The sequence below is a fragment of the Phenylobacterium zucineum HLK1 genome (assembly GCF_000017265.1).
Lineage (GTDB): Bacteria > Pseudomonadota > Alphaproteobacteria > Caulobacterales > Caulobacteraceae > Phenylobacterium > Phenylobacterium zucineum.
In genome coordinates, this window is the sequence record NC_011144.1 from 3,494,753 (window position 1) to 3,546,943 (window position 52,191).

Annotated in this window: 66 protein-coding genes and 1 pseudogene (2 of these 67 only partly in view); 35 read left to right on the forward strand and 32 right to left on the reverse strand. The window is 72.1% G+C overall.

The features are described from left to right. On the forward strand, positions 1-190 hold the final stretch of the coding sequence (locus tag PHZ_RS16985; RefSeq protein WP_012523613.1) for a histidine phosphatase family protein. Its footprint begins 383 nt before the window's first position; the window shows 190 of its 573 coding nt (coding positions 384-573); its start codon lies off the left edge, out of view; its stop codon occupies positions 188-190. 37 nt (positions 191-227) lie between these two features. Beyond that, positions 228-1,172 carry a hypothetical protein gene (locus PHZ_RS16990; RefSeq protein ID WP_012523614.1) on the forward strand — a complete coding sequence of 315 codons (945 nt, stop codon included), beginning with the start codon at positions 228-230 and terminating at the stop codon, positions 1,170-1,172. On the opposite strand, the gene PHZ_RS16995 is transcribed toward PHZ_RS16990, so the two are convergent. Continuing rightward, complete coding sequence (locus PHZ_RS16995; protein WP_041373650.1) at positions 1,169-1,399, reverse strand: hypothetical protein; 231 nt, start codon at positions 1,397-1,399, stop codon at positions 1,169-1,171. The genes PHZ_RS16990 and PHZ_RS16995 overlap by 4 nt on opposite strands. Positions 1,400-1,514: 115 nt before the next feature. On the opposite strand from PHZ_RS16995, the gene PHZ_RS17000 reads away from it, so the two are divergent. The 4 genes from PHZ_RS17000 to PHZ_RS17015 all read left to right on the forward strand — a co-directional run bounded on the left by PHZ_RS17000 (position 1,515) and on the right by PHZ_RS17015 (position 4,015). Continuing rightward, positions 1,515-2,261: a YebC/PmpR family DNA-binding transcriptional regulator gene (locus tag PHZ_RS17000; protein ID WP_012523615.1), complete on the forward strand. Its 747-nt coding sequence runs from the start codon at positions 1,515-1,517 to the stop codon at positions 2,259-2,261. After that, positions 2,261-2,461, forward strand: coding sequence for a hypothetical protein (locus tag PHZ_RS17005; protein WP_041373651.1), 201 nt, complete (start codon positions 2,261-2,263; stop codon positions 2,459-2,461). Before PHZ_RS17000 ends, PHZ_RS17005 begins: the two co-directional genes overlap by 1 nt. A 55-nt stretch (positions 2,462-2,516) precedes the next feature. Next, positions 2,517-3,254, forward strand: coding sequence for a DUF2243 domain-containing protein (locus PHZ_RS17010; RefSeq protein WP_012523616.1), 738 nt, complete (start codon positions 2,517-2,519; stop codon positions 3,252-3,254). A 62-nt stretch (positions 3,255-3,316) separates the two neighbouring features. Continuing rightward, positions 3,317-4,015, forward strand: a complete 699-nt coding sequence (locus PHZ_RS17015) for an MgtC/SapB family protein (RefSeq protein WP_012523617.1) — start codon at positions 3,317-3,319, stop codon at positions 4,013-4,015. Positions 4,016-4,019: 4 nt separating this feature from the next. Here PHZ_RS17015 and PHZ_RS17020 read toward each other — a convergent pair whose 3' ends face one another. Next, entirely contained in the window at positions 4,020-4,619 is a 600-nt protein-coding gene (locus PHZ_RS17020) for a DedA family protein (protein WP_012523618.1), read from the reverse strand. A 91-nt stretch (positions 4,620-4,710) separates the two neighbouring features. On the opposite strand from PHZ_RS17020, the gene PHZ_RS17025 reads away from it, so the two are divergent. Next, positions 4,711-5,187, forward strand: a complete 477-nt coding sequence (locus PHZ_RS17025; RefSeq protein WP_012523619.1) for an SRPBCC family protein — start codon at positions 4,711-4,713, stop codon at positions 5,185-5,187. Here PHZ_RS17025 and PHZ_RS17030 read toward each other — a convergent pair. The 5 genes from PHZ_RS17030 to PHZ_RS17050 form a co-directional block, all read right to left on the reverse strand. Next, the gene (locus tag PHZ_RS17030; protein ID WP_041373652.1) at positions 5,184-5,462 is read right to left on the reverse strand and encodes a DUF5985 family protein; all 279 of its coding nucleotides are present in this window, start codon (positions 5,460-5,462) and stop codon (positions 5,184-5,186) included. The genes PHZ_RS17025 and PHZ_RS17030 overlap by 4 nt on opposite strands. Continuing rightward, positions 5,459-5,734 carry a DUF5985 family protein gene (locus PHZ_RS17035; RefSeq protein ID WP_148216901.1) on the reverse strand — a complete coding sequence of 92 codons (276 nt, stop codon included), beginning with the start codon at positions 5,732-5,734 and terminating at the stop codon, positions 5,459-5,461. Before PHZ_RS17035 ends, PHZ_RS17030 begins: the two co-directional genes overlap by 4 nt. Beyond that, positions 5,731-6,102, reverse strand: a complete 372-nt coding sequence (locus tag PHZ_RS17040; RefSeq protein WP_041373653.1) for a hypothetical protein — start codon at positions 6,100-6,102, stop codon at positions 5,731-5,733. Before PHZ_RS17040 ends, PHZ_RS17035 begins: the two co-directional genes overlap by 4 nt. A gap of 67 nt (positions 6,103-6,169) precedes the next feature. Continuing rightward, positions 6,170-6,388 (reverse strand): hypothetical protein, encoded by a 219-nt coding sequence (locus tag PHZ_RS17045; RefSeq protein ID WP_041373654.1) that lies wholly within the window; start codon positions 6,386-6,388, stop codon positions 6,170-6,172. Next, complete coding sequence (locus tag PHZ_RS17050; protein ID WP_041373655.1) at positions 6,385-6,633, reverse strand: hypothetical protein; 249 nt, start codon at positions 6,631-6,633, stop codon at positions 6,385-6,387. The genes PHZ_RS17045 and PHZ_RS17050 overlap by 4 nt, the downstream gene beginning before the upstream one ends. Positions 6,634-6,757: 124 nt before the next feature. On the opposite strand from PHZ_RS17050, the gene PHZ_RS23250 reads away from it, so the two are divergent. From PHZ_RS23250 to PHZ_RS17065, 4 genes are read left to right on the forward strand one after another with little or no spacing between them, the layout of a single operon-like run. Further along, entirely contained in the window at positions 6,758-6,901 is a 144-nt protein-coding gene (locus PHZ_RS23250) for a hypothetical protein (protein WP_183280242.1), read from the forward strand. Between the two features lie 19 nt (positions 6,902-6,920). Next, positions 6,921-7,673 carry an EcsC family protein gene (locus PHZ_RS17055; RefSeq protein ID WP_049758311.1) on the forward strand — a complete coding sequence of 251 codons (753 nt, stop codon included), beginning with the start codon at positions 6,921-6,923 and terminating at the stop codon, positions 7,671-7,673. A 2-nt stretch (positions 7,674-7,675) separates the two neighbouring features. Beyond that, positions 7,676-8,167 carry a hypothetical protein gene (locus tag PHZ_RS17060; protein ID WP_041373656.1) on the forward strand — a complete coding sequence of 164 codons (492 nt, stop codon included), beginning with the start codon at positions 7,676-7,678 and terminating at the stop codon, positions 8,165-8,167. 10 nt (positions 8,168-8,177) lie between these two features. After that, positions 8,178-8,816, forward strand: a complete 639-nt coding sequence (locus PHZ_RS17065) for a peptidylprolyl isomerase (RefSeq protein ID WP_012523623.1) — start codon at positions 8,178-8,180, stop codon at positions 8,814-8,816. A 52-nt stretch (positions 8,817-8,868) separates the two neighbouring features. On the opposite strand, the gene PHZ_RS17070 is transcribed toward PHZ_RS17065, so the two are convergent. Together PHZ_RS17070 and PHZ_RS17075 are read right to left on the reverse strand one after the other, a co-directional pair. Then, positions 8,869-9,993: a hypothetical protein gene (locus tag PHZ_RS17070; protein WP_012523624.1), complete on the reverse strand. Its 1,125-nt coding sequence runs from the start codon at positions 9,991-9,993 to the stop codon at positions 8,869-8,871. Positions 9,994-10,101: 108 nt separating this feature from the next. Further along, positions 10,102-10,587, reverse strand: a complete 486-nt coding sequence (locus tag PHZ_RS17075; protein ID WP_012523625.1) for a pyridoxamine 5'-phosphate oxidase family protein — start codon at positions 10,585-10,587, stop codon at positions 10,102-10,104. 145 nt (positions 10,588-10,732) lie between these two features. Between PHZ_RS17075 and PHZ_RS17080 the strand changes: the two genes are divergently transcribed. Continuing rightward, a complete protein-coding gene (locus PHZ_RS17080) occupies positions 10,733-10,945 on the forward strand; it encodes a hypothetical protein (RefSeq protein WP_041373657.1) in 213 nt (70 codons plus the stop codon). On the opposite strand, the gene PHZ_RS17085 is transcribed toward PHZ_RS17080, so the two are convergent. Next, a complete protein-coding gene (locus tag PHZ_RS17085) occupies positions 10,942-11,700 on the reverse strand; it encodes a metallophosphoesterase family protein (RefSeq protein ID WP_012523626.1) in 759 nt (252 codons plus the stop codon). The two genes, PHZ_RS17080 and PHZ_RS17085, sit on opposite strands and share 4 nt — an antisense overlap. Before the next feature lie 7 nt (positions 11,701-11,707). Further along, on the reverse strand, positions 11,708-12,424 hold the full coding sequence (locus tag PHZ_RS21885; RefSeq protein WP_012523627.1) for a hypothetical protein: 717 nt from the start codon (positions 12,422-12,424) through the stop codon (positions 11,708-11,710). Positions 12,425-12,651: 227 nt separating this feature from the next. Between PHZ_RS21885 and PHZ_RS21890 the strand changes: the two genes are divergently transcribed. Then, positions 12,652-14,007 (forward strand): sensor histidine kinase, encoded by a 1,356-nt coding sequence (locus PHZ_RS21890; protein WP_049758312.1) that lies wholly within the window; start codon positions 12,652-12,654, stop codon positions 14,005-14,007. 18 nt (positions 14,008-14,025) lie between these two features. Continuing rightward, positions 14,026-14,451, forward strand: a complete 426-nt coding sequence (locus PHZ_RS17100) for a VOC family protein (protein WP_012523629.1) — start codon at positions 14,026-14,028, stop codon at positions 14,449-14,451. Positions 14,452-14,455: 4 nt separating this feature from the next. Here the strand turns inward: PHZ_RS17100 and PHZ_RS23255 are convergent, their stop codons facing one another. Further along, entirely contained in the window at positions 14,456-14,797 is a 342-nt protein-coding gene (locus PHZ_RS23255) for a hypothetical protein (protein WP_012523630.1), read from the reverse strand. A gap of 108 nt (positions 14,798-14,905) precedes the next feature. Between PHZ_RS23255 and PHZ_RS17110 the strand changes: the two genes are divergently transcribed. Beyond that, complete coding sequence (locus tag PHZ_RS17110) at positions 14,906-15,679, forward strand: site-2 protease family protein (RefSeq protein WP_148216902.1); 774 nt, start codon at positions 14,906-14,908, stop codon at positions 15,677-15,679. Here PHZ_RS17110 and PHZ_RS17115 read toward each other — a convergent pair. Further along, a complete protein-coding gene (locus PHZ_RS17115; protein WP_041373659.1) occupies positions 15,676-15,870 on the reverse strand; it encodes a hypothetical protein in 195 nt (64 codons plus the stop codon). The genes PHZ_RS17110 and PHZ_RS17115 overlap by 4 nt on opposite strands. A 158-nt stretch (positions 15,871-16,028) precedes the next feature. On the opposite strand from PHZ_RS17115, the gene ruvC reads away from it, so the two are divergent. From ruvC to tilS, 11 genes are all read left to right on the forward strand, one after another. Then, on the forward strand, positions 16,029-16,556 hold the full coding sequence (gene ruvC / locus PHZ_RS17120; protein ID WP_148216903.1) for a crossover junction endodeoxyribonuclease RuvC: 528 nt from the start codon (positions 16,029-16,031) through the stop codon (positions 16,554-16,556). Positions 16,557-16,668: 112 nt separating this feature from the next. Next, a complete protein-coding gene (gene ruvA / locus PHZ_RS17125) occupies positions 16,669-17,283 on the forward strand; it encodes a Holliday junction branch migration protein RuvA (protein ID WP_012523633.1) in 615 nt (204 codons plus the stop codon). After that, positions 17,280-18,314 (forward strand): Holliday junction branch migration DNA helicase RuvB, encoded by a 1,035-nt coding sequence (ruvB, locus tag PHZ_RS17130; protein ID WP_012523634.1) that lies wholly within the window; start codon positions 17,280-17,282, stop codon positions 18,312-18,314. Before ruvA ends, ruvB begins: the two co-directional genes overlap by 4 nt. Beyond that, entirely contained in the window at positions 18,311-18,757 is a 447-nt protein-coding gene (locus tag PHZ_RS17135) for a YbgC/FadM family acyl-CoA thioesterase (protein ID WP_041373660.1), read from the forward strand. Before ruvB ends, PHZ_RS17135 begins: the two co-directional genes overlap by 4 nt. 53 nt (positions 18,758-18,810) lie before the next feature. Further along, the gene (gene tolQ, locus PHZ_RS17140; protein WP_041373661.1) at positions 18,811-19,512 is read left to right on the forward strand and encodes a protein TolQ; all 702 of its coding nucleotides are present in this window, start codon (positions 18,811-18,813) and stop codon (positions 19,510-19,512) included. Between the two features lies 1 nt (position 19,513). Beyond that, positions 19,514-20,002 carry an ExbD/TolR family protein gene (locus tag PHZ_RS17145; RefSeq protein ID WP_012523637.1) on the forward strand — a complete coding sequence of 163 codons (489 nt, stop codon included), beginning with the start codon at positions 19,514-19,516 and terminating at the stop codon, positions 20,000-20,002. After that, entirely contained in the window at positions 19,999-20,793 is a 795-nt protein-coding gene (locus PHZ_RS17150) for a hypothetical protein (protein WP_012523638.1), read from the forward strand. The genes PHZ_RS17145 and PHZ_RS17150 overlap by 4 nt, the downstream gene beginning before the upstream one ends. 23 nt (positions 20,794-20,816) lie before the next feature. Next, positions 20,817-22,109, forward strand: a complete 1,293-nt coding sequence (tolB, locus tag PHZ_RS17155) for a Tol-Pal system beta propeller repeat protein TolB (protein ID WP_012523639.1) — start codon at positions 20,817-20,819, stop codon at positions 22,107-22,109. 67 nt (positions 22,110-22,176) lie between these two features. Beyond that, positions 22,177-22,737: a peptidoglycan-associated lipoprotein Pal gene (gene pal, locus PHZ_RS17160; RefSeq protein ID WP_012523640.1), complete on the forward strand. Its 561-nt coding sequence runs from the start codon at positions 22,177-22,179 to the stop codon at positions 22,735-22,737. Positions 22,738-22,741: 4 nt separating this feature from the next. After that, positions 22,742-23,590: a tol-pal system protein YbgF gene (gene ybgF, locus PHZ_RS17165; protein WP_012523641.1), complete on the forward strand. Its 849-nt coding sequence runs from the start codon at positions 22,742-22,744 to the stop codon at positions 23,588-23,590. Continuing rightward, positions 23,587-24,813 carry a tRNA lysidine(34) synthetase TilS gene (tilS, locus tag PHZ_RS17170; protein WP_041374366.1) on the forward strand — a complete coding sequence of 409 codons (1,227 nt, stop codon included), beginning with the start codon at positions 23,587-23,589 and terminating at the stop codon, positions 24,811-24,813. The genes ybgF and tilS overlap by 4 nt, the downstream gene beginning before the upstream one ends. On the opposite strand, the gene PHZ_RS17175 is transcribed toward tilS, so the two are convergent. The 3 genes from PHZ_RS17175 to PHZ_RS17185 form a co-directional block, all read right to left on the reverse strand. Next, positions 24,794-25,645, reverse strand: a complete 852-nt coding sequence (locus PHZ_RS17175; RefSeq protein ID WP_012523643.1) for an alpha/beta hydrolase — start codon at positions 25,643-25,645, stop codon at positions 24,794-24,796. The two genes, tilS and PHZ_RS17175, sit on opposite strands and share 20 nt — an antisense overlap. A gap of 41 nt (positions 25,646-25,686) precedes the next feature. Further along, positions 25,687-26,580 carry a M23 family metallopeptidase gene (locus PHZ_RS22260; RefSeq protein ID WP_012523644.1) on the reverse strand — a complete coding sequence of 298 codons (894 nt, stop codon included), beginning with the start codon at positions 26,578-26,580 and terminating at the stop codon, positions 25,687-25,689. A 251-nt stretch (positions 26,581-26,831) separates the two neighbouring features. Then, positions 26,832-29,828 (reverse strand): autotransporter outer membrane beta-barrel domain-containing protein, encoded by a 2,997-nt coding sequence (locus PHZ_RS17185; protein WP_012523645.1) that lies wholly within the window; start codon positions 29,826-29,828, stop codon positions 26,832-26,834. A gap of 141 nt (positions 29,829-29,969) precedes the next feature. Between PHZ_RS17185 and PHZ_RS17190 the strand changes: the two genes are divergently transcribed. Both PHZ_RS17190 and PHZ_RS23485 read left to right on the forward strand, forming a co-directional pair. Next, positions 29,970-30,296: a helix-turn-helix domain-containing protein gene (locus tag PHZ_RS17190; protein ID WP_012523646.1), complete on the forward strand. Its 327-nt coding sequence runs from the start codon at positions 29,970-29,972 to the stop codon at positions 30,294-30,296. A gap of 28 nt (positions 30,297-30,324) precedes the next feature. After that, a complete protein-coding gene (locus PHZ_RS23485) occupies positions 30,325-31,677 on the forward strand; it encodes a calcium-binding protein (protein ID WP_012523647.1) in 1,353 nt (450 codons plus the stop codon). Here the strand turns inward: PHZ_RS23485 and PHZ_RS17200 are convergent. The 8 genes from PHZ_RS17200 to PHZ_RS17235 form a co-directional block, all read right to left on the reverse strand. Next, positions 31,674-33,089 carry an NAD(P)(+) transhydrogenase (Re/Si-specific) subunit beta gene (locus tag PHZ_RS17200; protein ID WP_012523648.1) on the reverse strand — a complete coding sequence of 472 codons (1,416 nt, stop codon included), beginning with the start codon at positions 33,087-33,089 and terminating at the stop codon, positions 31,674-31,676. The genes PHZ_RS23485 and PHZ_RS17200 overlap by 4 nt on opposite strands. Next, positions 33,086-33,298 (reverse strand): hypothetical protein, encoded by a 213-nt coding sequence (locus PHZ_RS17205; protein ID WP_041373662.1) that lies wholly within the window; start codon positions 33,296-33,298, stop codon positions 33,086-33,088. Before PHZ_RS17205 ends, PHZ_RS17200 begins: the two co-directional genes overlap by 4 nt. Then, on the reverse strand, positions 33,295-33,618 hold the full coding sequence (locus tag PHZ_RS17210; RefSeq protein WP_012523649.1) for a proton-translocating transhydrogenase family protein: 324 nt from the start codon (positions 33,616-33,618) through the stop codon (positions 33,295-33,297). Before PHZ_RS17210 ends, PHZ_RS17205 begins: the two co-directional genes overlap by 4 nt. Positions 33,619-33,621: 3 nt before the next feature. Continuing rightward, complete coding sequence (locus tag PHZ_RS17215) at positions 33,622-34,755, reverse strand: Re/Si-specific NAD(P)(+) transhydrogenase subunit alpha (protein ID WP_012523650.1); 1,134 nt, start codon at positions 34,753-34,755, stop codon at positions 33,622-33,624. 183 nt (positions 34,756-34,938) lie between these two features. Continuing rightward, the gene (locus PHZ_RS17220; protein WP_041373663.1) at positions 34,939-35,178 is read right to left on the reverse strand and encodes an aa3-type cytochrome c oxidase subunit IV; all 240 of its coding nucleotides are present in this window, start codon (positions 35,176-35,178) and stop codon (positions 34,939-34,941) included. 59 nt (positions 35,179-35,237) lie between these two features. Beyond that, entirely contained in the window at positions 35,238-36,296 is a 1,059-nt protein-coding gene (locus PHZ_RS17225; RefSeq protein ID WP_083771041.1) for an alpha/beta fold hydrolase, read from the reverse strand. 140 nt (positions 36,297-36,436) lie between these two features. Beyond that, positions 36,437-36,838: an energy transducer TonB gene (locus PHZ_RS17230; protein ID WP_041373664.1), complete on the reverse strand. Its 402-nt coding sequence runs from the start codon at positions 36,836-36,838 to the stop codon at positions 36,437-36,439. A gap of 116 nt (positions 36,839-36,954) precedes the next feature. After that, positions 36,955-38,097, reverse strand: a complete 1,143-nt coding sequence (locus PHZ_RS17235; protein ID WP_012523653.1) for an acyl-CoA dehydrogenase family protein — start codon at positions 38,095-38,097, stop codon at positions 36,955-36,957. 142 nt (positions 38,098-38,239) lie between these two features. On the opposite strand from PHZ_RS17235, the gene PHZ_RS17240 reads away from it, so the two are divergent. After that, entirely contained in the window at positions 38,240-38,947 is a 708-nt protein-coding gene (locus PHZ_RS17240; protein ID WP_012523654.1) for a winged helix-turn-helix transcriptional regulator, read from the forward strand. Between the two features lie 24 nt (positions 38,948-38,971). Here PHZ_RS17240 and PHZ_RS17245 read toward each other — a convergent pair. Together PHZ_RS17245 and PHZ_RS17250 are read right to left on the reverse strand one after the other, a co-directional pair. Then, positions 38,972-40,763 (reverse strand): annotated as a pseudogene (locus PHZ_RS17245) (M3 family oligoendopeptidase). Positions 40,764-40,779: 16 nt separating this feature from the next. Continuing rightward, positions 40,780-41,205, reverse strand: a complete 426-nt coding sequence (locus tag PHZ_RS17250; RefSeq protein WP_012523656.1) for an Lrp/AsnC family transcriptional regulator — start codon at positions 41,203-41,205, stop codon at positions 40,780-40,782. A 125-nt stretch (positions 41,206-41,330) separates the two neighbouring features. Here PHZ_RS17250 and PHZ_RS17255 point away from each other — a divergent pair, with 125 nt between their 5' ends. Then, on the forward strand, positions 41,331-42,203 hold the full coding sequence (locus tag PHZ_RS17255; RefSeq protein ID WP_012523657.1) for a dimethylarginine dimethylaminohydrolase family protein: 873 nt from the start codon (positions 41,331-41,333) through the stop codon (positions 42,201-42,203). Between the two features lie 15 nt (positions 42,204-42,218). Beyond that, positions 42,219-43,442 (forward strand): ornithine--oxo-acid transaminase, encoded by a 1,224-nt coding sequence (gene rocD / locus PHZ_RS17260; RefSeq protein WP_012523658.1) that lies wholly within the window; start codon positions 42,219-42,221, stop codon positions 43,440-43,442. On the opposite strand, the gene PHZ_RS17265 is transcribed toward rocD, so the two are convergent. Both PHZ_RS17265 and yczR read right to left on the reverse strand, forming a co-directional pair. Then, a complete protein-coding gene (locus PHZ_RS17265; protein ID WP_012523659.1) occupies positions 43,439-45,589 on the reverse strand; it encodes a PQQ-dependent dehydrogenase, methanol/ethanol family in 2,151 nt (716 codons plus the stop codon). The two genes, rocD and PHZ_RS17265, sit on opposite strands and share 4 nt — an antisense overlap. A 104-nt stretch (positions 45,590-45,693) precedes the next feature. After that, positions 45,694-47,133: a MocR-like transcription factor YczR gene (gene yczR / locus PHZ_RS17270; RefSeq protein ID WP_012523660.1), complete on the reverse strand. Its 1,440-nt coding sequence runs from the start codon at positions 47,131-47,133 to the stop codon at positions 45,694-45,696. A gap of 60 nt (positions 47,134-47,193) precedes the next feature. Here yczR and yczE point away from each other — a divergent pair, with 60 nt between their 5' ends. Then, complete coding sequence (yczE, locus tag PHZ_RS17275) at positions 47,194-47,808, forward strand: membrane protein YczE (RefSeq protein ID WP_012523661.1); 615 nt, start codon at positions 47,194-47,196, stop codon at positions 47,806-47,808. 124 nt (positions 47,809-47,932) lie between these two features. After that, positions 47,933-49,420 carry a sigma-54-dependent transcriptional regulator gene (locus PHZ_RS17280; RefSeq protein WP_012523662.1) on the forward strand — a complete coding sequence of 496 codons (1,488 nt, stop codon included), beginning with the start codon at positions 47,933-47,935 and terminating at the stop codon, positions 49,418-49,420. Between the two features lie 83 nt (positions 49,421-49,503). Here PHZ_RS17280 and PHZ_RS17285 read toward each other — a convergent pair whose 3' ends face one another. Continuing rightward, on the reverse strand, positions 49,504-49,839 hold the full coding sequence (locus PHZ_RS17285) for a hypothetical protein (protein WP_012523663.1): 336 nt from the start codon (positions 49,837-49,839) through the stop codon (positions 49,504-49,506). Continuing rightward, a complete protein-coding gene (gapR, locus tag PHZ_RS17290; RefSeq protein WP_041373665.1) occupies positions 49,836-50,105 on the reverse strand; it encodes a nucleoid-associated protein GapR in 270 nt (89 codons plus the stop codon). Before gapR ends, PHZ_RS17285 begins: the two co-directional genes overlap by 4 nt. 134 nt (positions 50,106-50,239) lie before the next feature. On the opposite strand from gapR, the gene folE reads away from it, so the two are divergent. Beyond that, positions 50,240-50,827 carry a GTP cyclohydrolase I FolE gene (gene folE, locus PHZ_RS17295; RefSeq protein WP_041373666.1) on the forward strand — a complete coding sequence of 196 codons (588 nt, stop codon included), beginning with the start codon at positions 50,240-50,242 and terminating at the stop codon, positions 50,825-50,827. Here folE and PHZ_RS17300 read toward each other — a convergent pair. Together PHZ_RS17300 and ykgO are read right to left on the reverse strand one after the other, a co-directional pair. Then, entirely contained in the window at positions 50,824-51,426 is a 603-nt protein-coding gene (locus PHZ_RS17300) for an HAD family hydrolase (RefSeq protein WP_012523666.1), read from the reverse strand. The genes folE and PHZ_RS17300 overlap by 4 nt on opposite strands. 11 nt (positions 51,427-51,437) lie before the next feature. Next, the gene (gene ykgO, locus PHZ_RS17305) at positions 51,438-51,563 is read right to left on the reverse strand and encodes a type B 50S ribosomal protein L36 (protein WP_012523667.1); all 126 of its coding nucleotides are present in this window, start codon (positions 51,561-51,563) and stop codon (positions 51,438-51,440) included. 132 nt (positions 51,564-51,695) lie between these two features. On the opposite strand from ykgO, the gene PHZ_RS17310 reads away from it, so the two are divergent. Then, a protein-coding gene (locus PHZ_RS17310) for a lytic murein transglycosylase (RefSeq protein WP_041374375.1) crosses the window boundary here: on the forward strand, positions 51,696-52,191 show its 5' portion. It continues 794 nt past the right edge of the window; the window shows 496 of its 1,290 coding nt (coding positions 1-496); the start codon lies at positions 51,696-51,698; the stop codon falls past the right edge of the window.

The window sequence follows — 52,191 nt, forward strand, 5'->3', positions numbered from 1 at the left end:
GGCCGACCTGCCGCCCGAGCCCCGGCGGCGGATGGTGGTGGTCAGTCACGGCGTCACCGGCCGGCTGCTGCGCGGCGCCTACGCCGGCCTCCCGCGCGCCGAAACCCTGGCCCAGGACGTGCCGCAGGACGCAGTCTACCGGCTGGCCGGCGGACAGGTGGACCGGTTCGACTGCGAGCCGATCGACTGAGACTCAATTCCGCCCCGAGCCGGGCTAAGGTGCGCGGATGCGTCGTTCGTTCCTCGCCATCGCCCTGCTGACCGCCGGCTGCGCCACCTCGCCCGCAACGGTCGCGCCGCCCGCGCCCCAGGACCCGTACCTCGCCGTCATCCTGCCGGCGGCGAAGGAAGCCGCCCCGGACGAGCGGGCGAAGGTGGCGAGCGAGCGGATGCGCGGCTGGGTCTGGAGCCTGGCGGCGGCTCCCTCGAAGCCCGAGCCGCAGTCCGGCTGGATCGCCGAGGGCCTGGGCGACTTCCTGGCGGTCCGGGCTCGCCTGCGCGCCGGCCTGGTCGCCCCGGAGGATGCGGTCCGCGAGTTCGACGCGGCCCTGAAGGCCCACGACGCGGCCCCAGCCGCTCCGAACGCGGCGCGCGCCATGCTGCTGGCGCTGAAGTGGGACGAGGAGATCCGCCAGAAGGGCGCAGGCCACGACCTGGACGACGTGATGGCCGCGGCGCACGCGCGACGGGCGCAGGTCCCCGACGAGACCACCGGCTTCACCGACCGGATCCTGAACGCCGCCTGGGGCGGAGCCCAGCTCAACCTGCGCGGCGACATCGCCCGCTATGTCACGGGCCGCGAACGGGTGAGCCTGCCCGAGCGCCTGTTCGGCGGCTGCGTGGCGGCCACCACCACCCTGACCCACGGATTCGACGCCGGCTTCGACCACCAGGGATCGCAGGGCGCCCGCACGGTCCGGGGCGTCGTCCGGGGCGGTCCCGCCTGGATGAGCGGCCTGCGCAACGGCATGCGGCTGGAGAGCCTCAGCGTCACGCCCGGCGACACCAGCCGCGAGGTGGTCGCCCGGGTCGCGGACGCGCGCGGCCGCAAGCGCACGATCCGCTACTGGCCCTACGGCGACGAGGACCGCGAGGTGCGCAAGATCGAGCTGAAGGGCGGCATGACGCCCGAGGAGACCGCCGCCTGCGGGCGGGCGATGGCGGGGGCCTAGTGGAGGGGGCCGCGGCCCCAACGCCAGGGCGGCAGGCCCTCGCGGCGGGGCGCCATGTAGCGCCACAGGAGGAAGGCCCCCACCGTGGCGGCCACGCCTACCAAGAAGGCGGTCGCCGCGGCGGCGGAAATCCCGGCGGGGCCGACCTGCATCGGCCGTGGCTCCATCCAGTGGACCACTTCGCCGGTCGGCTCTTCGGGGAGGATGTCGTCGGTCGGCAGGCTCATGGCTGTGCTCCGGCTGGGCTTCCCCGCTAACCCGCGCGCCGGTCGGGGGTTCCGCGCGCCCCGCGCTTCGGGGTAGAAGCGCGGCCAACTTCCCCTCTAGCCAGCCGACGGACGAATGGCCGGACACTCAAAGTTCAAGAACATCATGCACCGCAAGGGCCGCGCCGATGCGGCCCGATCGAAGCTGTTCTCCAAGCTCTCGCGCGAGATCACCGTGGCGGCGAAGACGGGCATGCCCGATCCCGCCATGAACCCGCGCCTGCGCCTGGCGGTGCAGAACGCCAAGGCCGAGTCCATGCCCAAGGACAATATCGACCGGGCGATCAAGAAGGCGCAGGGCGGCGACGCCGAGACCTACGAGGAGATCCGCTACGAGGGCTTCGGCCCGGGCGGCGTCGGGGTGATCGTCGAGGCCCTGACCGACAACCGCAACCGCGCGGCGGCCAATGTGCGGTCCATCTTCACCAAGAACGGCGGCAACCTGGGCGAGACCAATTCGGTCGCCTTCATGTGGGATCGGGTCGGCCAGATCGTCTACGGCCCCGAGGCCGGGTCCGAGGACAAGGTGATGGAGGCCGCCATCGAGGCCGGCGCCGACGACGTGGAATCGGACGAGGACGGCCACACCATCTGGACGGCCTACGACGCCCTCAACGAGGTGGCCCAGGCGCTGGAGGCGGCGCTGGGCGCGGCCAAGGCGACCCGGATCGCCTGGCGCCCCAAGGCCATGACGCCGGTGTCGGGCGACGCCGCCGCCACGCTGATGAAGCTGATCGAGGCGCTCGAGGACGAGGACGACGTCCAGAACGTCTACTCCAACGCCGACATCTCGGCCGAGGAGCTGGAAAAGCTGGCGAGCTGATGGCCAGGCGCCCGCCGGACGATCCCCGGATCACCGACCTGCGGCGCTACCGCAAGGCGCGCGAGCAGGCCGCGCGCCGTCCGCCGCCCCGCCCGCCGTCGCAGCGGCTGCTGGGGGCCAACCCGCGCGCGCGCCTGATCCTGGCGATCGTGCTGGCGGTCCTGGCCGCCCTCTGGCTCGGGCCGCTGCTGGTCCGCTAGCCGGAGCCTCCGCCCCGGCGCCGCGTTCCCTCGTCCGGCAACCGGAGGGACGCAGATGCGCAGCGCGCCAGGCCTCCTGCTGGGCTTCGCGCTCGGCGGGTTCTTCGATGGGATCCTGCTGCACCAGATCCTGCAGTGGCATCATCTGCTGAGCGCGGTCGGGCCCGCCGACGTGACCTTCCAGGTCGCCGCCGACGGCTGGTTCCACGCCCTGATGTACGTGATCGCCGCCGCGGGCCTGTGGCTCCTGTGGCGCGAGCACAGACGCGGCCCCGGCCGGGCCGGATGGCGGCTGGTCTCCGACATGCTGCTCGGCTTCGGCGCCTGGCATGTGCTGGACAGCGTGCTCTCGCACTGGGTGCTGGGCATCCACCGCATCCGCATGGACAGCGCCGACCCGCTGCTGTGGGACCTCATCTGGTTCGCCGCCTTCGGCCTGGCGCCGCTCGCCCTCGGCTGGGCCCTGCGGCGCGGACGGCGCGGCGGGGGCGGCTCGATCATCGCCGCGGGCCTTGCGGCCGGCCTCGTGCTCGGCGCGGGCGCCCAGGCGCTGAAGCCGCCGCCGGGCGGCCTGTCCACCGTCGCCTTCGCCCCCGGCGTGGACGGGTCCGAGGCGGCGCTGGCGATCGCCCAGGCCGGGGGGCGGCTCGCCTGGATGGACGCCGGCGGCCGGCTGGCGGTCGTCGAACTGGACGGGCCCGCCGCCGCCCTGTCGCTCTACGCCCGCGGCGCGATGATCGTCGCCGGCTCGGGCCTGCCGGCGGGCTGCTTCGCCTACACGCGAACCGCCTGACACAACGCAACCCACGGCGGCGCTTTGCGCTATCATCCTCCGCGAGCGGAGTGACTTGAGGCATGGATTTCGTATCGCAGCTCGGCGACTACGCGCTGCCGCTGCTGGGCGCCGGCTTCGCCGGAATCCTGATCGGCGTCGAACGCGAAGCGCGCGGCCACCCGGCGGGACTGCGCACCCACACCCTCGTCTGCCTGGCCTCCGCCCTGCTGATGCTGGCGGCGGTGCACCAGACCGAATGGATGGGCGACACCTCGTCCGAGGTGATCCGCATCGATCCGGTGCGGATGGCGCACGGCATCCTGACGGGCATCGGCTTCCTCTGCGGCGGGGTGATCTTCCGCCAGGGCCTGTCGGTGCACGGGCTGACGACGGCCGCCTCGCTGTGGGTCACCTCGGCGCTCGGTACGCTCTACGGCGTCTCCTTCTTCGGCCTGGCGCTGATCGGCACGGTGGCGACGCTGGTGGTGCTGGTGGCCTTCCGGTGGATCGACGAGCACATGCCGGCCAGCAACATCATCGACGTCTCGGTGCGCTACAGGCGCGACGGCGCCTTTCCCGAGGACGCGTTCCACGAGCTGATGCGGGAGCTGAAGCTGAAGCCGCGGTCCGTACGCCACCGGCTGATCAGCAGCGGCGAGGCCATCGAGCTGGGCGCCACGCTGCGCGGCCCCAGCACCGTGCAGACCCGGGCGCTGGCCGAGCGCCTGTGCGACGATCCGCGGATCACCCGCTTCGAGATCTCGCCCCGCAACGACTGACGCCTCAACCGCGGGCCCGGAAGCGGATCACCCGCCAGGCGTAGAGGGCCACGACCAGCGCCGTCACGGCGTAGGCGATCGGGTCCAGCCAGGCCTCCACGCGATGGTGCTGGCTCTGGAGCAGATAACCCGCCGCGGCCAGCAGGAAGGTCCATAGCGCCGTACCGAGGAGGCTCCAGGCGAGGAAGGCCAGCTGCGGCATCCGCATCAGTCCGGCCGGCACCGAGACGAAGGTGCGCACGCCCGGCAGCAGCCGCCCCAGGAACACCGCCCAGCCGCCGCGCTCGCGGAAGAACCGCTGCGAACGCTCCAGATCGTCGAGATCGAGGGTCAGCCAGCGGCCGTGCCGCTCGACGAACCGGCGCAGCCGCTCGTCCTTCACGCGCCGGCCCACCTCGTACCAGAGCCAGGCCCCGGCCAGGGCGCCCGCGGTGCCGGCGACGACCACGCCCGGGAAGCTCAGCATCCCCTGGGCCGCGGCGAACCCCGCCAGCGGCATGATGACCTCCGAGGGGATCGGCGGCGCCACGTTCTCCGCCAGCATCAGGAAAGCCACGCCGATCAGGCCGCCGGCGACGATCACGCCCAGGATCCAGTCGAACATCCATCCTCACGCTTGACGCTGCGTCGCGCTTGGCGGCGCCCCGGCCATGCCCCACAGTGTCCGCAACGAAGACGTTGGGGGGAACGACACCATGATCAAGCGCCTGATCCCGGCCGCGGTTGCGGCGGCTGCGCTGGCGGGGCCGGCGGCGGCCGGCGACTATGTCTCCATCGTGCAGGAGGCGCCGGTGAACGCGCCCGCCGACGCGGTCTGGAAGAAGGTGGGCGGCTACTGCGACATCGGCGCTTGGCTGAAGACCACCTGCGAGATCACCCAGGGCGCCGATGGCGAGGTCGGCGCGCTGCGCAAGATCGCCGGGCGGGTCGAGGAGGTGATCGTGGCGCGCACGCCGCTCTCCTACACTTACGCCGACATCGATCCGAAGATCCTCTACCACGGCACGGTCGAGGTCCGGCCGGTGGACCCGAAGACCTCGAAGATCGTCTACACTCTGTTCTACGACCAGGCCTCGATCCCGGCCGAGCAGCGGGACGCCAACAAGGCCGGCCGCACCCGGATGTTCGCCGGCGTGCTGAAGACCATGGTGCAGATCGCCGAGGCCCCCTAGCGTCCGCGCTGCAGGTTCTTGCGCAGGATGGCCCAGATGATCAGGGCGAAGCCGGCGAGACGCAGCAGATAGACGGGCGCCTGGTCCTCGCGCGGGATGTTGAAGATCACCGGCGCGGCCTGGTTCATCGCCAGCAGGGCGAAGGCGGCGGCGAAGCTCAGGAACAGGGCGTCGCGCGTCCGCCGCCAGAATTTCAGGAAGAAGGCGGCGGCCATCAGGTAGCCGAGCGTCAGCGCGCCGCCGAAGAAGGCGAGGATGACGGGATCGACCCTCATTGCTCGGCCTCCCAGATGAAGCCGTAGACGAGCACGCCCACCGCCACGAGCGACGCCGCCTGGCGCCAGGGCCAGAGGAAGACGTTCGGAAAGACCACCATGTCGGCGACCAGGAACAGGTTGTTGATCGCCAGGAACACGAAGGCGGTGGCGGTCCACAGCAGGAGGCGCGACCGGCTCTGCCGCCAGGACCGCAACAGCAGGGCCGCGCAAAGGACGCTCGCCAGAAGGCAGAGCGTATAGACCAGGGCAGGTCCCATCTCGCTCGTCACTTGTCCCCCCGGAACTTGAAGGCGTCGGCGAGGCCCTGCACGGGGTCAGGCGGCGCCGCGATGAGGTTGATGATCGAGACCGGCCGCTCCCGGTAGGCCTGCTCGAGCTGCTCCGCGAGCTTGGCCAGCAGCGGATTGGCCGGCGCATAGCGCCAGCAGTCCGCGTCGTCGCGGATGGCCAGGCCGCTGCGCTCGAAGCGCTGGAGGTTGTCGTTCACGAGGGTGGTGGACGCGCGCAGTTCGCGCACGAGCTCGGGCGCGGGCCAGCAGAACTCGGGATCCCGCTTCAGAAGCAGCAGCAGCTCGACCGCCCAGACCGAGCGGATATGCTCGCGGACGAAAGCTGCAAATTCCTGTTCGTCGGACAACGCCCTTATCCCCCTCCGGCAGGTGCGGACCGAAAGTCCCGGCCTGCCGGATATGTTCCCCTTCGCCTCAGCGCGGCGTCGCCGGCTCGCGCGTCGAAGCGTCGTCGGCGGCCTGCATCGCCGCCTTGCTGTCGGCCTCCTGCGCGGCCACCGCCTGGGCGGCCTGCCGCGCCTTCTCGTCTATCACGACGGCGTCCACCTCGGCCTTGGCCTGTCCGCCGTCCTGGGTTGCGCAGGCCCCGACGCTGAGCGCGAGGCCCGCCGCGAGCATCAGCCTGACGCTCATTCGCTCTTGGGCGAGGTCGCCCCGCCCGCATCGACTGCGCCGCCCGGCTCGGCCAGCTGACCGGCCCCGCCGATATCGGCGCCGGCGTTGTCGTTGCCGGTGTCGGCCACCGCGCCGTCGGGGGTCGCCCCCGCGACGCCCATGTCGCCGCTCTGGGTCGTACCGTCGGCATTCTGCGGCGAGCGGTCGCAGGCTGCAAGGCCGCCGGCGGCGGCCATGGCGGCGACGATGAGCGCCGTGCGCATGAAGTCTGTCTCCCTGGCTCCGAGAGCCTTCCCGTGAACGCGTAAACCCCGACCGACGGTCAAGGTTCCATACGCCGCCCATGGCGGGTTAAAAGGCGCGGCCCGGGGAGGGGCCAACAAGAAGATGCAGAGACGCAAGCTCGACCGCGCCCAACGGATCCGCGCGCGGCGGATCTGGTGGGACCGCAACGGCGCCTTCGTGCGCGGCGCCCTGACCGGCAGCGTGGTCACCGCCCTGATCGCCTGGCTGGTGCAGGCGCTGACCTAGGCCCTATCTTCAGGCGGCCATGCCCGCCGCCACCCCGCCGTTCGACGCCCCGCCCGCCGCCTACGAGGCCTGGGCGGCCGAGGAGGTCGCGCGCTGGCGCGCCGGGGTGCTGAAGCCGGCCGGGCCGTTCGCCCGCGGCGCCCGCGGCCTGCAGCAGCGCATCAACCGCGCGATCCCCGAGAAGGCGCACGCCGCGGTGACCGAGGTGATGCGTCAGCTGACCCGCACCATCCTCGTGGGCTCGGACCTGGCGTCGGGCCCGCCGCTGCGGGACGCCGGCCTCGCCGAGCGGGACCGGCGCGCGCTGAAGACCATCCACGACTACCGCCGGATCGCCGCGGTCGAGGGCGGGGTGGCGGGCGCCGGCGGCTTCTGGCTGGCGGTCGCCGACTTCCCGGCGCTGCTCATGATCAAGATCCGGCTGCTGTTCGACCTGGCCGGCGTCTACGGCCGCGACGGCGAGGCGTTCGCCGAACGGCTCTACATCCTGCACCTCTTCCAGCTGGCCTTCTCCAGCGCCGAACACCGGGGCCGCGTGTTCCAGGGCCTCGAGGATTGGGACGGCCGCGAGCATCCCGCCGACTTCCAGCATTTCGACTGGCGCAGCTTCCAGCAGGAATACCGGGACTACATCGACCTGGCGAAGCTGGCCCAGCTCGTGCCGGTGATCGGCGCGCCCGTCGGCGCGGTGGTCAACTGGCGGCTGCTGGACCGGCTGGGCGAGACGGCCATGAACGGCTATCGCATGCGATGGCTCGCCCGTCAGGATTGACCATGCGCCCTGCCGCCATCGCCTGCGCCGCCGCCCTGGCGGCCGCCGCCTCCGCCGCATCGGCCGCTCCGGCGCCGCTCACCGAGCCCGAGGTCCGCGCCTTCGCCGCCGGCCAGGTCCGCGCCCTGAACGCCGGCGACCTCGACGGCTATTTCGCCGGCTTTGCGCCGCAGGCGGTGTTCACGTCCCAGGCGCTCGGCTCGGACAACGCCATCGTGCCCTACGGGACGAGCACGGTCCCCCAGGCTCGCGCCCAGCTCGCCCGCACGCTGGCCAGGTCGAAGGTCGCCGAGACGGTGCAGGTGCGGAAGGTGTTCCTGGGTCCGCGCCGGACCGGCGGGGCGCTGTCCGCCCATGTGCGCACCCGCATCGAGACGGGCGGCCGCACGCGGCTGAGCTGCGCCGAGCGCCTGATGACGTTCGCGCGAGCGGGCGGACGGCTGAGGACGCTTTCGCAGACCGACACCCTGGTCCGCTGCCGGACCGCCGAATAAGCTCGCCGCCATGTTCGCAAGACGCGCCCTTCTCGGCCTCGCCGCCGCCCTCGCCCTCTCCACCGCCGCCCCCGCCCAGACTCAGGCCCAGACTCAGGCCCAGGCCCAGGCGCCCAATCCGCGCGTGCGGATCGAGACCGCGGAAGGGCCCATCGTGCTCGAGCTCTACGCCGACAAGGCGCCCAAGACGGTGGCCAACTACCTGAAGTACGTCGACCGCGGCCTGTTCGACGGCGCCAGCTTCTACCGGGCCTCCAAGCCCCCGGGCTACGCGCCGAACGACTACGGCGTCATCCAGGGCGGCCTGCAGAACGATCCGAAGAAGGTGCTGCCGCCCGTCGCCCACGAGCCGACCACCCAGACCGGGATCAAGCACGTCAGCGGCGTGATCTCCATGGGCCGGCATGCGCCAGGCACCGCGCAGGCGGACTGGTTCATCGTTATCGGCGACCAGGACTACCTGGACGCCGACCCCAAGGATCCGAAGAAGACCCCCGGCTTCGCCGCCTTCGGCAAGGTGGTCGAGGGAATGGACGTCGCCCAGACGATCCTCGGCAAGCCGGTGGACCCCAAGGCCGGGACCGGCGCCATGAAGGGCGAAATGCTGGTCAAGCCCGTGCGGATCGTCCGCGTCCGGCGGGTCCAGTAGCCGTCGGACGGCCGGCCCCCAGGATTTCGGGGAGCCGGCGCCCGGGGGCGGATCAGTCGCCCGACTTCTTGCCCTTGGCCGGCTTGGCGTCGGCCTTCGCCTTGGCGGCGGCTTCCTCGGCCGCGGCCTGCTCCTCGGCGCGCGCGCCGCCCAGGATACCCGGCAGGGCGTAGTTGCCCTCGTGGCAGGCGTATTCGTAGATTCGGCCGTTCAGCGGCGCGAACTCGTACTCCCCGCCCCAGGGCGCGTCCCACAGCGTGGGATCGTCGATCTGGAAGGCGTAGTGGAGGCGGTTCTCACCCACCCGGGTGAAGCGCTCGGTGACCTTCAGGTTCTCCCACGAGCCGGCGAAGGCCTGGGTCCGCGGGATGTTGGTGGTCTCGACGACGAGGGTGTCGCCTTCCCACCAGCCGATGGAGTCGCCGAAGTACGGGCGCACGCCGTCGGTGCGGTGCTTGCCGTTCAGCCGCACGATCCGCAGGTCGTGGTTCATCTCGACGTGGATGACGAAGGTGTCCGGCGTCTGAACGAACTCGTAGTTGTTGTTGTAGAAGCCGTTCGGGAACATCGGCGGTCCGCCGTTGCGGCCGAAGCCGATGACGCAGCGTTCGCCCAGCGAACGGGTCTCGTAGCTGTCGAACGAGCCCATGCCGCGGCCGAAGCCCTGCGGGGCCGGGGCGCCCGCCTTGCGCTTGGGGATCTGGCCGTTCGGGGTGGTCAGCAGCGAGCTGCGCGGCTCGCCGTTCACCCGCATCACGGTGTGACCCGGATCCAGCCAGCCACGGTTGTAGCCGCCGACGTCGCCGCCGGCCGCGGCGAACTCGGGACGCACGTTGTCGGTCCGCTGGGCCGGAGCCTCGGCCGGCGCGTTGGGATCGGTGGGCCGGTTGCCCTCCTCGACCTCCTGCTCGGCGAGCGCCTCCATCTCCTTCACCTGCTCCTCGGTGTAGACGAGGCTGGTGACGCCCGCGCGCCGGGTCATCGGCGTCATGGTGTTGTTGGTCCAGAAGCCGGCGAGGTCCGGTTGGCCGAAGGCGTTGCGGGGGGCCTTGTAGGACGACTTGGCGGCGGCCTTGGCCTCGCCCTTGGCCTGGGCGGCCGCCGGCGCCGCGGACATCAGCGCCAGCGGCGCGACGCACAGGGCGGTTCCGATGAAAAGTGTGGCGGCGCGTTTCACGGCAAGGGCTCCCCAATGATCTCTTCGCCGCAGTCTGCGCGGCGTTGTCATACCGAACTTACGATTCTGGACCGCGTTCGGCAATGCGTTCCGATCGGGGGTTCCGATTCAGTCGCAGGCGGGCTCCACCCGGCCTCGTCCCCAGGCGTCGGTCACCCGCACCAGCTCGGTATGGCCGAAGCCTTTGGCGTAGTTGAGGATGGAGACCAGCTCGGGCGTCACCCGGAACATCGCCGGCCCCGCCTCGCCGGCCCGGATGTACTGGGCCACCTCCGGAAACTTCGCCAGGAAGGTCTCGGCGACCCGCATCAGGGCGTCCGGATCGGTCACCCGCTGCGCGCGGCCGAAGATCGACAGGCCGCGGATCTGGCTCCAGTCGGCGTAGGGCAGGTCGATGGTGAGCGACACCCGCTCGTCGTGCGCCAGGTTGCGGGCCTTCTGGGATCCCTCGCCGCAGCCGAAGTAGATGCCGATGCCGTCGCTCGCGTAGCTGACGGTGGTGGCGTGCGGCGCCCCGTCGGGCCGCAGCGTGGCGAGGGTCATGTCCTTCCCCTCGCGCAGGATGGCCAGGATCTCCTCGTGCGGCGTCGGCATGGCGGGACCTCCTCGGGACGGCGACGGCGAAGATGGCCACGGGTCCGCGCCGTGCGCCTTGCGACCCGTCAAATCCACGGGAGCCTAAGTCGAGCGTCCGACGTTAGGCGGTGGAGGGACCAGCTCCGGGAGGGGTTCGATCCGCATGCGCGCACGCGACGTCCGGGCCATTCTGTTTCTAGCCGCCACCACGTTCCTGCTCCTGGCGGGGTCGTACGTGCTGCTGCAGAGCGTGCTCGTCAGCCTGGCGCTCGCCGGCGCCTGGCTGGCGTTCCTGCTCACCCGGCCGCGGATGCAGCGGGTGATCCGCCGCCTGCGCGGCGAGCCCGACTGGAACGGCTATTTCAAGAACGACTAGAGCGCGGCCGCCTGCGCTCCGGCCCAGGCCTCGCCGGCCTGGATCAGTGCGCGCTCGCCCCCGTCGATCCGAAGGGCGGTGAGCACGCCGGTGCGGTAGCAGCCGGTGTCCAGCCCCAGCCGGTGCTCCAGCATCTGGGGCCGCTCGTCCAGCCAGGTGTGGCCGTGGACGATGACCTTCTCGAACGGTCCGGGGGCGTCGAGGAACCCCTGCCGGATCCACAGCAGGTCGGCCTCGGTCTGCTGGGCGAGCGGCGCGCCGGGGCGGACGCCGGCGTGCACGAAGGCGTAGTCCCCGACGGCGACCATCAGCTCCAGCCGCTGCAGCAGCAGCAGATGCCCGGCGGGCATGCGCTCCAGCAGGGCGTCCCGGGCGCGGGTCGCGGCTCCAGGCGCGGCTCCGGCCTCCTCGGGCGGCGCGACGCCGTAGGCCGCGAGCGTCTCGGCCCCGCCCCAGGTCAGCCAGGGGCGGTTGGCCTCGGGATCGTCGAGGAAAGCCAGCATCGCCTGCTCGTGGTTGCCCTTCAGCAGCCGGACCTCGAGGTCGGGCCGGCGCTTCAGCCAGACCAGCGCCTCCAGGACCTTGGCCGACTGCGGGCCCCGGTCCACGTAGTCGCCGAGGAAGATCAGCACGGGTCGGCGGCCGCGGGCGCGGGCCGCGTAGTCCGCAGCGATCCTGCCCAGCAGCGCCTTCATCTCGTCGTAGCAGCCGTGGACGTCGCCCACCGCATAGACCAGCTCGCCTTCGGTGCTCATGCGGGCCTCACACGACGTCCCGCGACAGGCGGTTCAGATCCTCGGCCATCCGGCGGTAGTCGCTGATCACCCGCGCCGGCTGATCGTCCGCCCGATGGCGCAGCCTGGCCCAGCGGCTGCGGTAGCTGACCAGGGTGCTGCGCGGCACGCCCGCCCGCACCGCCCGATCATAGGCGGCCCGCAGGCTGCGGTCCGCCGCCATCACGGCCGGGTAGGCGCATCGCGCCTCGGCGTCGCCGCGAAGGCCGGCGCAGCGGTAGCGGGCGGAGCGCGCGCGATCGGGCCCCGCCGTCGCCTTGGCCTTCTGAGGCCGGAGCCTGGTGGGCGCGGGCTCGGCCACGGCCTCCGCGACCTTCACCTGCGCAGGCTCGACCTTCGTGGGCGGAACGGCCGGCGGCGCCGGGTCGATGGGCGGCACGGCGATGCGGGCGGCCGGCGCGGGCGCGGCGGCCAGCACCGCGCCACGAGAGGCTTCCCGGTCCGTATTCGGCAGCTTGGCCGCGAGGGCGCCGATGGCCAGGCCCGCCAGCGCGGTCGCGGCCATCGCGCCGAGCCGGGCCCGCCGCCCTTCCCGCGGCTCGCCCGCCGGGCGCAGGCTGCGCACGCGCGCGCCGCGGGCGGCCGCCGGCGCCGCAGCGGGACGGAATATCCCTTCCAGGTCCGCCGAGACCGCGCGCGCCAGGCCCGGATCGGGGCCCGGGTGTGCGTCCGGGTATTGGCTCATCTCAGGGCGCCTCCGATGCGACCTTCACTGCCCGGGGCTAGAAATGTCCGCCGCGCCGCTTCGATCCCGACTTCGCGTGACTCGCGGCCCTGGATGGGCCAATGGTGAGGTCGATTTCCGGGAACCTTCAACTGACGCGCGAGACGACAACCCTTCCGCATGACCGACGCCGGCCCGGCGACGGTCACGATCGTGCGAACGCCGCCCCCGCCCCGCCGGAGCGGCCGGTGGCCCAGCTCACCGCCGCGGAACGGGTGGACCTGGCGCTGAAGGCCGGCGCCATCGTCGGCACCTGGGTCTGGGACGTGCCGTCCGACGTGTTCCTGGCGGACGAGCAGTTCGCCCGCTCGTTCGGCGTCGACCCTGAGCTCTGCCGCCGCGGCCTGCCCCTGGAGGAGGTCAAGCGCTCGATCCATCCCGACGACGCCGATCGCGTGAACGCCGCGATCGGCGAGGCCCTGGGGCGCGGCGGGGGGTACCGCTGCGAGTACCGGGTGCTGCGGAGCGACGGCGTGTGGCGCTGGGTGGAGGCGACCGGCGAGGTGCAGCTGGATCCCGAGGGCCGGCCGACCCGGTTCCCCGGCGTGCTGGTCGACATCAACGACCGCCGCAACACCGAAGAAGCCCTGCTCCAGGCCAACCGGCTGCTGCGCACGTTCATGGTGGCCGTGCCGGGCGTCGTCTACGCCAAGGACCGCGAAGGGCGCCTGCTGGTCGGCAACCGGGGCGTGGAGGCCCTGCTGGGCCGTCCGTTCGAGGACTTCGTGGGCCGGACGGACATGGAGCTGCTGGACGACAAGGCCGAGGCCGCCGCCGTCATGGCCAACGACCGCCGGATCATGGAGAGCGGCGAGACCCAGCAGCTCGAGGAACAGGTGACCTTCCCCGACGGGACCGTCGCCTGGTGGCACTCCACCAAGGCGCCCCTGCTGAACGAGGCGGGCGAGGTGGTGGGTCTGATCGGCTCGTCGGTCGACATCACCGCCCGCCGGCGCGCGGAGGAGCATCGCCAGCTGCTGCTCAACGAACTGAACCACCGGGTGAAGAACACCCTGGCGGTCGTGCAGAGCCTGGCCCGGCAGACCTTCCGCGGGGCGACCGATCTCGCCCGGGCGAGCGACGCGTTCGAGGCGCGGCTGGGCGCCCTGTCCCGAGCCCACAACCTGCTCACCCACGCGAGCTGGGAGGCGGCGGACCTGCGCGACGTGGTCCGCGATCAGGTCAGCCAGGTGGCCGATGTCGAGCGGCGCGCGATCGTCGAGGGGCTGTCGGTCCGCCTGCCGCCGCAGGTGGCGGTCAGCATGGCGCTGGCCCTGCACGAGCTCGGCACCAACGCGGCCAAGTACGGCGCGCTGTCCAACCCCACGGGGGTGGTGCGGATCGCCTGGAGCGTGGGCGAGGGGAACTGGCTGCGCCTGCGCTGGGAGGAGAGCGGGGGTCCGCTGGTGCGCCCGCCGGCCCGGAGCGGCTTCGGCTCGCGCATGATCGAACGGGCCCTCGCCCAGGAGCTGGGCGGCGAGGTCAACATCCAGTACCTGCCCACCGGGGTGGTCTGCGAAATCCTCGCGCCCCTGCCGACCTGACCCGCGGGAGACGACCCCATGGTCCAGCCACAGATGGCCGTGCTCACTCTCGGGATCGGCGACCTGGCGCGCTCCAGGCGCTTCTACGCCGAGGGCTTCGGCTGGACGCCGGTGTTCGAGAACGAGGAAATCGCCTTCTACCAGATGAACGGCTTCGTGCTCGGGCTGTGGTTGCAGCAGGCGCTGGAGGCCGACATGCGCCGGACCGGCCTTGCACGGCCCGGCGCCTTCGCGCTCGCCCACAACGTCGCGCGCCAGAACGAGGTCCAACCGCTCATCGATCGGCTCGTCGCGGCGGGCGGACGGCGGCTGCGGGACGGCGACGCCCCGCCGCACGGCGGCTTCCGCGGCTATGTCGCCGATCCCGACGACCACGCCTGGGAGATCGCCTGGAACCCGGCCTGGCCCATCGACGCCGAGGGCCGGGTCACCTTCAGGGCGTGACGGCCTAGCGCCGCACCCAGCGGCCGCGCCGCTCGTCCCAGTAGCCGTAGGCCGGATCGACGGGATAGCCGCCGAAGCCGTAGCCGCAGGGATCGTCGCGCTTGGCGAGCTGGTTGCCGATGATGCCGCCCGCCACCGCGCCGATGGCCGCGCCCGCGGCGTCGTCCTTGGCCACCGCCGCGCCGGCCGCGCCGCCGATCACGGCGCCGGCCGCGGTGGCGGCGGCGCGGTTGCGCTGGTAGTCGCGCTCGCAGGCCGAGGCGTAGCTGTCGTAGCCGGTGCTGGCGCAGGCGCCGAGCCCCCCGGCCGCCGCGGCGAGCACGGCGCTGATCAGAATCGGACGCATGGTTTCTCCTCCGTCGTGAAGCCGAGCTAACGCCGTTCGACCTTGGCCGTTCCGGAGCGCTCCTCGTCCCCCTCGGCAATCGCGCCGGGAATGGTCCATATAGACGCCATGACCGCTTCGACGACCGCCGCTCCGCCGCCCCCCAACAACCTGGTGGGCCTTGCGATCCTGGGCGCCTTCGCCGCCTGCGGGGCGGCGCTGGCGACCGCCGCCGCGCCGGGCGCGCTGGGCCTGCTGACCTTCGGCTTCGTGATGAGCGGCTGGATCCTGGCGGTCATGGCCCACGAGTTCGGCCATGCGTTCGTCGCCTACCTCGCCGGCGACCACACCGTGCGCGAGAAGGGCTATCTCTCGTTCGATCCGCGCCGGTACGGCGATCTCGCGACCAGCCTCGTCATCCCGCTGATCGCCCTGGCGCTGGGGGGCATCGGCTTCCCGGGCGGCGCGGTTTGGCTGCGCCACGACCTGATGCGCAGCCCGGCCTGGCGGGCCGCCGCCTCGTTGGCCGGCCCCCTCGGCACGCTGGTCGTCCTGCTGGTGCTGGCCGGCGTCCTGGCGATGTGGGGCGGGTCAGCCTCGGGCCCGCTGTTCGCGGCGGTCGCGCTCCTCGCCTTCCTGCAGGCGACGGCGCTGATCCTGAACCTGCTGCCGATCCCGGGCCTCGACGGCTTCAACGCCGTCCGCCCGTTCCTGCCCAAGCGCTGGGATCCCGGCCTGCGGAAGGCCGAAGGCCTGGGCCTGTTGATCCTGCTGGCGGCGATCTTCCTCGTCCCCGGCTTCGGCGCCCTGCTGTTCGGGACCGCCGCCGACCTGGCCGCCGGCCTGGGCGTGCCGCGGCCGGCTATCGTCGCGGGCTTCGAGGCCTTCCAGTTCTGGCGCTAGACCAGCGAAAGCATGGGGCGGCGGGACGCATCGCGGTCCGCCTCCCGCAGTTCGGCCTGCACGATCGAGGCCAGCTCGCGGTACCGTTCGGCCATCCGCCTGAGGTGGTCGCGCGCCGCCGCGTCCGCGGTCTTCGCCGCCGCCGTCTCGGCGAGGGCGGCTTGCTTCAGGTAGTGCTCGACGCGGCGCATAGGGAACCTCGAACCTGGGAGGCGTCCTATCTGGCGCCGTCGCGTACCGGCGTCCAATCGACTTTTTTGCAGTGCAGCATAGAGCGGACTTATGGCTCCGCTTCCGGCCCGGCCGGCGTAGGTCACCTTTCGGCAAGCTTTCACGGTTCATCTGCGGCATGCTGGAACAGACGATGAACGCGATTCGACCCGTCCGCATCCTGGGGCTCGATCCGGGCCTGCGCCGCACCGGCTGGGGCGTGGTGGCGTGCGAGGGCGCGCGCCTGAGCCACGTCGCCCACGGGGTCATCGCCCCGCCGGACAAGCTGCCCTTCGCCGAGCGCCTGCTGGTGCTGCTCTCGGGGATCGAGGCGATCATCGCCGAGCACGCCCCCGACGAGGCCGCCGTCGAGGAGACCTTCGTCAACGACAACGCCCGCTCGGCCCTCAAGCTGGGCCACGCCCGCGCCATGGCCCTCGTGGCCCCCGCGCGCGCCGGCCTGCCCGTCGCCGAGTACGCCGCCACCGTGGTCAAGAAGGCGGTCGTCGGGACCGGCGGCGCCGACAAGGCGCAGGTCGGCTGGATGATCGCCCGCCTGCTGCCCGCCGCCGGCAAGACGACCGCCGACGCCGCCGACGCGCTGGCGGTCGCCATCGCCCACGCCCACGCCCGCACGGCCGCCAACCGGACATGGCGGGTCGCCTGAAGCGGCGGACAAATCACCGTGTCCGAGGTTCCCCCTCGCGCGGGCGCGCGGTACGTGAGCGGGAACGCATGCCGAACGTGATTCGCCCCTTCCAACCGCTGGAGCGCGCGCCTTGATCGGCCGCCTGCGCGGGCTCGTCGCCGAGGTCGGCGAGGAGGACGCCCTGATCGACGTGATGGGCGTAGGCTACGTCGTGCGCTGCGGATCGCGGACGCTCTCGCGCCTGCCGGCGGTGGGCGAGGAGACGGTGATCCACGTCGAGAGCGTCTTCGGCGAGCAGACGGGCGTGACCCTCTACGGCTTCCTCGGCCGCGACGAGCGCCGGGCGTTCGTGACGCTGCGCACCATCCAGGGCGTGGGGCCCAAGGCCGCGCTCGCGGTCCTCGACGTCCTCGCCCCGCCCGAGCTCGCCGCCGCCGTCGCGCGCGAGGACAAGGCCGCCGTCGCCCGCGCCAACGGGGTCGGCCCCAAGCTCGCCCAGCGGATCGTCGTCGAGCTGAAGGACAAGCCGATCTCCGACGGCCCCGTCGCCGCCTTCCACGCCCAGGCGACGACTCCCCAGCCGATCAAGGTCTCGGCCGCCGGCGAGGCGGTCGCCGCCCTGATGGGCCTGGGGATCGCCGAGCCGCAGGCCCGCCGGGTGGTCGAGAGCGCCGCCCTGCGCCTGGGTGAAGAGGCCGAACCGCCGGCGCTCATCAAGGCCGCGCTGCAGGAGCTGGGACGGTGAGCCGGATCGTTTCGGGGGAGGCCCAGCCGTTCGAGCCGGCCGACCGGGCGCTGCGGCCGCAGACGCTGTCCGAATTCGTCGGCCAGGAGCAGGCCAAGGCGAACCTCTCGGTGTTCATCGACGCCGCCCGGGGTCGGGGCGAGGCCCTGGACCATGTGCTGCTGTTCGGCCCTCCGGGCCTCGGCAAGACCACGCTCGCCCAGATCCTGGCCCGCGAGCTGGGCGTGAACTTCCGCGCCACCTCTGGGCCGGTGCTGGCCAAGGCGGGGGACCTGGCGGCCATCCTGACCAACCTCGAGCCTCGCGACGTCCTGTTCATCGACGAGATCCACCGCCTGGCCGCCAATGTGGAGGAGATCCTCTACCCGGCCATGGAGGACCACGTCCTCGACCTGGTGATCGGCGAAGGTCCCTCGGCCCGGTCGGTGCGGATCGACCTCGCCCCCTTCACCCTGGTGGCGGCCACGACCCGCGCCGGCCTGCTGGCGACGCCGCTGCGCGACCGGTTCGGCATCCCGGTGCGGCTGGAGTTCTACACCCACGACGAGCTCGCCAGGGTGCTGCTGGGCGCCGCGGCCAAGATGGGCGCGCCGCTCGATCCGTCGGGCGCGCGAGAGATCGCCGCCCGCGCTCGGGGCACGCCGCGCGTGGCCGGCCGGCTGCTGCGCCGGGTCCGCGACTTCGCCGCCGCCGACGGCGCCGAAGTGATCGACCGCAAGGCCGCCGCCGCCGCCCTGGCCCGACTGGACGTGGACGAGGTGGGCCTCGACGCCCTCGACCGCCGCTACCTGCGGGCGCTGATCGAGAACTACGCCGGCGGCCCGGCCGGGGTGGAGACCCTGGCCTATGCGATCGCCGAGGCCCGCGACGCCGTCGAGGACGTCATCGAGCCCTTCCTGCTGCAGCAGGGCTTCATCCAGCGCACGCCCCGCGGCCGCATGGCCTGCGCCAAGGCCTACGAGCACCTGGGCCTCCAGGCGCCGCGAAACCTCGGGGGAGCCGCGCCGCCCGCGGATCTGTTCGACAAATGAGCCACGAGCCCAGCGCGGGGTGGCTGGAAGGCCGCGAGCACGTCCTGCCGGTGCGGATCTACTACGAGGACACCGACTTCACCGGCGTCGTCTACCACGCCAACTACCTGCGCTATTTCGAACGGGGGCGGAGCGACTTCCTGCGCGTCTGCGGGATCGGCCACCAGGCGCTGCTGGAGCTGCCCGAGCCCGCCGCCTTCGCGGTCACCCACATGGCCATCGACTTCAAGCGCGCCGCGCGCATCGACGACGCCCTGCATGTGCGGACCACCTACGACGCCGTGAAGGGGCCGCGCCTGTTCGTCAGCCAGCGAATCCTGCGCGGGCAGGATCTGATCGCGCAGGCCAGCGTCGAAGCCGCCTGCATCGGCCTGGACGGCCGCGCCCGACGCCCGCCGCCAGGCCTGGTCGAGCGGCTGAAGCCGCTCTTCGCCGCGCCATAAGTTCGCCACCGATCCCCGCCAAGCACGCCGCAAAGAAGACGAGAAGGACCTCGATGGACCCGGCCGCCGTCACTCCCGAAAGCTTCAACATCGTCAACCTGTTCTTCCAGGCCGACTGGGTCGTGAAGCTGGTGATGATCGGCCTGGCCCTGGCCTCGCTCTGGTCGTGGACGATCATCCTCGACAAGCTGTTCCGCTTCGCCGCCCTGAACCGCGAGGCGACCCGCTTCGAGGACCAGGTCGCCTCGGGCCGCAGCCTGGAGGACGTCGCCGCCGAGGCCGGCGAGCGGCCCGCCCACGCCCTGCCCCGCATGCTGCAGGGCGCGCTGAAGGAGTGGCGTGACGCGCGCCAGAAGGGGCCGCCCACCGAGGCCCAGGTGGCCTTCCTGATCCAGCGCATCGACCGCCACCTCGATGCGGTCATCGCCCGCGAGAGCGCGCGGGTGGAGAACGGCCTGGGCGCCCTGGCGATCGTCGCCACCGCCTCGCCGTTCATCGGCCTGTTCGGCACGGTCTGGGGGATCATGAACTCCTTCCAGGCCATCGCCATCCAGAAGAACACCTCCCTGGCCGTGGTGGCCCCGGCCATCGCCGAGGCGCTGTTCGCGACCGCCATCGGCCTGGTGGCCGCCATCCCGGCCTACATCGCCTTCAACGCGTTCTCGACCTCGGCCGGCAAGTACGCCGCCCGCCTCGAGGGCTTCGCCGACGACCTGTCCACCGCCATCCAGCGGCGGCTGGCGGAGCGGGCCTGACATGGCGCTGTCGGCCAACGACGCCTTCGCCGCCGGCGGCGGGCGCCGCAACCGTCGCCGTTACGGCCGCGGCCGGCGCGGCGCGCTCTCCGAGATCAACGTCACCCCGCTGGTGGACGTGATGCTCGTGCTGCTGATCGTCTTCATGATCTCGGCGCCGCTGCTGACCGCTGGGGTGCCGGTCGAGCTGCCCAAGACCGAGGCGGGCGCGATCCAAGACCAGCCCGAGCCGCTGACCGTCTCCATCCGAGCCGACGGCTCGATCTATCTCGGCGAGGATCCCGTGCCGTTCGCCGGCCTGGCCCCCCGCATGCAGGCGCTCAGCGAGGGCCAGAGCCGGCCGGTCTACGTCCGCGCCGACCGCCATGCGACCTATGAGGTGGTGGCCCAGGTGATGGCCGCGCTGTCCACCTCGGGCTTCTCATCCATCAACCTGATCACCGACACGGGCGGCCCCTCGTCGGGCGCCGAGGAGCAGGCCGGCCCGTGAGGCGCATCGAGGTCTCGCCCGCGGCCTTCGGCTCGCTCGCGCTGCACGCGGGCGTGGCCGCCGCGCTGATGATCTCCTGGGGCGCGCGCGACCTGAAGGTGGGCGCGGTCGTGCCCGTTACCATCGTCTCGTCCGCCCCCGACCTCGACACCCGTCCCGCGCTGCAGGCTCCCGAGACCCAGGAGGCGATGGCCGAGACGCCCGTCCCGGACGCCGCGCCGACGCCCGAGCCGCCCCAGCCCCAGCCCCCGCCGGCCCCGCCGCAGCCGCAGCCCGCGCCCACGCCCAAGACGCCCGCCCCCGCAGCCAAGGCGCCCGCCCCCAAGGCCGCGCGACCGACGCCGAAGACCAAGGAGTCCAGCGAGGATTTCTTCGCGAGCCTCGAAAGCTCGCTGGCCAAGAGCCGCCCCTCGCCCGCCGCCAAAGGGCCCTCCCGCGCCGAGACCGCGCCCGACGCCCGCAACACCGCCGGCCGGGGTCTCGCGGCCGGCGCGGACATGCAGGGCCTCGTCCAGGAGCTGCAGCGCCGCTGGAATCCCAACTGCACGGTGGAGGGCGGCCGGGACGTGATCGTCCGGGTCGTGTTCAACATCGGCTCGGGCGGCCAGCTCGTCGGCCAGGTCACGTCCCAGATCACCGGCGGCCCCCGCGACGCCGTGGGCCAGGCCGCCGCCGAGCGGGCCGAGCGCGCCGTCTACGCCGCCTCGCCCTTCCGCGGCCTCTCGCGCGACTACTATGGTCAGCGCATCGCTGTGAACTTCAACGCCCGGGAGGCCTGCGCCGACCGATGACCGAACCGATCCGGAGCCTTTGCATGCGGCTGAAGCCCTTGATGCTCGCCCTCGCCTGCCTGTTCGCCGCGGGCCTCACCGTCCAGCCCGCCCGGGCCGAGATCGAGGTCAACGTCAACCGCGGCGACGTCCAGCCGCTGCCGATCGCCGTGCCGGCCTTCGGCGGCCAGCAGGGCGCCGACATCGCCCAGGTGATCAGCGCCAACCTCCAGCGCTCGGGACTCTTCCAGCCGCTGGACCCGGCGGCGTTCATCGAGCGCGACGTCAACATCGCCGTCCAGCCGCGCTTCGCCGACTGGAAGCAGATCAACGCCCAGGCCCTGGTGAACGGGCAGGTGACCGTCGAGGGCGGCCGGCTGCGCGTCGACTTCCGCCTGTGGGACGTTTTCGCCGAGCAGCAGCTGCTCGGCCTGCAGTTCACCTCCAGCCCCGAGAACTGGCGCCGCGTCGCGCACAAGATCTCGGACGCCGTCTACGAGCGGCTGACCGGCGAGAAGGGCTACTTCGACACCCGCGTGGTGTTCGTCGCCGAGAGCGGCCCCCGCGGCAAGCGCGTCAAGCGCCTGGCGATCATGGACCAGGACGGGGCCAACCCCAGCTACCTGACCGACGGCTCGTACATCGTCATGACCCCCCGTTTCTCCTCGAACAGCCAGGAGATCACCTACATGTCGCTGCGGCCCGACGGCTCGTCCATCTGGCTGTTCAACCTCGAGACCGGCCGCCGCGAGAGCCTCGGCAACTTCCAGGGCATGGTCTTCGCCCCGCGCTTCTCGCCCGATGGCGGCCGGGTGGCGTTCTCGGTCGAGCGCGGCGGCAACAGCGACATCTATGTGATGAGCCTTTCCAGCCGCTCCAGCACGCGGCTGACGTCGGATCCGTCGATCGACACCTCGCCGTCGTTCTCGCCGGACGGCCAGAGGATCGTGTTCAACTCGGACCGGTCGGGCTCGGCGCAGCTCTACGTCATGGGCGCCGACGGCTCGAACCCGCGGCGGATCTCCTTCGGCCAGGGCCGCTACACCACCCCGGTCTGGAGCCCGACAGGCGAGTTCATCGCCTTCACCAAGCAGACGGGCGGGCAGTTCCACATCGGCGTCATGCGCGCCGACGGCTCGGACGAGCGGCTGCTCACCTCCAGCTATCTAGACGAGGGCCCGACCTGGGCGCCGAACGGCCGCGTGCTCATGTTCTCGCGCGAAACGCCCGGCGGCGCGCCGCGGCTGTGGAGCGTAGACGTGACCGGGCGCGTTCTACAGCCTATGCCGTATCCGGGATCGGGCTCGGACCCGGCATGGTCGCCGCTCCTTAACTAGCTTGCGCCCAGATTCCGCCCGATAGACCCTGACGATGGAATTCCATCCGAGACACGAGGAGACCCAGATGTTGCGAAGCGTGAACACGGGCGCGGCCCTGCGTCTGGCCCTGGTGGCCGCGGCGGCGACTTCGCTGGCCGCGTGCGCCAGCCGGCCCAAGCCGCAGTACGAGACCGCCCCGCCCACCACGCCGCCGCCGGCGGACCAGGGCGCCCCGACGCAGCCCCCGGTCGCGCAGCAGCCGCTGGCCCCCGTGCCGGGCTCGGCCCAGGACTTCGTCGTCAACGTCGGCGACCGGGTCTACTTCGACCTCGACCAGCACGACGTGCGCACCGACGCGCGGCCGCTCCTCGACGCCCAGGCCGAATGGCTGCGCCGCTATCCCCAGGTGCGCGTGCGCATCGAGGGCAACGCCGACGAGCGCGGCACCCGCGAATACAACCTGGCCCTCGGCGCGCGCCGGGCGAACTCGGTGCGCGACTACCTCGTGAACCGCGGCGTCACCTCGGACCGGATCTCGACCATCTCCTTCGGCAAGGAGCAGCCCCTCGATCCGGGCACGACCGAGGAGGCCTATCAGAAGAACCGGAACGCCCGCACGGCCATCGTGAGCGGCGCCCGCCAGTAACCGCATGAGTCAGATGACGCGCAGCCGCTTCGTCCTTCCCGCCCTGGCGTTCGCCGTCCTTGCGACGGCGGCGCCGGCCACGGCCCAGACGCCCTTCCCGGCGACCCCGGCCGAGGATCCGCTCGACTCGCGCGACGCCCGCCGGGTGGAGCGGATGGAGAAGGTCGTCCGCGAGCTGCGCGCCATCGTCTTCCAGATGCGCGACACCGGAAAGCCGGTGGTGGTCCAGCCCTCCGACGCCGACGCCCGGATGGCCGAGCTGGCCGCGCGCATCGACGACCTCGAGCGGACCCTCCAGCGCATCAACGGCTCGCTGGAGACCGCCACCTTCGAGCTGCAGCAGACCAAACGCGAGAACGCCGCCCTGAAGACCCAGGTCGACGAGCTCACCCAACGCCTGACGGTGGTCGAGCCGCCGCCCCCGCCGCCCAGCGAGGACGCCGGCGCTGCGCCGGCGCCCGCCGCCGACCCCACCGAGGCCTTCACCCGGGCCCGCCAGCTGATGCTCGCCGGCGACTACGACGGCGCCGAGGACGCCTTCGCCGCCTTCGTCGAGACCTGGCCCGACGGCCAGCGCACGCCCGAGGCCCGCTACTGGTGGGGCAAGACGCTGTCGGTGCGCGGGGCCCACAACGACGCCGCCACCGCCTACATCGGCGCGATCCGCGGCTGGCCGCAGACCAGCTGGGCGCCCGACGCCGTCGTCGAGCTCGCCCGCTCGCTGGTGGCGCTGAAGAAGCCGCAGGACGCCTGCCGAACCCTGGCCGAGCTGCCCAAGCGCTATCCCAAGGCTCCGGCGAACATCACCAGCCGGGCGGCCGCCACCCGCACCCAGGCGAAGTGCGCGGCCTGACCGACCGGGCCGAAGCGCTCCTCGACCGCCATCTCCTGAAGGGCAGTCGCCGGCCCCTCGCGGTCGCCGTCTCGGGCGGCGGCGACTCCGTCGCGCTCGCGCTGATCGCCGAGGGCTGGGCCCGGCGGTCGCGCCGCGACCTCCTGCTGCTCACGCTCGACCATGGGCTCAATCCCGACAGCGCGGCCTGGACGGGGCGCTGCGAGGCGTTGGCGCAGCGGCTGGGCCGCCCGTTCCGCGCGCTCGCATGGACGGGGCCGAAGCCGGCCTCGGGCCTGCCAGCCGCCGCCCGCGCCGCCCGGCATCGCCTGCTCGCGGAGGCCGCGCGCGAGGCCGGCGCCCGCGTGATTCTGATGGGCCACACCGCCGACGACGTGGCCGAGGCGCAGGTCATGCGCGCCGCCGGCGCCACCACGCCCGAGCCCCGCGTCTGGGCCCCCTCCCCCGCCTGGCCCGAGGGGCGCGGGGTCTTCGTCCTGCGCCCGCTGCTGGACGTGCGGCGGGCCGAGCTGCGCGACTGGCTCTCGGCCCGCGGCGAGACCTGGATCGAGGACCCCGCCAACGCCGATCCGCGGTTCGCCCGCGCCCGCGCGCGGCGCGCCTTGCCCGCGGACACCCCGCTCGAGCGGCAAGAGCCGGCGCCCGCCGCCATTCCGTTCGAGGAACGGCTCGGCGTGCTCGACGTCGCCCGCGCCGCGTTCCGCGCATCGCCGGCCGGACTGGCGGAACGCTGGCTCGCCATGGCCTGCGTCTGCGCGGGCGGCGGATCGCGACGGCCGCCGGGCGTCCGAGCGGCCCGCCTCTCGGCCGCCCTGCGGGGTGACGGGCCGGTGCTCGCCACCCTGGCCGGCGGGCGCATCGAGGCGGACACGACGGCTATCCGCATCTTCCGCGAGGCCGGCGAGGCGGCCCGCGGCGGGCTCGCAGCCCTGTCCCTGCCCAGGAGCCAGGCGGTGGTCTGGGATGGGCGGTTCGAACTCCTCGCCCCCCGGCCGGGTCTTGAGGTCCGCCGGCTCGCCGGCCTTGCGAGCCGCCTGCCCGACGCCGAGCGGCGGCGGCTGCAGGCGGTCCCCGCCGCCGCCCGCGGCGCCCTGCCGACCATCCTCGACGGCGAGCGCGTGAGCTGCCCGCTGCTGTCGGATACGCCGGCGGTCCAGGTCCGCGGCCTCGTCGCCGACCGCCTCCGCGCCGCCGCGGGCCTCGTCACCCGCGAGCCGGACTAGCCGACAGCACGTGCTCCACGCCGCGGACAATGGCGCCGGCGTGGCGCGGTCCCAGCAGGTTGGCGTGGGTCGACCCCGCCACATGGTCGATGTGTCCGAAGCGCGAGCGCCGGGCGGGCGCCTCCTGCAGGGCCCGCAGGCCGCCGCGGAGCTGCGCCGCCCCGGCCGTCACTACGGCCACGGGCAGGTCGTCGGGCAGTTCGGCGGCCGCCGCCAGGGCCGAGGTCGCCGGCCACTGCAGCACCTCGGCCGCCGCCCACCTCGCGTGGACCGGCGAGGCGTGGATCCTGCGCTTCTCGGGCTTGGCCTCGCCGGTGAGGCCGATCAGGTTGCCGGTGAGGAACGAGACGGGGACCATCAGCCCCGCCCGTCCGGCGACGCTGGCCAGCCGCAGGAGTTGACCGAAGCCCGCGATCGCCAGGGGCGCGCCGGGCAGTCCGAGGGCGTCGGGCGTCACCGCGTCCACCAGCACCAGGCCGCGCACGCGGCCGGGATGGGCCAGGGCGAAGAGCCGCGACGAGAGCCCGCCCATCGAATGGCCGGCGAGGACCAGGGGGCCGTCCTCGCCCAGGGCCTGCAGCAGGGCGGCGAGATCGGCGTTGGCGGCGCGGCCGTCGCGGACGCCCGGACCCGGATCGGAGAGCCCCATGCCGGCCCGGTCGTAGGCGAGGCTGCGAAGGCCCCTGGCCGTCAGCTTCTCCTGCACCACGGCCCAGTCGGCGGCGCAGCCGAACGCGCCGTGCTCGCAGACGACGAGCGGGGCGGGCGCCGGCGGCCCGGCGCGAACGCACCGCAGGCGGCGTCCGCCGATGTCGACCAGGGTCCCCCTCATGGCCCCATCTAGGCGGCTCGAAGGGTCGGCGTCGAGCAGGCCTAGGAGCTGACCTGGCCGCGCGGGCGGCCGTCCTCGCCCAGCGGGAGCACCTTCAGCCCCTCGAACCGCTCAACCGCCGCGGCGTCCTTGGCGGCGCCGTCGTCGAGGGCGGAGGGCGCCGGCGCGTCCTGGACCGCGAGCTGGGTCGCCTTCTGCGCCTTCCTGTCGGCCTCGCGCTCCAGCTTCGCCTCCATGAGGGCGCGCTTGTGCCTGGGGATGAACGAGACCTGCGCGACGCGCACCTTGCGGGGGAAGCGCTGGGCCTGGCGCAGGGGCAGGTCGTCGGCCTCGGCGAACGTGCGCCCGAGGAACAGGGTGGGGTTGAGCGGCCGGTCGCGGCGGTCGCGGATCTCGAAATGCAGGTGCGGCCCGGTGGAGGTCCCGGACGAGCCGACGCCGCCCAGCGTGGCGCCGGCCTTGACGGCCAGGCCGGGGCGCACGTGGCGAGCCACATGGCCGAGGTGCGCGTAGAAGGTGGTCAGCCCCTCGGCGTGACGCACGGCGACATAGCGGCCATAGGACCCGTTCCGTCCCGCTTCGGTGACCACGCCGTCCGCGGCCACCCGCACGGGCTCGCCCGGCCGCCCCGATATATCCACGCCTGCGTGCAACCGCCCGCCCTCCTCCCAGGGGAGCTGGCGCAGGCCGAACGGCGAGACGATCTGCCGGCCCGGGACAGGGTCCGCGAAGGCGATCAGCACCGGCGGCGTCTCGGGCGCGGGCGCCTCGGTGAGCACGATCTTCTCCACCGTGGGAACCGGCGCCGGAGGGGGACTGTCCGGCAGGGCCGCATGGGCCAGGGTGATCGCCCCCAGCGCCGCCGCGCCGCCAAGCGCCGCGTCCAGGAGCCAGTGCCGCACACGCCCGTCCTGGGCCACGCTCAGGTCCGTCAAGGCTGCAACTCCACCAATAGCCGAGCTTTCCGGGCGCCGCTCACGTCGAACGGCCAAGCTTCGGCAGAACCCAACAGCAAGGGGGTGGTTAACTGGCGGGCCTTCTAGGCAAAAAGTAGGCATGCCGCAAACCGTTGTTCTGCGGTCATGGCCGAGGCCGGGTCAGACGGGCGCCGAATGCTGGAACCCGTCCATCAAACTACTTTCCGAAAGCCGCCCTCTCCCGCCGGGACGGGAGAGGAAGCGTCGCCTCAGAACTGGAAGCGGACCGTGGCGCGAATATCGTACTCGCGATACTTGTCCTCGAACGTCCCACCGGCGTCGAGCGCGTAGACGGCCTTGGGCGAGCCGCCCCGCAGGCCGAGGCGAGCCACGATCCCGCCGTCGAACACCTGCTCGGCGTCGAGGGTGAAGGGATTTCCGTCGCCGAAGCGCGCCGTCGTCTCGCCGGGATTCCCGGCCAGCCGCTGGCGCCAGCCGACCTTCAGCTCGGGCGCCCAGTAGAACTCCTCGCCGAAGCGCCAGCCGACGGCGAGCGCGGCCTGGCCGGTGAGCAGGTCGCCCTTGCGGTCCTCGACGGTCAGGTCGAACCCGGCCCCGCCGCCGCTTTCGGTGTAGCCGTCCTCGCTGAGCCGCAGGTAGTCCAGGGCCAGTTCGGGCCGGGCGTAGAACGCACCCACGTCCAGGGTGTAGGACACGGCGGCGTGGGCGTCGGCGATCCAGCCCGTCCAGTCGGACTCCGCGCGCAGCTCGAGACCGGAGCCGACCAGCCGCCGGTCGCCGTCGAACCAGACATAGCCCACGCCGGCCCGCGCGCTGGCCTGCAGGGCGCCGGCGCTGTAGCGCCAGTAGCCGCCGCCGTTCAGCACGTTCATCGACACCTGCTCGCCGGCCGCAGCTCCCCGGTCGCGGTATTCGGTGGCGACGAAGGCGGCGGACAGGCCCAGGGCGTTGGCGTCGCCGAGCAGGTCCACCCCGCCGGCCAGGCCGAAGCCCTGCGACTTGAAGCCGAGCGCATCCTCGCGTCCGCGGCGGATCTCGAACAGGATCTCCTGCGCCCAGATCCCCGTGCCCGACTCCCGGTCGATCGTCATCGGCTGGGCCGTGGCCGCCGAGATGGCCGAGGAAATGGCGGCCGCCGACATGATGGCCCCGCCCGAGTGGTCGGGCAGCATCTGGTCGTAGAGGCCGAAGAAGCCGTCCTCGGTGGTCTGGGCCAGGAACGCCTGCTCGAGCGCCTCGCTGGTGTCGAGGTTATCGAACACCGCCGTGTAGGCCTGGGCGCCCGACCGGTTCATGCCCAGCTCGGCGGCGGTCTTGGGCTGGATGTCGACGTAGAGCGAGCCCGTCGAGATGTCGGCCCGCAACGCCGACTTGTAGAGGTAGGGCGCCCCCGAGATCGTGGCCGCCGCGTCGGCGACGCTGAGCTGGTCGGCGCGGACCACCTCGTACGAGTGCGAGCCGCGCAGCAGCGACCTGAGCTCGACGTCCAGCTGCGAGCCCGAGGCGAAGGTCGCCTGGCCCGCCACCCTGAAGCGCGTGGCCTCGTCGGCCGCGGGGTCGATCGTCACCGCGAGGACCGCCTTCTGGCCCAGGTGGAGGGCGTTGACGTTCACGGTGTCGGTGTTGGTGACGGTGAGCCGGCCCTCGCCCATGTTGACGGTCAGGCGGCCGTCGGAGTCCGACAGGCGGCCCGCGACCTGGGCGCCGCCGTCGATAACGAGCTCGTCCTGGCCCGCGCCGAAGCTGAGGTCGCCGGTGACGGTCCCGGCGCGCACCGTCAGCACGTCCCGGCCCGAGCCGAACAGCACGTCGCCGATGATCTGGGGCTTGTCGTCCGAACCGACCTTCGCCTGGGTCAGGGCGACGCCGTTGGCGTTGGCCCGCAGGTCCAGCGCGACGCCGCGCGCCGTCGCCGTCTCTCCGCTCTTCGGCGTGACCGAGCCGCGGATGACGCCCGAGTTGTCGATGATGTTCAGCGTGCCCGACAGGTCGACGATCGCCCGGCCCTCGTGCGCCCCGCCGATCTGGTCGCCGGCGATCGTGCCGGTGTTGCGCAGCGTGTTGACCACGGCGCCCGGGTTGAGCAGCAGGCCGGTCGCCTCGGCGCCGTAGGCCTTGGCGCTGATCACCGCCTTGTCGTTGTAGATCCCGCCCTGGATGGTGGTCGTTCCGCCGCCGGTCTGGCCGATCCGCACGGCGGTGGCCGAAACGGCGTCGTTGACCCCGTCCGAGGTGATCTGGCCGCGGTTGACGATCCCGAAAGCCCGGTCGCCCGTCCCGACGAGGCCGAAGGTCGTCGCCTGGGCGCCGCCGATGTCCAGCGCGGGCGACGAGCCCGACGAGGCGAGCTGGGCCGTCGCCTCCAGCGTGTCGTCGACGCCGTCGTCGTCCTCGTCCTTGTCGTCGGCGTTGCTCTCCGTCGGCGGCCGGTCCAGCAGCAGACCCTTGCCCACATTGCCCGTGAGGCGCACGGCGGCCCCGCCCTGGAGCAGGTCATCGGCGTCGAGCTTGGCCCGGGTGGCGTCGTCGGCGCGCTGGGTGGAGCGGTAGCCGGTGGCCGTGATCCCATTCTGCAGCACCACCGCGCCGTCCACGTCGCCCAGTTGGACGCCGACCGAGCCCTGGCCGCGCACCGCCACCGCGCCGGTGATCCGCACGTCGCCCGAGACCGAGTCGGCCCGGACCCCGACCGAACGGTCGCCGACGACGCCGACCGAAGCCGCATTGGTCAGCGAACCCTGCAGCCGCGTCTCCAGCGAGACGCCGCCGGAATCGTTCCCCTCGACGTTGATCGCGCCCTCATTGCGCACGTCGCCCGTGAAGGCCCCGGGCCCCGTCGCGCGGACGCCGAAGCGGTTGGCGCCCTGAGCCAGCGGCCCGTCGAGGTCGCCGTCCTTGTCGGCGTCCTCGGCGGTGTAGTCCTCGACGATGTCGATGGTCCCGGAGTTGGTGAACGCCCCGGAGGCCCCGCCGACGAGCAGTACGCCTGTGGCGTTGCTGACGCCGGTGAAGCCGATGGCGCCCGAGTTCTTCACTGCATGGGCGGAGTCCATCGTCACCGCCGCGCCCGCGGCGGTCGGCTTGATCGACCCGTTGGCCTCGATGAGGATCGAATCCGGCTGACCGCCCGACACGGTGGAGGTGCGGACAGGGGTCGTCGTGGCGGTGGATATCTTGGTCTCGGCGTGGGCGCCGGCGGCGTGCAGGAGCGGCAGCACGGCCGCGGAGACGAACAGACGCTTCATCACTACCCCGTTTTCCGAGATGCTGGGCGGACCCGCTGGTCAGCAGGGCCATATTGTGTATTAGTGAGTTTCGAAAAAACTGTAGTAGTCCGCTCCCGCGACTCCCGCAAGAGGCGTGGGAGGGCCTTAAGGGACCCCCCGATGCCCAGACCCGCGACCGACCCGGCCAAGGCCGCCCAGATCAAGGCGCTCCGCCAGCAGGCGGGACGCTGGCTCAAGGCGGCGCGGGAGGCGGCGGGGATGACCCAGGCCGAACTGGCGGAAAAGGTGGGGCTGCGCTACTACACCTTCGTCTCGCAGGTGGAGAGCGGCCTCGGCCGGCTGCCGATCGAGACCCAGGCGGCGTGGGCCACGGCGCTGGGGCTGGACCCCGGCGAGTTCGCCCGCACGCTCCTGCGCTATTACGAACCCGAGCTCTTCCGGCTTCTGTTCGAGACCGACTCCGCCCAGGGCCGCGCGACGGCCTGAAGCGTAGACCAGGAGACCTCCCGCCCCCATGGGTGACGTCGTTCCCTTCATCGCCAAGGTGCGGTCCAGCGGCGACTGGAGCGCCGCCGAGCGCGCGCGCCTGGAGGAGCTGGCCGACCGCCTCTCCGCGGGCGGGGCGAAGGTCGAGGCGATCTTCGGCGCCACCGACGCCGGCGACCCCTGGTGCGTGGTGACCGACGAGGACGGCGAGGTCCTGATCCACGTCGCGCGGATCGGCGGACGCTTCGTGGTCCATTCCGCGGTCGACGACGTCGTCAGCGAGGGGACGGACCTTCCCGCAGCCCTGCGCGAGCAGATCGGCGCCGCCGAGGCCGCCGATGAGGGCGTGGTCGTGCCGTTCAGCCTGGCCGGCCGCCAGGCCCAGACCATCCTCGCGCTCGTGATCGCGACGGCCTTCTTCTACGAGACGGTCGGCCCCGCCGACGTGGCCGAGGCGGCCGAGCCGCCCGCCCCGCCGCCGCCGACCGATCCGCCTCCGCCCCCCGCGGACCTGAAGACGCCGACCCAGGAGCGCGAGCTGGCGGTCCAGGGCGCCGCCCTGACCGAGCCCCAGGCCAAGGCGGCCGCCGCGGCGCTGGTCGCCGCCGCCCCCGCCGAGGACGCCGCGGCTCCGTCCGTCGCTGCGCTGGAGGAGGCCCAGGCGCCGCTCGCCGCGCCGCCGGTCGAAGCGGCCGAACCCCTTGCCCCGGCCGGCGCGGAAGCCGTCGTGCTGGCGGCCGGCGCGGCGGTCGTGGAGACGATCCAGGGCACGGGCGGCGACGACCTCCTGACGGGCACGGCCGCAGACGAACGCCTGGTGGGCGGGGCCGGTGACGACACCCTGGTCGGCGGCGGCGGCCGGGACCTGCTGCTGGGCGGGGCCGGCGACGACCGGATCGAGCTTGGCGCTGAGGTCGTGGCGGTGGGCGGCGAGGGCGCCGACACCTTCGTCCTGGTCCGGCCCGAGGCCATGGGCCGCGCCGAGACCCTGCTCGGCGTGGTGGCCGACTTCGACGAGGCCGCCGGGGACCGGATCGTCTGGAACGGCGAGACGATCGCCGTTCCGCCCCGCGAGGCGTCCGAGCCCGCCTTCACGCCGCCCTGGGACCTGGGCGTCACCGATTCCGGCCGGCCGGCGCCCCCGGGCGCGGAGGACGCGGGACCGCCCTCCACCAACGTCTTCGGCCCGGACGCCCGACGCGTGGAGGTCGACCTGGACGGCGACGGCGTGATGGACGGTTACGTCCTGCTCTACGCCACGCCCTGGCGCACTGTGGTGCTCAGCGATCCGCTCGACGTGCTGCCGCACCCCGTGCCGCCCGACCAGATGGAGGCTCTGGTGGGCCGCGCGTTCGGCGACACCGATCCGTTCGGCCTCTAGAGGGCCTTCAGGATCCCCTCGACCATCTTCTTGGCGTCGCCGAACAGCATCATGGTGTTGTCGCGGAAGAACAGCTCGTTCTCGACGCCTGCGTAGCCCGAGCTCATCCCGCGCTTCACGAACAGCACGGTGCGCGCCTTCTCCACGTCCAGGATCGGCATGCCGTAGATGGGGCTCTGCGGATCGGTCTTGGCCGCCGGGTTGGTGACGTCGTTGGCCCCGATCACGAACGCCACGTCGGCGGTCGAGAACTCGGAATTGATGTCCTCCAGCTCGAAGACTTCGTCGTAGGGCACGTTGGCCTCGGCCAGCAGCACGTTCATGTGTCCCGGCATGCGGCCGGCGACGGGGTGGATGGCGTACTTCACCTCGACGCCCTCCTCCTTCAGCGTGTCGGCCATCTCTCGCAGGGCGTGCTGCGCCTGGCTCACCGCCATGCCGTAGCCGGGGACGATGATCACCTTCGAGGCGTTCTTCATGATGAAGGCCGCATCGTCCGCCGAGCCCTGCTTGACGGGCCGCGTCTCGACCCGGCCGCCGCCGGCGGCGGCGCTCTCGTCGGCGCCGAAGCCGCCCAGGATCACCGAGATGAAGCTGCGGTTCATCCCCTTGCACATGATGTAGCTGAGGATGGCGCCCGAGCTACCCACCAGGGCGCCGGTGATGATCAGAGTGGTGTTCTCGAGGGTGAAGCCCAGGGCCGCGGCCGCCCAGCCCGAGTAGCTGTTCAGCATCGAGACTACGACGGGCATGTCGGCCCCGCCGATCGGGATGATCAGGGTGACGCCGATCAGCAGCGAGAGGGCGAAGATCGCCCAGAAGGCCCAGAGCGCGGAGCCGCCGCTCATCACCAGCACCACGACTAGGGCCACGATCGCCACGGCGATGGCGATGTTGAGCAGGTGGCGGGCCGGCAGCAGGATCGGCGCCCCGCTCATGTTGCCGTTCAGCTTGGCGAAGGCGATCACCGAACCGGTGAAGGTGACGGCGCCGATGGCCAGGCCCAGCGAGAGCTCGACCAGCGAGATCAGGTGGACGCCCTCGGGGCCGGCGATGCCGTAGGCCTCGGGCGTGTGGATGGCGGCGACGGCCACGAGGCAGGCGGCCATGCCGACCAGGCTGTGGAAGGCGGCCACCAGCTGCGGCATCGAGGTCATGGCGACCTTGCGGGCGATGACCGCGCCGATCCCGCCGCCGACCGCCACGCCGCCGACGATGAGCGCCAGCGTCAGGGCGTCCAGCGCGCCCTGGCTCCAGAGGGTGGCCAGCACCGTGCCGACGGCGATGGCCATGCCGATCATGCCGTTGCGGTTGCCCGATCGGCTGGTCTCGGGGCTCGACAGGCCGCGCAGGGCCAGGATGAAGAGCACGCCCGAGGCGAGATAGAGGATGGCCGCGAGATTGGCGTTCATTGGTCAGCGTCCCCCCGGCGCCGGAGCATGGTGCGAACTGCGAGGTAGAGGCCGAAGGCGACGACGGCGCCGCCTGCGGCGAGGATGATCTGGCCGGTCGGCCCGTAGCCCACGGCCGCCTGCTGCGACATGGCGATGACCGCGCCGCCGGCCGCCGTCACCACGACGGCGCGGGACAGCTCGGCGTTGCGACCGTAGCCGCGGCTCACTTGCCGCGGTCCTTCTTCTTGTACATGGCCAGCATCCGCTGGGTGACCAGGAAGCCGCCGAAGATGTTGACGGCGGCGAAGGCCGCGGCGACCGCGCCGGCGCCCTTCGAGATCAGCACGTTGCGGGTCAGTTCGCCGTCCTGGCCATGGGCCGCGGCCGCCAGCAGGGCGCCCACGATGATCACCGACGAGATGGCGTTGGTCACGGCCATCAGCGGGGTGTGCAGCGCCGGGGTGACGCTCCAGACCACGTAGTAGCCCACGAAGATGGCGAGCACGAAGATCGCCAGGCGAAAGACGGTCGGATCGACGGCTTCCATGGATCAGCCCTTGAGCGAGGGGTGGACGACGGCGCCGTCCTTCGTGACCAGCGCGGCCTTGAGGATCTCGTCCTCGAAGTCCGGCGCGAACTGGCCTTCCTTGTCCTTCAGCAGCTCGGCGAAGGCGGTGAGATTGCGGGCGTAGAGGGCGGAGCTGTCCGCCGCGATCCGGCCCGGCAGGTTGGCGTGGCCGACGATGGTCACGCCGTTCGCCGTCACGACCGCCTCGCCCGGCTTCGAGCCCTCGACGTTGCCGCCCTGCTCCACCGCCAGGTCGACGATGACCGAGCCGGGCCGCATCGAGGCCACCTGGGCCGCCGAGACCAGCTTCGGCGCGGGCCGTCCGGGGATCAGCGCCGTGGTGACGACGATGTCCTGCTTCTTGATGTGCTCGGTGATCAGCGCCGCCTGCTTGGCCTGGTACTCGGCGCTCATCTCCTTGGCGTAGCCGCCGGCCGTCTCGGCCGCCTTGAACTCCTCGTCCTCGACGGCCACGAACTTGCCGCCCAGGCTCTCCACCTGCTCCTTGGTGGCGGGGCGCACGTCGGTCGCCGTGACCACGGCGCCCAGGCGCTTGGCGGTGGCGATCGCCTGCAGGCCCGCCACGCCCACGCCCATCACGAAGACCTTGGCCGGGGCGATGGTGCCGGCCGGCGTCATCATCATCGGCAGCGCCCGGCCGTAGGCCCAGGCCGCCTCGATCACCGCCCGGTAGCCGGCGAGGTTCGCCTGCGACGACAGCGCGTCCATCACCTGGGCCCGGGTGATCCGCGGCACGAACTCCATGGCGAAGGCGGTGGCGCCCTGCGCCGCCAGGGCGTCCAGCGTCGTCCGGTCCTGATAGGGGTTCAGCAGGGCGACGACGAGCGCGCCCTTCTTCAGCGCCTTCACCTCGTCGGCCTCGGGCGCGCGCACCTTGAAGAGGATGTCGGCCTTGCCGAGCGCGTCCTTGGCGGTCTTGGCCAGGGCGGCGCCGGCGGCCTCGTAGTCGGCGTCCTGGAACGAGGCCGAAAGGCCCGCGCCCGCCTCGACCACCACCGAGAACCCGGCGGCGGCGAGTTTCTTCACCGTCTCGGGAACGGCGGCTACGCGCGTCTCGCCTGCGCGTCGTTCCTTGATGACGGCGATGACAGCCATCCGCGGCGCCCCCCTTGTCTGATCGGGCGCGACCATAGGGGGCTGCTCCCGGCCTTGTCCAGCCGAGAGACCACAGTTTTCAAACGAGTGTTTTAAGCTGAGCTATCGGGTCCGCGGAGCCCACGCACAAAGGCGCTCCGCCCGAAGGAGCAGAGCGCCCGCGAACCTTCCGCGAAGGTAGCGCTAGTGTCCGGAGGACTTCTTCTCGCGCAGCACCAGGGTGCCGATCACGACCATGACGGCGGCCGCCACGAACGAGGCCAGGAAGCCCGCCTCTGTGGCGAACCACATCGTCAGCAGGAGGATGAGGGCGGCCGTGTAGAGCGAGCCCCACTTCGTCATCAGCATGACCAGATGGTACGTCGAGCGTTGCTCTGCGATGTCCATCTCGCCGCGGTGGTAGTCGGAAGCCGGTCCGGCCATGGCGTGGGCGCTCTCCAGTAAAGTCGTCGGGCGGGTGCTACACGATGCGCCCGCGCCGCTCAAGCCGGCCACACGGCCAGCAGGGTGCGGAGCGAGGAGACCAGCGCCAGCGGCTGGTCGATCATGACGTGGTGTTCGGATTGCGGGATCTCGATCTCGCGCACGTCGGGGCCGAGGAAGCCGCGCTCGCCGCCCTTGCGCCGGGCGATGATGCTGCTCTGCGCGCCGTAGATGTGGACCATCGGCACGCGGACCGTCGGCGCCCGGCCGCCCCTGTCCTCGAAGCCCTTGCGGTCCAGCTTCTCCCACATCGTGGGATCGAACTTCCACGTCCAGCCCTCGCCCGAGCCGCCCTCGACCTCGGCAGGAAGCGGTGCGCGCTTCAGCGAGCGGCGGGCGATGAAGTCGGCCACGAACAGGTTGCCCGCCGGCTGCGGCGGCATCAGCCGGAAACGGCCGAGCGCCTCGGCGAGGCTCGCATAGACCCGGCTGGGCCGGTCGGCGGTGGGGATGTTGCGCACCTGCTCGCGGCGGCGCTTGCGCTCGGCCTCCACCTCGGGGGGCGGTCCGCCGAAGCCGGTGTCCACCAGCACCGCAGCCCGCATCCGCTCAGGGTGGCGGACGGCGGCGAAGAACACCTGGGCCCCGCCGAAGGAATGGCCGATATAGATCGGTGGGCGGCCGTCGGCGTAAAGGCCCGCGGCCCGCGCGCACGCCTCGGCGTCGTCGGCGAAGTCGCCGAAGGCGTAGCGGTCACGCCAGTCCGACTCGCCCATGCCGGCCAGCGACATGGCCGCGACGCGGTAGTCCCTGGCGAGGAAGGGGGCGATGAAGCTCCACCAGTCGGCGTGGGCGCTGTTGCCGTGGACGAGCAGGAGGCCGGGCTTGCCGACCTCGCCCCAGGTGAGCAGCTCCAGCCGCGTTCCCTTGGACTGCACGAACGAGCGCTCGGGCGCGTCGGCGATGGCGTCCTTGAACCACTGCGGTGCGGGCGGCTCGGCGCCGTCGAACGCGGCCAGCGGCGCACGCACTTCCGGCGGCAGGTCGCCCGAATGGAACGGCCGGTCGTCGTAGGTTTCCGCCCCTTGCGCCGGCTTGTCGTCATCGTCTCTGGCCATGCCCATTCGGGTCTAACGGCCGTTTGAAAAATGGCAACCGCCTTCCGGGAGCCGGAAGGCGGTGAATGGAAAGCTCCCCGCGGGACGGCGCTGTTCGGGGGACGACTCCGCCCCGCGGGGATCGGCGGCGCGCTATCGCGTCACCACCGGTTCGGAAGGACCGTCCGGGGGCGCTCCGCCTCGAGACGGAACAGCACCGGACGACCGGCGATCTCCTGCGGCGGCGGCTTCAGCGCGCGGGCGCGCCGAACGGCCCTCAGCATCGCCGCATCCAGCGGCTTCGAACCGCTCGAGGTCACGAGGGTCGGCGCCGCGATCGCGCCCGCGGCGTCGACGTCGAAGCGGACTTCGGCGACGCCGCGCCGCGGCTGATGGGCGGGACTGGCGTCGAGTTCGCGCTCCAGCCGGCGCTTGGCGTCGGCCACCCACCGGTCGTGCTGCAGGTGCGGGCGCGCCGGGTCGGGGATGTTGGCCCGGGCGGCGGGCGCCAGGGTGGCGAGGGCGACCGTGACTCCACAGGCGATGGCGACGAGGCTCTTCAAGGCGATTGCTCCTTTGGCAGGCGTTCGGGCGTGGGAGGGCGTGCGGCGCCTGCCGCCCGGGATCGGGCGCCGCGTGTTCGTCATGGAAGGGAGAGGCGGGGGAGCCGCCCGGCCGGTCAGCCGTCGATGTCGAGACCCAGGGCCAGCCGCGCGGCCAGCCGCGCCTGGGCCTTCTCCTGCAGCGGGTGGTAGCGGGCGGCCTGGACGTCGCGGAAGATCCGCTCCAGGCCGGTCCTGCGGTAGAAGCCCGCCCCGCCGGCGGCCTCCATCGCCTTCTCCACCGCCCGGATCGCGGCGCGGCCGGCCAGGGTGCGTCCGGTCATGATCCGGCTGGAGGCGGCGGGACCGGGCTCCTCGCTCGCCGCGCAGGCCAGCATGTCGGCCAGCGCCAGGCGGGCCGCGGCCAGCTCGGTCTCCATCTCGCCCAGGATCAGCTCCAGATCGGACGAGGGCTTGCGGGCCGCGGCCAGGTCCAGCGCCTTGTCGCGCGCCGCCTCCGCCAGGCCCACGTAGACGGCGTAGATCAGCGGGAAGGCGATCAGCGTCACCATGTGCATGACCGGATGCCACCGGCCCGCCGGGCGCCGCACCGTGACCGCGCTCTCGGGCACGAACACGCCGGAAAGCTCGATGTCGTGCGAGCCCGTGCCGCGCATGCCCAGGGTCTGCCAGGTGTCGAGGATCCGCACGCCCTCGCCCCGCAGCGGCAGGGCCATGTGCAGCACGGTCGGCCCCTCGGGCGCGTCCAGCACCGCCATGGTCATCAGGAGGTCGCCGGCCGGGCAGCCGCTGGCGAACACCTTGCGGCCGTAGACGCGGAAGCCCCCCTCGGCCGGCTCGGCGCGGCACGAGCCGTCCAGCCAGTCCGAGCCCCCCGAGGAGACCAGCGTCAGCTTCTGGCCGACGATGCGGGCGAGCAGCCCCTCGACCGCCTCGGGCGTGCGCCGCCAGCGCCAGGCCGGCAACGCCACCTGATGGGTGTGCATGGACAGCGCCAGCGCCGTCGAGCCGCAGTAGCGGGCCAGGGTCCGCAGCATCGCCGCGAGCTCGGCATGGCTCGCCCCGCCGCCGCCCAGTTCGGCCGGCACGCCGGCGGCGTGGAAGCCGCGGTCCTTCAGCAGGGCCAGGTTCTCGGCCACGAAGGCGTCGTCGGCGTCGGCCTGGGCCGCACGCGCCGCGAGCTCGGGGCCGACTTCATGGGCCATCCGCTCCCAGTCGGTGCGGGCGGCCGCCTTGGTCTTGGTCATGGTCGTGGTCATCGTCCGAAGTCCTCGCGCCGCCGGGACGGCCCTGATGGCCTGGACCTTCGCGGCGCCGGGCTCTCATGACCGAAGCGGTCCGCGCCGCTCCAGTTCGAAGAATGAACTTGCCGAACATCGTTCCGCTAGCGACGATTTCCGCATGAAGGGTTACGGACAATTCTGCCCGGTCGCCAAGACGGCCGAGATCTTCGCCCAGCGCTGGACGCCGCTGATCGTGCGCGAGCTGTGCTTCGGGCCCCACCGCTTCTCGGAGCTGCACGCCGGCGTGCCGACCATGTCGCGGGCGCTCCTGGTGCAGCGGCTCGCCGAGCTCGAAGAGGCCGGCGTGATCGCCACCGAGCCGATCGGCCAGGGCAAGCTGTACCGGCTCACGCCGGCGGGCGAATGCCTGCGCGAGATCATCGTGCAGATGTCGGCCTGGGGGCAGCGCTACGGGCAGGGCCGTCTGGGTCCCGCCGACCTCGACCCCACCATGCTGGTCTGGAGCATGAAGCGGCAGGTGGACCCCAGGGAGCTGCCCGACCGGGACGTGGTCGTGCGCCTGGAGTTCCGCGGCGTGCCCAAGGCGCACGCCGCCCGCCGCTACTGGTGGATCATCCTGCGGCCCGACGACGTGGAGGTCTGCTTCAAGGCGCCCGAGCAGGATGTCGACGTGGTGGTCTCGGCCGACCTCGAGACCTTCATCCGCGTCTGGATGGGCTATGCCGGCTTCAGCGCGGCCCAGCGCGAGGGCATGGCCGCGATCAGCGGCGATCCCCAGCTGGTGCGCCTGTGCCGCCGCGTGCTGGGCGTCGAGGACGAGCCGCACCACCGCCTGCTGGCGTTCGAACCTCGGGCGGCGGCCTGAGGCCTACGTCGGGCGCGCTGCGTCTCAGACCAGCGCCTCGAACTCGTTGACCAGCCGCTCGAGCTGCTTCATGCCCGCGGCCCAGAAGGCCTTTTCGCGCGGGTTAGAGGCCGAACGGGGCCAGCGCCTCGACGTAGGTCTTCGTCCCGCCGGCGGCCAGCAGCTGCTCGTAGAGCGGGGCGAAGCCCTGCGGATCCTCGCGGCGCTTTTCCATCAGGCCGCGCACCAGGAGATCCCCGAAGGGGTAGGCGTAGACGTAGAACGGGGCGTGCACGAAGTGGCTGACGTAGCCCCAGTAGTGCTCGTAGCCGGCGTTGAGCCGGACCGCCGGCCCGAGGCTCTCGCCCATCACCTGCAGCCACAGGCTCCCGATCTCGTCGGCCGAGAGTTCGCCCTGGGCCCGCGCTTCGTGGAATTGGGCCTCGAAGCGGTGGAAGGCGATCTGGCGGACCACCGTGTTCAGCCCGTCCTCGATGCGGCCGGCCAGAAGCCCCCGGCGCTCGGCGGGCGGGGCCTCGGCCAGGAGGCGCTCGAACACCAGCCCCTCGCCGAAGATCGAGGCGGTCTCGGCCAGGGTCAGCGGCGTATCGGCCAAGAGGGTGCCGAGCGGCGCGCACAGGGTCTGGTGGACGGCGTGGCCCAGCTCGTGCGCCAGGGTCAGCACGTCGCGCCGCTCGCCCATGTAGTTCATGAAGACGTAGGGGTGGCGGTTGGCGGTGACAGGGTGCGAATAGGCGCCCGACTGCTTGCCGGCCCGCGGCCGGGCGTCGATCCACGGCTGGGCGAAGAAGGTCCGGGCCGTGTCGGCGAAGCGGGGCGCCAGAGCCTGGAAGCTCTCCAGCACGATCCCACGCGCCTCGTCCCAGCCGTAGGTGCGCGGCGCCGTGGTCTCCAGCGGCGCGTTGCGGTCCCAGTGGTCCAGGACGTCCTTGCCCATCGCCCTGGCCTTCAGGCGGTAGTAGCGATGGCTGACCGGCCCGTAGGCCTCGACCACCGCGGCCTCCAGGGCCTCGACGGCGTCGGCGTCCACCTCGTTGGCCAGGTGACGCGAGGCGGCAGGGCTCGGATATTTCCGCCAGCGATCCTCCACCTGCTTCTCGAAGGCGAGGGTGTTGAGGCACAGCGCCAGCACCGGATTGCGGGCCTCGAGCGCCTTCGCCAGCGCCTGGGCCGCCTGCTTGCGGCGCGCGCCCTCCGGATCGGACAGGCGGTTCAGGATCTCAGGCAGCGTCAGGGTCTCGCCGCCCACCCGGGCGGTCAGGGCGGCCAGCGTCTCGTCCGACAGCCGCATCCAGTTGGCCACCGCCGGGCCGCGGTCCACCAGCATCCGCTCCAGCTCGGCCGACAGCTCGTGGGGCCGCGCCGCCCGCACGCGCCGCAGCCAGGGCCGCCAGCGGCCGGCTTCCGGACGCGCCTGCAGCGCCGCCTCCAGCTCGGCGTCCTCCAGCTGGTTGATCTCCAGCGTGAAGAACAGGCTCTCGGCCCCGATCTGCGCCGAGCGGGCGCGCAGATCGGCCTCGAACTTCGACCAGGCCGGGTCGTTTCGCGCTGTCGAGGCGGCGAGCGAGGCGTAGGCGCCGACGCTCCAGAGATGGTTGGTCGCGTCCTCGTAGAGCCGGATCCCCTGGTCCAGGAGCGCGCCCAGCTCGGCGGCGGCCGCGCGGGCGCCGACCAGCCGCCCCTTCAGGGCCGCCAGTTGGGCCGTCGCCTGGGCCGCGGAGGCGAGGTCGGCCTCGATCCTCGGGTCCTCGCGGTCGGCGTAGAGGTCGTCCAGCCGCCACTGCGGCAGCGCATCGGTCTTGAAGGGGGCGTTCATGCCTCGTCAGATAGTCCTAGGCCTTCTGGGTCGCCAGCAGGATCGACGTCTCGGTCGAGGCGATCCCTTCGATCTCGCGGATGCGGTCCAGCGCCTGGCTGAAGCCGGCCAGGGTCTCGACGTCCAGCTCCACCACCAGGTCCCAGCGGCCGTTGGTGGAGTGGATCTTGTCCACCTCGGGAAAGCCGCGCAGGGCGTTCGTCACCGCCCGCGCCCGTTCGCCCTCGATGGCGACGCACATGATCGCCCGCACCCGGTTGGCCTCCATCTCGGGCCGGGTGCGGATGGTGAACCCCTGGATCACGCCGCGCTGGGTCAGGCGCTCGATGCGGTTCTGCACCGTTCCGCGCGAGACCTTCAGCGCCTTGGCGAGCGCCGCCGCCGGGGTGCGCGAATCCGCCCTCAGGAGGGCGATCAGCCGTCGGTCGAGGTCGTCCACCATTTCGCCAACATCTTGTGACAGAATGCCAATCGAACTCGCACAAGGTAGCAGCTTGGCCGCTTTTCGCTAGCGCCGCCGCGAGACACCCTCATCCCTGTTCACGTCGACGCCAGAGGAGATCCCGCATGGCCGACCGGCCGCTTTTCGTCATGACCGACCCCTGCTGCTTCGATGTCAGCTACCGCATCAACCCCTGGATGAAGCCCGAGACCTGGACGGCCGAGCAGACCGCCGCCGCCTGCGCCGCCTCGGAAACGCTGCGCGGGGCGCTTGAGGCCGAGGGCGCGCGGGTCGAGACGATCGGCGCGGTGAAGGGCCTGCCGGACCTGGTCTTCCCCGCCAACGCCGCCGTGGTGCTGGACCGCAAGGTGCTGCTGGCCCGCTTCCGCTATCCCGAGCGCCAGGGCGAGGAGGCGGTGTTCCGCGCCGTGTTCCACCGGCTGAAGGCCCGGGGGCTGGTCGACGAGATCCACGACCTGCCGGACGGCCTTTTCCACGAGGGCGCGGGCGACGCCATCTGGGACCGGGACCGCCAGTTGTTCTGGGCCGGCTTCGGCCCCCGTTCCAGCCGCGGCGCCCTGCCCGTGCTCCGCAAGACCTTCGGCCAGGAGATCGTGCCGCTGGAGCTGGCCAGCGACCGCTTCTACCACTTGGACACCTGCTTCTGCCCGCTGGCGGGCGGCAAGGTGCTCTACTACCCGCCGGCCTTCTCGCCCGAGGCCCAGGCCACCATCCTGTCCCGCGTGGCCGAGGCGGACCGCATCGTGGCCAGCGACGAGGAGGCGGCCGCCTTCTGCGTCAACGCCGTGAACCTGGGGGAGCGCGTGGTCATGGCCCGTCCGCCCCAGAGCCTGCGCGAGAAGCTTCAGGCGCACGGCTACACCGTCGTGGCCGTCGACCTCGATCCGTTCATCCTGTCGGGCGGCGCCGCCTACTGCATGACCCTGCGGCTGGACCGCGCCAGCGCCCCGGCCGCCTCCGTCCTCGCGGCCGAATAAAGGGGGGAGCCCGCCATGAACGACATCACGCTGCAGCACTCGCTCACCGACAGCTACATCGCCCTCGAGGCGCTGTACGGAGCCAAGAACTACAAGCCGCTGGACGTGGTCCTGACCCGCGGCGAAGGGGTCTACGTCTGGGACGTGGAAGGCCGCCGGTACCTGGACTGCCTCTCGGCCTACTCGGCCGTGAACCAGGGCCACTGCCACCCGAAGATCCTCGAGGCCATGGTCCAGCAGGCGCAGCGCCTGACGCTGACCTCCCGGGCCTTCCGCAACGACCAGCTGGCGGCCTTCTACGAAGAGCTCTGCGCCCTGACCAACTCGCACAAGGTGCTGCCGATGAATTCGGGCGCCGAGGCGGTGGAAAGCGCGCTGAAGGTGGCCCGCAAGTGGGGCTACGAGGTCAAGGGCGTGCCCGACGGTCAGGCCGAGATCATCGTCGCCTCCGAGAACTTCCACGGGCGCACGATCAGCATCGTGGGCTTCTCCACCGATCCGCAGTCGCGCGGGGGCTTCGGGCCCTTCGCCCCGGGCTTCAAGGTCGTGCCGTTCGGCGACGCCGAGGCCCTGGAGGCGGCGGTGACTCCGAACACCGTGGCCATCCTGCTCGAGCCCATCCAGGGCGAGGCGGGCGTGATCATCCCGCCGGCCGGCTACCTGAAGGCGGCCCGCGAGCTCTGCACGCGCGAGAACGTCATCCTGATCCTGGACGAGATCCAGACCGGCCTTGGCCGCACCGGCAAGCTGCTGGCCGAGGAGCACGAGGGGATCGAGGCCGACCTCACCCTGATCGGCAAGGCGCTCTCGGGCGGCTTCTATCCGGTCTCGGCGGTGCTCTCGAACACCGAGGTGATGAGCGTGCTGCATCCCGGCGAGCACGGCTCGACCTTCGGCGGCAATCCACTCGCCTGCGCGGTCGCCCGCGCGGCGCTGAGGGTGCTGGTCGAGGAGGGCATGGTCGAGAACGCCGCCCGGGTCGGCGAGCGGCTGAAGGGCCAGCTCGCGGCCATCAAGGCCGGCGGCGTGAAAGAGGTCCGCGGCCGCGGCCTGATGCTGGCCGTCGAGCTGCATCCCGAGGCCGGCGGCGCCCGGCGGGTGTGCGAGGCGCTGCAGGCGCGCGGGCTCCTGGCCAAGGAGACCCACGAGCACACCATCCGCATCGCCCCGCCGCTGATCCTCACCGACGAGCAGGCCGACTGGATCGCCGGCCACTTCGCCGAGGTCCTGCCCCGCTAGCTCTTGGGGGTCGGCGCCTTGGCTCCCTGGGTGGCCTCCGGGGCGGCGGGCTGGGCCAGGGCGACGGCGTTGCGCGCCTCCTGGATGACGTAGGCGCGCACGTCCTCGGCGTCCTTCGGCGACAGGTACTTGGCGAAGCTGGCCATGCCGCGCGAGGCGCTGGCGCCGTCGATCACCACGCCCTTCCAGTTGTCGGCCGTCATCAGCATCGGCGAGGCCTTCAGGTCGGGCAGCCAGGCGCCCGAGGCGTTGGGGCCGTGGCAGACCTGGCAGTGCTGGTGGAACACCGCAAAGCCGTTCTTCGTATCGCCGCTCGAGGGCTGGATCATCGCCAGGTCGATCTCGGGCCGCGCGGGTTCGGGGAAGGCGGGCGCCTGAGCCTTGCCGCCCAGCTTGAACACCAGCAGCCGGCCCGGCAGGCGCGGCCGCTGGGGCATCGAGGCCGGAGCCGAGATCTGGCCGCCGCCGCCCACGCCGACCATGACCGCCACGTACTGCTCGCCGTCCAGCTCATAGGTCATCGGCGCGGCGATGATCCCGTTGCCGGTCTTGTAGGTCCACAGCTTCGTCCCCTTGGCCGCGTCATAGGCGCTGAACTGGCCCTCGGCCGCGCCCTGGAAGACGAGGCCGCCCGCCGTGGTCAGCACGCCCGCGTTCCAGAAGTAGGGGTGGTCGACGGTCCAGACCGCCTTCTGCTGCACCGGGTCCCAGGCCACGATCTGGCCCTTGATCATCGCCGTCAGCGCCTTCAGCGTCGCCGCGTCCGTCGGCAGGGCGTTGGTCAGGAAGTCCACACCCACGTTCCACGCCCCCGGCTTGTACGAGAAGCCGGTGTCGTCGGTGTAGGCGAAGGGCGTCACGTTGGTCGGGATGTAGACGAGGCCCGTCTTCGGGTTGAACGCCATGGGCTGCCAGTTGTGCGCCCCCAGCGGCCCCGGGATCTGAAGGTTCGCCTCGCCCTGGTAGCGCGCCTGCGGCGTCTCGATGGGCCGGCCGGTCTTCGGATCGACCCCCGTCGCCCAGGTGATGTTGGTGTAGTTCTTGGCCGAGATCAGCTGACCGGTCGCCCGGTCGATCACATAGAAGAAGCCGTTCTTCGGCGCCTGCATCAGCACCTTGCGCGGCTGCCCGCCGATCGAGAGGTCGGCCAGGATGATGTGCTGGGTGGCGGTGTAGTCCCAGCTTTCCCCGGGGGTGGTCTGGTAGTGCCAGACGTAGTCGCCGGTGTCGGGCTTCAGGGCCAGGATCGAGGAGAGGAAGAGGTTGTCGCCTTTGCCGCCCGACCGGATCTTGTGGTTCCACGGATTGCCGTTGCCGATCCCGAAATAGACCAGGTCGAGCTGCGGGTCGTAGGCGATGGAATCCCAGGCCGTGCCGCCGCCGCCGGTCTTCTTCCACTCGCCCTCGCTCCAGGTGGCGTTCGCCTTCTCGGCCATCACCTTGTCCGACGCGGCCCCGTCGGGCTGACCGGTCGGATTGGGCACGGTGTAGAAGCGCCAGAGCTGCTTGCCGGTGGCCGCGTCGTAGGCGGTGATGTAGCCGCGCACGCCGTATTCGCCGCCGCCGTTGCCGATCAGGACCTTGTCCTTGATGACCCGCGGGGCGCCGGTGATGGTGTACGGCCTGGAGGTGTCGGTCGTCTGCACCGACCAGACCTGCCGCCCGGTCTTGGCGTCGAGCGCGATCAGCCGGCCGTCGAGCACGCCGACATAGACCCGGCCCTTCCACAGGGCGACGCCGCGGTTCACCACGTCGCAACAGGCGTGGAAGCCCTTCGAGCCCTCGACCTTGGGGTCGAACGACCAGAGCTGCTCGCCGGTCTTGGCGTCGAAGGCGTAGACCTTGGACCACGCGGTGGTGGTGTAGAGCACCCCGTCGGCCACCAGCGGCGTCGCCTCCTGGCCGCGGTCGGTGTCGAACTCCGCGAACCAGGCCAGGCCGAGCTGGCCCACATTGCCCGTGTTGACCTCGTCCAGCGGCGAGAAGCGCTGCTCGGAATAGCCCTTGCCGTAGGAGAGCCACTCCGCGTTCGCATCGGCCGCCGCGATCCGCGCGCCGTCCACCTGGCCCGCGCCGCCGTCGCCCTTCTGGCAGGCCGCCGCCGTCAGCGCCGCAGCCATGACCAGGCCCAGAGTGATGATCCGCATCTCGCCCTCCCACTTGGCCGTTGGGTCTTCGAAGCCCGGCCTTGGGCGGCACTATGCCCGCGCGGCCGCGCCCCGCAAGCGTTCCCCGGCGGAAGGAGACGGCCTCAGACCACCGCCCGCGCGGGGGCGGTCGCCGCATGCGCGCTGGGCCGGAGGCGGGCGTAGGCCATGGCCAGGCGCTCGATCGCCGCCTCCATCTGATCGGGCGGCAGGGTGAAGGGCAGGCGCACGAACCGCTCGAAGGCGCCGTCGACGCCGAACCTCGGCCCCGCGGCGATCCGCACCCCGAAGCGCTCGCAGGTGGCGGCCAGGGCGGTGGAGACCGGCGCCGGCAGCTCGGCCCACACCGACAGCCCGCCCGGCGGGGCCTGCAGCCGCCAGTCCGGCAGGCGCTCGGCCGCCAGCCGAAGCAGCCGCTCGCGCCGCTCGCGCAGCAACTCGCGCCGGGCGGCGAGCGCCGCCTCGTCGTCGGCCAGCAGGGCGGCGGCGGCGAGTTGCTCAAGCACCGGCGTGCCCAGGTCGATGGAGGCGCGCATGGTCGCCAGGGCGGCGATGGTCTCGGGCTCGGCCCGGATCCAGCCGATCCGCAGGCCGCCCCAGAAGCTCTTGCCGGTCGAGCCCAACCGCACCACCGAGCCGGGCGGCTCCTCGAAGCCGTAGGCGGCGCGCGGGCCGTCCAGCGCCAGATCGAGCATGGTCTCGTCGAACACCACGATGGTGCGCGTGCGCGCGCCGGCCGCGGCGATCGCCTCGCGGGCGGCGAAGTCCATCCAGCGGCCGGTGGGATTGTGGAAGTCCGGCACAAGGTGGGCGAGCCGCGGCCCGCTCTGCTGGAAGGCGGCGACGACGCCGTCCACGTCCCAGCCGTCGGACGGCAGGCTGACCGGCACCGGTCGCCCCGAGGCCCGCAGGATCGCGTCGATGGCGTTGGGATAGGTGGGATGGTCGATCACCACCCGGTCGCCCGGCCCCGCCAGTAGACGCAGCATCAGGGCCCAGGCGTGCTGGGCGCCATGGGTGACGAGGATCTGGCCCGGCGTGGTGGGCAGGCCCCGGCGGGTGTAGCGCGCCGCCACGGCCTCGCGCAGGACCGGCAGGCCGACGGGTTCGTAGCCGTGGTGCGGCAGGTGCGCCGGCAGGGCCTCGATGGCCTTGGCGTAGGCCTGGTGCACGAACTCGCCGGCCGGCATGGCCGCCGCGATCAGATCGATCACCCCGGGCTCGCTGGGCGGCATGAGCGGGGTGGAGGCCCGCTGGCCCGGCCCGGCCGGCAGGCGGGTCCGCGCGCCCGCGCCCTGGCGGCTCTGAAGGAAGCCCTGCTCGCGCAGGCGGGCGAAGGCGCCGGTCACCGTCGTGCGGCTGACCTCCAGGGCGGCGGCCAGCTCGCGCTCGCCGGGCAGCACCACGTCCAGCGGCAGGCGCCCGTCCAGGATCAGCAGCCGCAGGCCGTCGGCGAGCTGGCGGTAGGCCGGTCCGGCCTCTTCGCCGCGCCAGGCGCCCAGCAGGCGTGTGAGCGAGGCGGCGCGGATGCGACGAGGTCCCATAAGGCCACGCTACGGCGACTGGACCTGTTTTTCAAGGCCAGTTGAAGCCACCTTGCCGGCATGATGATCCGCCGCCTCGTCCAGCTTCTCGTCGGCCTCTGGCTCTACGGCTTCTCCATGGCCCTGATGATCCGAGCGGGGCTCGGGCTCGACCCGTGGGACGTGTTCCACCAGGGCCTGGCCGGGCGCACGCCGCTGTCGTTCGGCCTGATCGTCTGCGTGGTCGGCGCGGCCGTGCTGCTGCTGTGGATTCCGCTGCGCCAGAGGCCGGGGATCGGGACGGTGGCCAACGTCGTCGTTATCGGCCTGGCGGCGGATGCGAGCCTCGCCGTCCTGCCCGACTTCCAGGGCCTGCCGCTGCAGTCGGCCATGCTGGTCGCCAGCATCCTCCTGAACGGCCTCGCGGGCGGTCTCTACATCGGCGCGGGGCTAGGGCCCGGCCCGCGCGACGGGCTGATGACCGGCCTGCACCGGCGCACCGGCTGGCCGATCCGGCGGGTGCGCACCGCGATCGAGCTGGCGGTCCTGGCCGCGGGCTGGCTGCTGGGCGGGACCGTCGGCGTCGGCACCGTCCTCTACGCCCTGGCCATCGGCCCTCTGGTGCAGGCCTTCCTGGGCGTCTGCACGATCCGCGAGGCGCCCGCGAGGCCCGCCGCCGCCGTGCCGGCCGAGTAGCCGCGGCCGTTAACCTACGACTCAGCTCTCCGAAACCCCGCCTTTACCCGTCCCCTGTATCAAACGGGGACAACAAGAAGGCCTGATCCAACGAGACGGGCGCTCAATCGGTGGGTGTTTTCAAATGGCCAAAACGGTCCTGGTCGTCGACGACGACCCGACGCAACGCAGGCTGATCCAGGCGGTCCTGGAGCGCGAGGGCTTCGCCGTGGCCCACGCGGAATCGGGCGACCAGGCGATCTCGCGCCTGGCGTCCGGCGCCGCCGCCGACGTGGTGCTGCTCGACCTCGTCATGCCCGGCATCTCGGGCCAGGACACCCTGGTCGAGATGCGAGCCCGCGGCTTCTCCCAGCCGGTGATCGTGGTCACCGCGACCGGCGGGATCGACACCGTCGTGCAGGCGATGCAGGCCGGCGCCGTCGACTTCTTCGTCAAGCCCGCCGCGCCCGAGCGGATCATCGTCTCCATCCGCAACGCGCTCTCGATGGGCGCGCTGAAGGGCGAGGTCGACCGCCTGAAGAAGCACGCCAGCGGGCGGACCACCTTCGACGACCTGATCGGCGCCTCGCCGGCCATGGTCATGGTCAAGCGCCTGGGCGAACGGGCGGCCCGATCGTCCATCCCCATCCTGATCACCGGCGAAAGCGGGGTCGGCAAGGAGGTCATCGCGCGCGCCGTCCACGGCTCGTCCGACCGCGCCGGCAAGCCGTTCGTGGCTGTGAACTGCGGGGCGATCCCCGAGAACCTCGTGGAATCCATCCTGTTCGGCCACGAGAAGGGCAGCTTCACCGGCGCGACCGACAAGCACCTGGGCAAGTTCCAGGAGGCCAACGGCGGCACCCTGTTCCTGGACGAGGTGGGCGAGCTGCCCCTCGACATGCAGGTCAAGCTGCTGCGCGCCCTGCAGGAGAGCGAGATCGACCCGATCGGCTCCAAGCGCTCGGTGAAGGTGGACGTGCGCATCGTCTCCGCGACGAACCGCGACCTCTCGCAGGCGGTGGCCGAAGGCCGCTTCCGCGAGGACCTGTACTACCGGCTGAACGTCTTCCCGATCGAGGCGCCCTCGCTGCGCGAGCGGAAGGAGGACATCCCTGCCCTGGTCGACGCCTTCATCCGCCGCTTCAACGTCGAGGAAGGCAAGGCCGTGGTGGGCGCCGCCCCGGAGACCCTGGCCTGCCTGACCGGCTTCGACTGGCCCGGCAACGTCCGCCAGCTCGAGAACGCGGTCTACCGGGCCATCGTGCTCGCCGACGCCCCCTACCTGCAGCCGCACGACTTCCCGGCCATCTCGGGCATCGCCGCCCCGCCGCCGGAAGCCCTGGCGCCGAAGGCGGTCACCGCGTCCGCGCCGGGTCCCGTGCCGTCGGCCGGAGAGCTGGCCGCGGAGCTGCCGCAGCCCCAGGCGCCGGTGCCGATCCTGGACGCCCGCGGCCACATCCGGCCGCTGGACGAGATCGAGCGCGACCTGATCCAGCACGCCATCGAGGTCTACTCCGGCCACATGAGCGAGGTGGCCCGCCGCCTCGGCATCGGCCGCTCGACGCTCTACCGCAAGGTCCGCGAGAATGGGCTGGAAGGGCTGATCAAAGGCGGGGCGGAAGCCGTCGCCTAGAGAGACAATAACCGGACGACAAGAGACCAGCGTGGTGGTGGTCCGACTGGCGGGGCGCGGCGCGCTTCCCGCCCGCCTCTCCCTCAGCCCTTCTTCGGGGGAGAGGCGTCCTTCTTCCGGAAGGGCTTACGCTGGATGGTCTTCTTCTCACCCTTAGCCTTGGCGGCGATCTCCTTGAGCTTGACCGCCTGCATGGCCGAGAGCGCCTGGCCCGGCGCGCCCTTCTCGGGATCGCCGAAGGCGCGGCCGTAGGTCTTCACGCGTTCGGTGACGCTGCCGAGGAATTCGCCCTCCCATTCGGAGAGCGTGACGCCCGCCTTCTCGGCGGTCCGGCGGGCGCGTTTCAGGGCGTTGAGGGCGGCGCGCTTGGCGGCCGCCTTCTGGGCCTCGTAGGGCGAGAGGGGCGTCTTGCGCTTCAAATCTCTCCGATCGCCGAGAGATAGAGGTCGAGGATCGCCTCTTCCTCCTGCCGCTTGGCGCGGTCCTGCTTCCGGATGCGGATCACCTTGTTGATGATCTTCACGTCGAAGCCGTTGCCCTTGGCCTCGGCCTTCACTTCCTTGATCTGCTCGGAGATCTCGGCCTTTTCCTGCTCGAGCCGCTCGATGCGCTCGATGATGCTCTTGAGCTGCCCCTGGGCGGTGGCGTTCAGCACGTCGGAGTGGGCGGAAGCGTCGTCGGCCATGGTCAAGCTCATATCGAGTTCGAGGGTGATCGGGAAGCGGCGGTCATAGCGGTCCGGATCGGGACTGTCATCGGACCATGAACCTCGACTAGAACCAGGCCGTTGAGACGCATCGACGCGGAGGGTCCTTGAGCATGTCCGACGAGAAGCGACGCCCCAGCGAGGCCGAGGCCCTCGCCGCCGTGCGGACCCTCATCGAGTGGGCCGGGGACGATCCGGACCGCGAGGGCCTGCTCGACACCCCCCGCCGGGTGGTGAAGTCGTACAAGGAGCTGTTCGCCGGCTACGAGACCGATCCGCGCGAGTACCTCCAGCGCACCTTCGACGAGGTCGGCGGCTACGACGAGCTGGTGATCCTCAAGGACATCCGGGTGGTCAGCTTCTGCGAGCACCACATGCTGCCGTTCCTCGGCAAGGCGCACGTCGGCTACCTGCCGCGCAACCGGGTGGTCGGCATCTCGAAGCTGGCGCGGGTGGTCCACGGCTTCGCCCGGCGGTTGCAGATCCAGGAGAAGCTGACCGCCGAGATCGCCGAGGCCATCCAGGACATCCTGCAGCCGAAGGGCGTGGGCGTGGTGATCGTATCCGAGCACAGCTGCATGACCATGCGGGGCGTGAACACGCCGGGCTCGCGCCTGACCACCAGCCACCTGCTGGGCGAGGTTCGGGACGATCCGCGCACCCGGACCGAGTTCTTCGAGCTGGTCCGGAACGGCGCCTAGAGCAGGCCGCGCGCCTCGAGCGCCGGCCGCAGGCCCGCCGGATCGGTGAAGTGGTGGACGTCGAAGCCCAGCGCCTCGGCCGCGGCGACGTTCCGGGCGCTGTCGTCCACGAACAGGATCTCGCCGGGCTCGAGGCCGAAGCGCTCGCACACGATGCGGAAGATGGCGGGATCGGGCTTCATCACGCCCTCGAGCCCCGAGGCGACCACGCCGCGCAGCCGGCCGAAGGCGGGACTGAGGGCCATCGTTCCCTCCAGGGTCTCGTGTGAGACGTTCGACAGGCCGTACTGGGGGACGCCCCGGGCGTGCAGGTCCTCGATGGCGGCTTCCGTCTCGGGAATCGCCCCCGAGAACATCTCCCACCAGCGGCTCTCCCAGGCGCAGATCGCCTCGGCGTGCGCGGGGAAGCGCTCGAGCAGCGGCGCACGGTTCTGCGCGAAGGTCACGCCGGCGTCATGGGCCACGTGCCAGTCCATGGTGCAGACATGGCTAAGGAACCGGTCGAGCTCGGCCGGTTCCTCGAAGATCTTGGAGTAGAGCGTGCGCGGATCCCAGCGCACGATGACGTTGCCGAAGTCCCAGAGGAGAGCCTTCGGCATCGACGGGGCGCTTAGCCCTGCTTGGCCTTGAAGCGCGGGTCGGTCTTGTTGATGACGTAGACCCGGCCCTTGCGGCGCACGAGCTTGCAGTCGCGGTGACGCGTCTTGAGCGACTTGAGCGAGCTTCTGACCTTCATGACCGTTACTTCAGAGGGCCTAGGGGCGGCCGGTTTCAACAAGAGGGCGCGCATATACGGGGGCAGGCGCCTTTCGTCAACCTGACGGCGTTGTGATTGGGGCGGCCGCCGACGCGGACTAGATATCGAATGATGCGCCGCCGTTACCTGCTCGCCCTCTACGTCCTGGCCGGATGCGCCACCCCGCCCAGGCCCGCCCCGCCCGTCACCCCGCCGCCGCCGCAGGCCGCCGCGCCCGCCCCAGCGCCGGCGCCGCCGGTCTCGGTGAAGCCGCCGACCGCGTCGGGGGACATGATCTTCGACGCCTGGGCCGCCGAGTTCCAGGGCCGCGCCCTGGCCGCCGACGTCCGCCCCGACGTGCTGGAGCGCGAGATGGCGGGCCTGACGCCCGATCCGCGCGTCGCCGGACTCGACAGCCGCCAGCCCGAATTCTCCAAGCCCGTCAGCGCCTACCTGAAGGGCGTCGTGACGGCCGACCGCGCCGCCATCGGCCAGCGCCGCCGCGCCGACGTGACCGAGTTCGCCGCCATCGAGGACCGCTACGGCGTCCCGCGCGAGATCCTGCTGGGCGTCTGGGCGCTGGAGAGCGGCTTCGGGGCCATCCAGGGCGACATGGACGTGATCCGCT

Coding starts and splice junctions, on each gene's coding strand:
- PHZ_RS17055 (WP_049758311.1), top strand. CDS start 6,921: ATGCCCGCCGCCACCCCGCCGTTCGACGCCCCGCCCGCCGCCTACGAG.
- PHZ_RS17075 (WP_012523625.1), bottom strand. CDS start 10,587: ATGCCGACGCCGCACGAGGAGATCCTGGCCATCCTGCGCGAGGGGAAG.
- PHZ_RS17000 (WP_012523615.1), top strand. CDS start 1,515: ATGGCCGGACACTCAAAGTTCAAGAACATCATGCACCGCAAGGGCCGC.
- yczR (WP_012523660.1), bottom strand. CDS start 47,133: ATGGGACCTCGTCGCATCCGCGCCGCCTCGCTCACACGCCTGCTGGGC.
- PHZ_RS17065 (WP_012523623.1), top strand. CDS start 8,178: ATGTTCGCAAGACGCGCCCTTCTCGGCCTCGCCGCCGCCCTCGCCCTC.
- ruvC (WP_148216903.1), top strand. CDS start 16,029: ATGCTGGAACAGACGATGAACGCGATTCGACCCGTCCGCATCCTGGGG.
- PHZ_RS17045 (WP_041373654.1), bottom strand. CDS start 6,388: ATGAGCGTCAGGCTGATGCTCGCGGCGGGCCTCGCGCTCAGCGTCGGG.
- PHZ_RS17100 (WP_012523629.1), top strand. CDS start 14,026: ATGGTCCAGCCACAGATGGCCGTGCTCACTCTCGGGATCGGCGACCTG.
- PHZ_RS17050 (WP_041373655.1), bottom strand. CDS start 6,633: ATGCGCACGGCGCTCATCGTCGCCGCCATGGCCGCCGCCGGCGGCCTT.
- yczE (WP_012523661.1), top strand. CDS start 47,194: ATGATGATCCGCCGCCTCGTCCAGCTTCTCGTCGGCCTCTGGCTCTAC.
- PHZ_RS17015 (WP_012523617.1), top strand. CDS start 3,317: ATGGATTTCGTATCGCAGCTCGGCGACTACGCGCTGCCGCTGCTGGGC.
- ykgO (WP_012523667.1), bottom strand. CDS start 51,563: ATGAAGGTCAGAAGCTCGCTCAAGTCGCTCAAGACGCGTCACCGCGAC.
- PHZ_RS17190 (WP_012523646.1), top strand. CDS start 29,970: ATGCCCAGACCCGCGACCGACCCGGCCAAGGCCGCCCAGATCAAGGCG.
- PHZ_RS17265 (WP_012523659.1), bottom strand. CDS start 45,589: ATGCGGATCATCACTCTGGGCCTGGTCATGGCTGCGGCGCTGACGGCG.
- tolB (WP_012523639.1), top strand. CDS start 20,817: ATGCGGCTGAAGCCCTTGATGCTCGCCCTCGCCTGCCTGTTCGCCGCG.
- PHZ_RS17135 (WP_041373660.1), top strand. CDS start 18,311: ATGAGCCACGAGCCCAGCGCGGGGTGGCTGGAAGGCCGCGAGCACGTC.
- PHZ_RS23255 (WP_012523630.1), bottom strand. CDS start 14,797: ATGCGTCCGATTCTGATCAGCGCCGTGCTCGCCGCGGCGGCCGGGGGG.
- PHZ_RS17250 (WP_012523656.1), bottom strand. CDS start 41,205: ATGGTGGACGACCTCGACCGACGGCTGATCGCCCTCCTGAGGGCGGAT.
- PHZ_RS16990 (WP_012523614.1), top strand. CDS start 228: ATGCGTCGTTCGTTCCTCGCCATCGCCCTGCTGACCGCCGGCTGCGCC.
- PHZ_RS17145 (WP_012523637.1), top strand. CDS start 19,514: ATGGCGCTGTCGGCCAACGACGCCTTCGCCGCCGGCGGCGGGCGCCGC.
- PHZ_RS17115 (WP_041373659.1), bottom strand. CDS start 15,870: ATGCGCCGCGTCGAGCACTACCTGAAGCAAGCCGCCCTCGCCGAGACG.
- PHZ_RS17080 (WP_041373657.1), top strand. CDS start 10,733: ATGCGCGCACGCGACGTCCGGGCCATTCTGTTTCTAGCCGCCACCACG.
- PHZ_RS17030 (WP_041373652.1), bottom strand. CDS start 5,462: ATGAGGGTCGATCCCGTCATCCTCGCCTTCTTCGGCGGCGCGCTGACG.
- PHZ_RS17020 (WP_012523618.1), bottom strand. CDS start 4,619: ATGTTCGACTGGATCCTGGGCGTGATCGTCGCCGGCGGCCTGATCGGC.
- pal (WP_012523640.1), top strand. CDS start 22,177: ATGTTGCGAAGCGTGAACACGGGCGCGGCCCTGCGTCTGGCCCTGGTG.
- gapR (WP_041373665.1), bottom strand. CDS start 50,105: ATGGCCGACGACGCTTCCGCCCACTCCGACGTGCTGAACGCCACCGCC.
- PHZ_RS17300 (WP_012523666.1), bottom strand. CDS start 51,426: ATGCCGAAGGCTCTCCTCTGGGACTTCGGCAACGTCATCGTGCGCTGG.
- PHZ_RS17280 (WP_012523662.1), top strand. CDS start 47,933: ATGGCCAAAACGGTCCTGGTCGTCGACGACGACCCGACGCAACGCAGG.
- PHZ_RS17215 (WP_012523650.1), bottom strand. CDS start 34,755: ATGGCTGTCATCGCCGTCATCAAGGAACGACGCGCAGGCGAGACGCGC.
- PHZ_RS17110 (WP_148216902.1), top strand. CDS start 14,906: ATGACCGCTTCGACGACCGCCGCTCCGCCGCCCCCCAACAACCTGGTG.
- PHZ_RS17200 (WP_012523648.1), bottom strand. CDS start 33,089: ATGAACGCCAATCTCGCGGCCATCCTCTATCTCGCCTCGGGCGTGCTC.
- PHZ_RS17060 (WP_041373656.1), top strand. CDS start 7,676: ATGCGCCCTGCCGCCATCGCCTGCGCCGCCGCCCTGGCGGCCGCCGCC.
- PHZ_RS17225 (WP_083771041.1), bottom strand. CDS start 36,296: ATGGCCAGAGACGATGACGACAAGCCGGCGCAAGGGGCGGAAACCTAC.
- PHZ_RS17235 (WP_012523653.1), bottom strand. CDS start 38,097: ATGACCACGACCATGACCAAGACCAAGGCGGCCGCCCGCACCGACTGG.
- PHZ_RS17025 (WP_012523619.1), top strand. CDS start 4,711: ATGATCAAGCGCCTGATCCCGGCCGCGGTTGCGGCGGCTGCGCTGGCG.
- rocD (WP_012523658.1), top strand. CDS start 42,219: ATGAACGACATCACGCTGCAGCACTCGCTCACCGACAGCTACATCGCC.
- PHZ_RS17210 (WP_012523649.1), bottom strand. CDS start 33,618: ATGGAAGCCGTCGATCCGACCGTCTTTCGCCTGGCGATCTTCGTGCTC.
- PHZ_RS23485 (WP_012523647.1), top strand. CDS start 30,325: ATGGGTGACGTCGTTCCCTTCATCGCCAAGGTGCGGTCCAGCGGCGAC.
- PHZ_RS17175 (WP_012523643.1), bottom strand. CDS start 25,645: ATGAGGGGGACCCTGGTCGACATCGGCGGACGCCGCCTGCGGTGCGTT.
- folE (WP_041373666.1), top strand. CDS start 50,240: ATGTCCGACGAGAAGCGACGCCCCAGCGAGGCCGAGGCCCTCGCCGCC.
- PHZ_RS17010 (WP_012523616.1), top strand. CDS start 2,517: ATGCGCAGCGCGCCAGGCCTCCTGCTGGGCTTCGCGCTCGGCGGGTTC.
- PHZ_RS17085 (WP_012523626.1), bottom strand. CDS start 11,700: ATGAGCACCGAAGGCGAGCTGGTCTATGCGGTGGGCGACGTCCACGGC.
- tolQ (WP_041373661.1), top strand. CDS start 18,811: ATGGACCCGGCCGCCGTCACTCCCGAAAGCTTCAACATCGTCAACCTG.
- ybgF (WP_012523641.1), top strand. CDS start 22,742: ATGAGTCAGATGACGCGCAGCCGCTTCGTCCTTCCCGCCCTGGCGTTC.
- PHZ_RS23250 (WP_183280242.1), top strand. CDS start 6,758: ATGCAGAGACGCAAGCTCGACCGCGCCCAACGGATCCGCGCGCGGCGG.
- PHZ_RS21885 (WP_012523627.1), bottom strand. CDS start 12,424: ATGAGCCAATACCCGGACGCACACCCGGGCCCCGATCCGGGCCTGGCG.
- PHZ_RS17220 (WP_041373663.1), bottom strand. CDS start 35,178: ATGGCCGGACCGGCTTCCGACTACCACCGCGGCGAGATGGACATCGCA.
- PHZ_RS17240 (WP_012523654.1), top strand. CDS start 38,240: ATGAAGGGTTACGGACAATTCTGCCCGGTCGCCAAGACGGCCGAGATC.
- PHZ_RS16995 (WP_041373650.1), bottom strand. CDS start 1,399: ATGAGCCTGCCGACCGACGACATCCTCCCCGAAGAGCCGACCGGCGAA.
- PHZ_RS17185 (WP_012523645.1), bottom strand. CDS start 29,828: ATGAAGCGTCTGTTCGTCTCCGCGGCCGTGCTGCCGCTCCTGCACGCC.
- PHZ_RS17255 (WP_012523657.1), top strand. CDS start 41,331: ATGGCCGACCGGCCGCTTTTCGTCATGACCGACCCCTGCTGCTTCGAT.
- PHZ_RS17005 (WP_041373651.1), top strand. CDS start 2,261: ATGGCCAGGCGCCCGCCGGACGATCCCCGGATCACCGACCTGCGGCGC.